The 57,671-nt window shown below is 61.6% G+C and carries 46 protein-coding genes (2 of these 46 only partly in view); 17 read left to right on the top strand and 29 right to left on the bottom strand.

Features of this window, described 5'->3' with window-relative positions:
- A protein-coding gene (locus tag QRN36_RS10315) for an OmpA family protein (RefSeq protein WP_074749765.1) crosses the window boundary here: on the top strand, positions 1–17 show its 3' portion. Its footprint begins 1,018 nt before the window's first position; 17 of the gene's 1,035 nt are visible here — the last part of the coding sequence; the start codon falls outside the window, past its left edge; its stop codon occupies positions 15–17.
- A gap of 232 nt (positions 18–249) precedes the next feature.
- Here the strand turns inward: QRN36_RS10315 and QRN36_RS10310 are convergent, their stop codons facing one another.
- The 4 genes from QRN36_RS10310 to QRN36_RS10295 all read right to left on the bottom strand — a co-directional run bounded on the left by QRN36_RS10310 (position 250) and on the right by QRN36_RS10295 (position 5,207).
- The gene (locus QRN36_RS10310) at positions 250–1,941 is read right to left on the bottom strand and encodes a bifunctional protein-serine/threonine kinase/phosphatase (RefSeq protein WP_285423987.1); all 1,692 of its coding nucleotides are present in this window, start codon (positions 1,939–1,941) and stop codon (positions 250–252) included.
- A gap of 16 nt (positions 1,942–1,957) precedes the next feature.
- A complete protein-coding gene (locus tag QRN36_RS10305) occupies positions 1,958–3,169 on the bottom strand; it encodes a NarK/NasA family nitrate transporter (protein ID WP_285423986.1) in 1,212 nt (403 codons plus the stop codon).
- A gap of 240 nt (positions 3,170–3,409) precedes the next feature.
- Complete coding sequence (locus QRN36_RS10300) at positions 3,410–3,985, bottom strand: ANTAR domain-containing response regulator (protein WP_093458390.1); 576 nt, start codon at positions 3,983–3,985, stop codon at positions 3,410–3,412.
- A 13-nt stretch (positions 3,986–3,998) separates the two neighbouring features.
- Positions 3,999–5,207 (bottom strand): CmpA/NrtA family ABC transporter substrate-binding protein, encoded by a 1,209-nt coding sequence (locus QRN36_RS10295; protein WP_285423985.1) that lies wholly within the window; start codon positions 5,205–5,207, stop codon positions 3,999–4,001.
- A gap of 276 nt (positions 5,208–5,483) precedes the next feature.
- Here QRN36_RS10295 and QRN36_RS10290 point away from each other — a divergent pair, with 276 nt between their 5' ends.
- Entirely contained in the window at positions 5,484–6,506 is a 1,023-nt protein-coding gene (locus QRN36_RS10290) for a quinone-dependent dihydroorotate dehydrogenase (RefSeq protein WP_285423984.1), read from the top strand.
- A gap of 182 nt (positions 6,507–6,688) precedes the next feature.
- Here the strand turns inward: QRN36_RS10290 and rmf are convergent, their stop codons facing one another.
- Complete coding sequence (gene rmf, locus QRN36_RS10285) at positions 6,689–6,904, bottom strand: ribosome modulation factor (protein WP_010223328.1); 216 nt, start codon at positions 6,902–6,904, stop codon at positions 6,689–6,691.
- A gap of 570 nt (positions 6,905–7,474) precedes the next feature.
- Between rmf and rlmKL the strand changes: the two genes are divergently transcribed.
- Both rlmKL and QRN36_RS10275 read left to right on the top strand, forming a co-directional pair.
- The gene (gene rlmKL / locus QRN36_RS10280; protein WP_285423983.1) at positions 7,475–9,745 is read left to right on the top strand and encodes a bifunctional 23S rRNA (guanine(2069)-N(7))-methyltransferase RlmK/23S rRNA (guanine(2445)-N(2))-methyltransferase RlmL; all 2,271 of its coding nucleotides are present in this window, start codon (positions 7,475–7,477) and stop codon (positions 9,743–9,745) included.
- Positions 9,746–9,905: 160 nt separating this feature from the next.
- Positions 9,906–11,915 carry a diguanylate cyclase gene (locus QRN36_RS10275; protein WP_285423982.1) on the top strand — a complete coding sequence of 670 codons (2,010 nt, stop codon included), beginning with the start codon at positions 9,906–9,908 and terminating at the stop codon, positions 11,913–11,915.
- A gap of 73 nt (positions 11,916–11,988) precedes the next feature.
- Here QRN36_RS10275 and QRN36_RS10270 read toward each other — a convergent pair whose 3' ends face one another.
- From QRN36_RS10270 to QRN36_RS10255, 4 genes are all read right to left on the bottom strand, one after another.
- Positions 11,989–14,220 (bottom strand): xanthine dehydrogenase family protein molybdopterin-binding subunit, encoded by a 2,232-nt coding sequence (locus QRN36_RS10270; protein WP_285423981.1) that lies wholly within the window; start codon positions 14,218–14,220, stop codon positions 11,989–11,991.
- A gap of 30 nt (positions 14,221–14,250) precedes the next feature.
- Positions 14,251–15,234, bottom strand: a complete 984-nt coding sequence (locus QRN36_RS10265) for a xanthine dehydrogenase family protein subunit M (RefSeq protein ID WP_285423980.1) — start codon at positions 15,232–15,234, stop codon at positions 14,251–14,253.
- Complete coding sequence (locus QRN36_RS10260; RefSeq protein WP_093458397.1) at positions 15,234–15,896, bottom strand: (2Fe-2S)-binding protein; 663 nt, start codon at positions 15,894–15,896, stop codon at positions 15,234–15,236. Before QRN36_RS10260 ends, QRN36_RS10265 begins: the two co-directional genes overlap by 1 nt.
- Positions 15,897–16,250: 354 nt before the next feature.
- Positions 16,251–17,315, bottom strand: a complete 1,065-nt coding sequence (locus tag QRN36_RS10255) for an NAD(P)-dependent alcohol dehydrogenase (RefSeq protein ID WP_285423979.1) — start codon at positions 17,313–17,315, stop codon at positions 16,251–16,253.
- 389 nt (positions 17,316–17,704) lie between these two features.
- Between QRN36_RS10255 and QRN36_RS10250 the strand changes: the two genes are divergently transcribed.
- From QRN36_RS10250 to QRN36_RS10235, 4 genes are all read left to right on the top strand, one after another.
- Complete coding sequence (locus QRN36_RS10250) at positions 17,705–20,494, top strand: EAL domain-containing protein (RefSeq protein ID WP_285423978.1); 2,790 nt, start codon at positions 17,705–17,707, stop codon at positions 20,492–20,494.
- A 223-nt stretch (positions 20,495–20,717) separates the two neighbouring features.
- Complete coding sequence (locus QRN36_RS10245) at positions 20,718–21,083, top strand: helix-turn-helix domain-containing protein (protein ID WP_285423977.1); 366 nt, start codon at positions 20,718–20,720, stop codon at positions 21,081–21,083.
- Between the two features lie 162 nt (positions 21,084–21,245).
- Positions 21,246–22,274: an alpha/beta fold hydrolase gene (locus tag QRN36_RS10240; RefSeq protein ID WP_285423976.1), complete on the top strand. Its 1,029-nt coding sequence runs from the start codon at positions 21,246–21,248 to the stop codon at positions 22,272–22,274.
- Positions 22,275–22,483: 209 nt separating this feature from the next.
- The gene (locus QRN36_RS10235) at positions 22,484–23,098 is read left to right on the top strand and encodes a hypothetical protein (protein WP_285423975.1); all 615 of its coding nucleotides are present in this window, start codon (positions 22,484–22,486) and stop codon (positions 23,096–23,098) included.
- Between the two features lie 94 nt (positions 23,099–23,192).
- On the opposite strand, the gene QRN36_RS10230 is transcribed toward QRN36_RS10235, so the two are convergent.
- The 10 genes from QRN36_RS10230 to QRN36_RS10185 all read right to left on the bottom strand — a co-directional run bounded on the left by QRN36_RS10230 (position 23,193) and on the right by QRN36_RS10185 (position 34,668).
- Positions 23,193–24,131: a carbohydrate kinase gene (locus QRN36_RS10230; RefSeq protein WP_285423974.1), complete on the bottom strand. Its 939-nt coding sequence runs from the start codon at positions 24,129–24,131 to the stop codon at positions 23,193–23,195.
- A gap of 30 nt (positions 24,132–24,161) precedes the next feature.
- A complete protein-coding gene (xylB, locus tag QRN36_RS10225; protein WP_285423973.1) occupies positions 24,162–25,643 on the bottom strand; it encodes a xylulokinase in 1,482 nt (493 codons plus the stop codon).
- A gap of 8 nt (positions 25,644–25,651) precedes the next feature.
- The gene (locus tag QRN36_RS10220) at positions 25,652–27,169 is read right to left on the bottom strand and encodes a mannitol dehydrogenase family protein (RefSeq protein WP_285423972.1); all 1,518 of its coding nucleotides are present in this window, start codon (positions 27,167–27,169) and stop codon (positions 25,652–25,654) included.
- Positions 27,170–27,206: 37 nt separating this feature from the next.
- Positions 27,207–28,310 (bottom strand): ABC transporter ATP-binding protein, encoded by a 1,104-nt coding sequence (locus QRN36_RS10215; protein ID WP_285423971.1) that lies wholly within the window; start codon positions 28,308–28,310, stop codon positions 27,207–27,209.
- A 258-nt stretch (positions 28,311–28,568) separates the two neighbouring features.
- Positions 28,569–29,402, bottom strand: coding sequence for a carbohydrate ABC transporter permease (locus tag QRN36_RS10210; protein ID WP_285423970.1), 834 nt, complete (start codon positions 29,400–29,402; stop codon positions 28,569–28,571).
- A 10-nt stretch (positions 29,403–29,412) separates the two neighbouring features.
- On the bottom strand, positions 29,413–30,345 hold the full coding sequence (locus tag QRN36_RS10205; RefSeq protein ID WP_285423969.1) for a carbohydrate ABC transporter permease: 933 nt from the start codon (positions 30,343–30,345) through the stop codon (positions 29,413–29,415).
- A 76-nt stretch (positions 30,346–30,421) separates the two neighbouring features.
- Positions 30,422–31,747, bottom strand: a complete 1,326-nt coding sequence (locus tag QRN36_RS10200) for a sugar ABC transporter substrate-binding protein (RefSeq protein WP_285423968.1) — start codon at positions 31,745–31,747, stop codon at positions 30,422–30,424.
- Positions 31,748–31,989: 242 nt separating this feature from the next.
- Positions 31,990–32,895, bottom strand: a complete 906-nt coding sequence (locus tag QRN36_RS10195; RefSeq protein ID WP_285423967.1) for an AraC family transcriptional regulator — start codon at positions 32,893–32,895, stop codon at positions 31,990–31,992.
- Positions 32,896–33,020: 125 nt separating this feature from the next.
- Positions 33,021–34,226, bottom strand: coding sequence for a glycosyltransferase family 4 protein (locus QRN36_RS10190; protein ID WP_285424076.1), 1,206 nt, complete (start codon positions 34,224–34,226; stop codon positions 33,021–33,023).
- Positions 34,227–34,305: 79 nt separating this feature from the next.
- On the bottom strand, positions 34,306–34,668 hold the full coding sequence (locus QRN36_RS10185) for a response regulator (protein ID WP_285423966.1): 363 nt from the start codon (positions 34,666–34,668) through the stop codon (positions 34,306–34,308).
- A 272-nt stretch (positions 34,669–34,940) separates the two neighbouring features.
- Between QRN36_RS10185 and QRN36_RS10180 the strand changes: the two genes are divergently transcribed.
- The 5 genes from QRN36_RS10180 to QRN36_RS10160 all read left to right on the top strand — a co-directional run bounded on the left by QRN36_RS10180 (position 34,941) and on the right by QRN36_RS10160 (position 41,642).
- A complete protein-coding gene (locus QRN36_RS10180; RefSeq protein WP_285423965.1) occupies positions 34,941–38,438 on the top strand; it encodes a response regulator in 3,498 nt (1,165 codons plus the stop codon).
- A 48-nt stretch (positions 38,439–38,486) separates the two neighbouring features.
- Positions 38,487–39,308, top strand: a complete 822-nt coding sequence (locus QRN36_RS10175) for a protein-glutamate O-methyltransferase CheR (protein ID WP_285423964.1) — start codon at positions 38,487–38,489, stop codon at positions 39,306–39,308.
- Positions 39,305–39,922, top strand: coding sequence for a chemotaxis protein CheB (locus QRN36_RS10170; RefSeq protein ID WP_285423963.1), 618 nt, complete (start codon positions 39,305–39,307; stop codon positions 39,920–39,922). The genes QRN36_RS10175 and QRN36_RS10170 overlap by 4 nt, the downstream gene beginning before the upstream one ends.
- Positions 39,916–41,097 carry a hybrid sensor histidine kinase/response regulator gene (locus tag QRN36_RS10165; protein WP_093458415.1) on the top strand — a complete coding sequence of 394 codons (1,182 nt, stop codon included), beginning with the start codon at positions 39,916–39,918 and terminating at the stop codon, positions 41,095–41,097. The genes QRN36_RS10170 and QRN36_RS10165 overlap by 7 nt, the downstream gene beginning before the upstream one ends.
- 167 nt (positions 41,098–41,264) lie before the next feature.
- Complete coding sequence (locus QRN36_RS10160; RefSeq protein ID WP_093458416.1) at positions 41,265–41,642, top strand: response regulator; 378 nt, start codon at positions 41,265–41,267, stop codon at positions 41,640–41,642.
- A 131-nt stretch (positions 41,643–41,773) separates the two neighbouring features.
- Here QRN36_RS10160 and QRN36_RS10155 read toward each other — a convergent pair whose 3' ends face one another.
- Together QRN36_RS10155 and QRN36_RS10150 are read right to left on the bottom strand one after the other, a co-directional pair.
- Positions 41,774–43,804: a response regulator gene (locus tag QRN36_RS10155; protein WP_285423962.1), complete on the bottom strand. Its 2,031-nt coding sequence runs from the start codon at positions 43,802–43,804 to the stop codon at positions 41,774–41,776.
- The gene (locus tag QRN36_RS10150; RefSeq protein WP_285423961.1) at positions 43,801–45,330 is read right to left on the bottom strand and encodes an ATPase domain-containing protein; all 1,530 of its coding nucleotides are present in this window, start codon (positions 45,328–45,330) and stop codon (positions 43,801–43,803) included. The genes QRN36_RS10155 and QRN36_RS10150 overlap by 4 nt, the downstream gene beginning before the upstream one ends.
- A 242-nt stretch (positions 45,331–45,572) precedes the next feature.
- Between QRN36_RS10150 and QRN36_RS10145 the strand changes: the two genes are divergently transcribed.
- Together QRN36_RS10145 and nudC are read left to right on the top strand one after the other, a co-directional pair.
- Positions 45,573–46,385, top strand: a complete 813-nt coding sequence (locus tag QRN36_RS10145) for a crotonase/enoyl-CoA hydratase family protein (protein ID WP_285423960.1) — start codon at positions 45,573–45,575, stop codon at positions 46,383–46,385.
- A gap of 92 nt (positions 46,386–46,477) precedes the next feature.
- Entirely contained in the window at positions 46,478–47,326 is an 849-nt protein-coding gene (gene nudC / locus QRN36_RS10140) for an NAD(+) diphosphatase (protein ID WP_285423959.1), read from the top strand.
- Here the strand turns inward: nudC and QRN36_RS10135 are convergent.
- The 6 genes from QRN36_RS10135 to QRN36_RS10110 form a co-directional block, all read right to left on the bottom strand.
- Positions 47,282–48,061: a TSUP family transporter gene (locus QRN36_RS10135; RefSeq protein ID WP_093458420.1), complete on the bottom strand. Its 780-nt coding sequence runs from the start codon at positions 48,059–48,061 to the stop codon at positions 47,282–47,284. The two genes, nudC and QRN36_RS10135, sit on opposite strands and share 45 nt — an antisense overlap.
- Before the next feature lie 196 nt (positions 48,062–48,257).
- Complete coding sequence (locus tag QRN36_RS10130) at positions 48,258–49,397, bottom strand: Gfo/Idh/MocA family protein (RefSeq protein WP_285423958.1); 1,140 nt, start codon at positions 49,395–49,397, stop codon at positions 48,258–48,260.
- Between the two features lie 194 nt (positions 49,398–49,591).
- Positions 49,592–50,359: an SDR family oxidoreductase gene (locus QRN36_RS10125; RefSeq protein ID WP_285423957.1), complete on the bottom strand. Its 768-nt coding sequence runs from the start codon at positions 50,357–50,359 to the stop codon at positions 49,592–49,594.
- 30 nt (positions 50,360–50,389) lie between these two features.
- Positions 50,390–51,457: a phosphotransferase family protein gene (locus QRN36_RS10120; RefSeq protein ID WP_285423956.1), complete on the bottom strand. Its 1,068-nt coding sequence runs from the start codon at positions 51,455–51,457 to the stop codon at positions 50,390–50,392.
- Between the two features lie 225 nt (positions 51,458–51,682).
- Positions 51,683–51,997, bottom strand: coding sequence for an SCP2 sterol-binding domain-containing protein (locus QRN36_RS10115; RefSeq protein ID WP_285423955.1), 315 nt, complete (start codon positions 51,995–51,997; stop codon positions 51,683–51,685).
- 56 nt (positions 51,998–52,053) lie between these two features.
- Positions 52,054–52,764, bottom strand: coding sequence for a histidine phosphatase family protein (locus QRN36_RS10110; protein ID WP_285423954.1), 711 nt, complete (start codon positions 52,762–52,764; stop codon positions 52,054–52,056).
- A gap of 214 nt (positions 52,765–52,978) precedes the next feature.
- Between QRN36_RS10110 and sohB the strand changes: the two genes are divergently transcribed.
- Positions 52,979–54,001 (top strand): protease SohB, encoded by a 1,023-nt coding sequence (gene sohB / locus QRN36_RS10105; protein WP_285423953.1) that lies wholly within the window; start codon positions 52,979–52,981, stop codon positions 53,999–54,001.
- A 453-nt stretch (positions 54,002–54,454) separates the two neighbouring features.
- On the opposite strand, the gene QRN36_RS10100 is transcribed toward sohB, so the two are convergent.
- Together QRN36_RS10100 and QRN36_RS10095 are read right to left on the bottom strand one after the other, a co-directional pair.
- Positions 54,455–54,949 carry a DUF934 domain-containing protein gene (locus QRN36_RS10100; RefSeq protein WP_285423952.1) on the bottom strand — a complete coding sequence of 165 codons (495 nt, stop codon included), beginning with the start codon at positions 54,947–54,949 and terminating at the stop codon, positions 54,455–54,457.
- Entirely contained in the window at positions 54,933–56,591 is a 1,659-nt protein-coding gene (locus QRN36_RS10095; protein WP_285423951.1) for a nitrite/sulfite reductase, read from the bottom strand. The genes QRN36_RS10100 and QRN36_RS10095 overlap by 17 nt, the downstream gene beginning before the upstream one ends.
- 562 nt (positions 56,592–57,153) lie before the next feature.
- Here QRN36_RS10095 and QRN36_RS10090 point away from each other — a divergent pair.
- Positions 57,154–57,671: the 5' end (the start) of an ABC transporter substrate-binding protein gene (locus QRN36_RS10090; protein WP_285423950.1), read on the top strand. Its footprint extends 571 nt past the window's final position; 518 of the gene's 1,089 nt are visible here — the first part of the coding sequence; its start codon is at positions 57,154–57,156; its stop codon lies beyond the right edge, outside the window.

Raw genomic sequence — 57,671 nt, 5'->3', positions numbered from 1 at the left:
AAGCTCAAGCTAAGTAATTAGCCCTCGCTTCACGAAAAACCCGGCTCAGGCCGGGTTTTTCTTTTTCCGAGTTTCGTAAAAAGCTGTTGCGCTGAATCGACAGTGTTGTAAGTCTAACTGCTCTAAATCAACGCTCTCGGCGTTCACTGCCCTTGTTCAGGGGTGGGTCAGGACGATGTGTGACGATGCGCGGATGTAAGCCTCACCCATCGGCCCGACGCCATACCTCAGCAAGCAAACGGTCCCCTCTCAGTGCTTGAGCAACCACAGCCACAGCAGCATATTCAGCAACAGCGATAACAGCGCCACGGTGCGCCAGACCTTGACGGGTTCGCGTTCCAGCAATGGTTTGGGCCGAGGGCTCGCGGTCGCAAGTTCGCCATCACGCAGTTCCAGCAGCCAATGCTCGGCGGTCTCGAAACGTTTCTCGGGATTGGCCTGAAGCGCCCGATCCAGATGATTCTCCAGCCAGAAGGGGATGTCCGGCCGGTAGCGGCTGACGGGCACTGGATGACCGAAGCGACGGTGCTGAAAGGCCTCGATTTCGCCGTATGGATAGTGCCCGGTAAGCAGGAAATACAACGTCACGCTTGCCGCATACAGATCAAGCGCCGCAGACGGTTCCGCGTTCTCGAACGCTTCCGGGGCGATGAAGCTGGGTGTGCCAGGCACTTCGCCCTCGACGCGGACGGACAGCCCCGGGCAATACGCCAGGCCGAAGTCCAGGATGCGCAGGCCTGCGCTCTCTTCGAGCAACAGATTCTCCGGCTTTATATCCCGATGGACGATGTTTCGACGGTGCAGCAGCGCGACTGCCCCAAACAGGTCCCGGGCCAGACTGAGCCAGCGCGACACTTCCATCGGGCCTTGTTGCGCCCAGGCTTGCGCCAGCGTCTGACCCGGGTACTCGCGCATGACGTAATACAGGTGCTGCCTGTGGGGCAGTGGATGAACGTCCGGAAAAAAACGTCCCGCGACCCGGCGCAGAAACCACTCTTCGAGCAGCAGCGCCTGGCCGGCACTGTCCTCGTCAACGCGGCGCTGCGGCAGGGTCTTGAGCAGCCAGCGTTGCTGCTGGCTGTCACGCACGCGATAAATCAGCGATTGTCGCGAATCGCCCAGCCGCTCCTCAATGTGCCAGCCCTCAAAGAACTGGCCCGGTTTCAGGGTGGGCGGCGACGGCCATTGCTGCAGTTGAAGCAGGGCATCGCCCAATCCGTCACTGCCCAGTCGGTCGACCTGGATCAGCAGGGCGGTGGCATTGTCCGGGCTGCCGGCAAGGTAGGCGGCGCTGACCAGCGTGCGCGCGGCCATGTCGAGGTCATCCTGCTCGCGGAGAATCGAGGCAATCCGCTGATCATTGAGCGTGGACCACACGCCATCGCTGAGCAGCAACACCCGCTCGCCTTCGCGCAGTTCGCCGTCCAGATAGTCCATGACCACGAATTGATCCAGGCCCAGCGCGCGCTTGAGAACATGCTGCATGTCGGGTTGCTCCCAGACATGATCTTCAGTGATGCGCTGCAGATGGCCCTGATGCCACCGGTAAACCCGGCAGTCACCGACGTGGGCGAGGGTGAAGCGCCGACCGCGCAGCACCAGCGCGCTGACCGTGGTCATCAGCCCGTTGGCCAGCAACCAGCGATTTTGCGCCAGCAACAGACGGTCCAGCGCCTGGGCGATGCCCCAGGTTTCCGGGGTGGCGTAGTAATCCAGCGCGAGCGCCTGCAGGGTCGAACGCGAGGCCAGGCCGCCGTCTGCGCACTGGCTGACGCCGTCAGCAAGGGCGAACAGATAACCCTTGCTGGCGGCGAGGGCCGGAACCGGCGTCACCACCCGGGTGGCGTCCTGGTTTTCCGACCGCGGACCGCGGCTGCTGAACTCCGCGCAGCGTACTGTCAGACCACTGCGGGCGGCGTCGAGGGCGACAGGCTGGTTCATCTCAGGCGGCCTCTGATCACACCCGTGCGGCGGTCACAGCCGCCGATCCCCAAGTCGTTCTCCAGCGGCGCTTGACGTTCATCAGGCCGAACCAGGCGAGAACGCCGAGCAGGGCAAACAGCCACAGGCCCAACTGGTAGTCGCCGGTGTTCTGCTTGATCGCGCCCAGGCCTGCGGCGAGCAGGAAACCGCCGATGCCACCGGCCATACCGATGAGGCCGGTCATCACGCCGATCTCTTTGTGAAAGCGCTGCGGCACCAGTTGGAACACCGCGCCATTGCCAGCGCCCAGACCGAGCATCGCGGCAACGAACAAGGCCAGCGCCGCCCATGAACTCGGCAGGTGGAAGCCCACGGCCGCAATGCAGATCGCTGCGACCGCGTACATGCCCGACAAGGTTCGAATGCCACCAAAGCGGTCGGCCAGTGCGCCGCCCAGCGGACGCATCAGGCTGCCGCCGAAGACGCACGCCGCGGTGTAATAGCCGGCCGTGACCGGGCTCAGGCCGTACTGATCGTTGAAGTAGCCGGGCAGGGCGCTGGCCAGGCCGATGAAGCCGCCGAAGGTCACGCTGTAAAAGAACATGAACCACCAGCTGTCGCGATCGCCCAGGGCCTTGAAGTAATCCTTCATGGATTTGGCTTTGGGCCGCTGCGGGGCATTTTTCGCCATCAGCGAGAACGCGATGAGGGTCAGCAGCAGTGGCAACGCGGCGAAGCCGAACACGTTGCTCCAGCCGAACGCTGCCGCCAGCGCCGGCGCGATCAGGGCGGCGAAGACGGTGCCCGAGTTGCCGGCACCGGCGATGCCCATGGCTTTGCCCTGATGCTGCGGCGGGTACCACTGCGAGGCGAGCGGCAAGGCAACGGCGAACGACGCGCCGGCCATGCCGAGGAACACGCCCAGCAACAACGCTTGCTCGTAACTGTGAACACCCAGCTGCCAGGCGCAGAGCAGGGCCAGAATGACGATCACCTGGCCAATGATCCCGGCGGTCTTCGGCGAAAGCTGGTCTGCCAGCATGCCCATCAGGAAACGCAGGAACGCGCCCGCCAGAATCGGCGTTGCGACCATCAGGCCGCGTTGCTGGGTGGTCAGCTGCAGGTCGGTGGCGATCTGCACCGCCAGCGGGCCAAGCAGGTACCAGACCATGAAGCTCAGGTCGAAATACAGGAACGCTGCGAACAGGGTCGGTTTGTGGCCGGCTTTCCAGAAGCTTGTATTCATCTCATACCTCATCTGCAGAATATCGTTGCCGGTGCGGGCGATACGTGCACCGCTACGGGTCAGGTCATGCAGGTGAAGCACCGGCTCGGCGCTCCACCCGGCCCGTTGCTACGGGCCAAAAACGAAAAAACGTCGCAACCCGGTCCGCTTGCGCGAAGGGGTGTGCGACGTCTTTGTCGTGAGTGGGGCAACCGCCGTTGGCTACCTGTAAGGTCTGTAAAGCAAGGAGCGGGCCAGCCGTCAGCCCAGTAGCTCGCTCATGGCAATGATCTGCTCGGCGACCTGAATCAGTTTCTGTTGCCGGCTCATGGCCTGGCGCCGCATGAGGGTGTAGGCCTCTTCTTCGTTGCAGTGCTTCATTTTCATCAGCAGGCCTTTGGCGGTTTCGATGCGTTTGCGCTCGGCCAGTTGCTGATCGCGGGCATGCAGTTGCGCCCGCAGGTCCTGATCGCTTTCGAAGCGCGCCATGGCCACGTCCAGAATCGGCTGCAGGCGCTGTGCGTGAATGCCTTCGACGATGTAGGCGCTGACCCCGGATTTGATTGCCTGACGCATGACGCCGGGGTCATGCTCATCGGTGAACATGACGATGGGCCGGGGCAGGTCGCGGGTCACCAGCACCACTTGCTCCATGACGTCGCGGCCGGGCGACTCCGTGTCGATGAGGATCACGTCCGGGCGCACCGCCTGCACCCGCTCAGGCAGGTCGATGATCAGGCCGGATTCGTCGATCACCTCGAAGCCCGCTTCCACGAGCGCGGCTTTCAGGCGACCGACTTTCTTGGCGGTGTCGTTGATCAGCAGGATACGCAGCATGCCGGCATCCTCCTCAAAGGTCCGCGACGACAGGCGCGGCGTCTGCCAGCGCATGCAGCTTGAAGCTGCGTGCGTAGCCGGCCGGGTCACTGCCATCCCAGATCTTGCCGTCGATCAGCTGACTGCTGCGCATGGGCGAGTCCGGGACCTCGATGCCCAGCGCCGTGGCCGCCTCGCGATACACATCGAGCTGCTGGACCGTTTTCGCGACGCCCAGATAGTCCGGGTCTTCGCGCAGCAGGCCCCAGCGGCGAAACTGGGTCATGAACCACATGCCATCGGAGAGGTAGGGCAGGTTGACCTGACCCTGGCGGTGGAAGCTGACGGCATGATGATCGGTCCAGCGATTGCCCAGGCCGTCGTCATACTCGCCCATCAGCCTGGATTCGATGGCCTCGGCGGGCGCGTTGACGTATTCGGCAGCGCTGAGCAACTGCGCCGTGCTGCGTCGATTGTCCATGTTCTGTTCAATGAAGCGACTGGCCTCCAGCACCGCCATGACCAGCGCGCGGGCGGTGTTGGGGTACTGCTGGACGAACTCCAGGCTGCAACCCAGGACTTTTTCCGGATGATCCGGCCAGATCGCCTGTGTGGTGGCGAGGGTGAAGCCCAGGTGCTGGCTCACCGCACTGGCGCCCCACGGTTCGCCGACACAGAAACCGTCGATCCGGCCCGCTTGCAGGTGTTCGACCATCTGCGGCGGCGGGACGACCACGCTGTCGACGTCGCGCAACGGATGAATGCCCTGACTCGCCAGCCAGTAGTACAACCACAAAGCGTGGTTACCGGTGGGAAACGTCTGGGCGAAGGTCAGTTTTGAATCGCTTTGGTGCGTGCGCCGGTCCAGTGCCTCAGGAGTGATCACGCCTGCGTCCTGCAAGGCCCGGGAAAGATTGATGCTTTGGCCGTTCTGATTCAGCCCCATCAACACGGCCATGTCCCTGGCCTGGCCGCCGAGGCCCAGATGCGCGGCGTAGACCAGCCCATACAGGCTGTGTGCGGCATGCAGTTGGCCGCTGACCAGTCTGTCCCGCAGGCTGGCCCAGGAGGGTTGCCGGTGCAGGTTGATGTTCAGGCCATAAGGCTGGGCGAATCCCTGGGTCGCGGCGACCACCAGTGAGGCGCTGTCGGTCAGCGCCATGAAGCCCACGTCGACGCTGTTCAGCTCCGGAGCGTCGCTGCCATTGACCCAGGCCAGCGCGGTGTTGATCGGATCATTCATGCTTTGGGTTCCGCCTGAGACTGGTCGCGCACTCGGGCGCAGCCCAATCTCCAAAAAAAAAAGTCGCCTCGCCCAGACCTTGACCGGGGCGATAGCGACGTCGTTGTCAGGCGCCTCATTCCGCCGTTGGAGCGAGGCAAGTACAGGCCCTGAAGCAATCGATATGCCAGTGATCGGCGAAACACCCGGCAAAGTTCTCCAGATGCCTCGCGCATCGACGGCGTGGACGTCTATAATCGGCCGCTGACTTCAGCCGCAATCGAGCCGCGCCCGCCCATGTATAACCTGGCCCGCCAGTTACTGTTCAAACTCTCTCCGGAAACCTCCCACGATCTGTCCCTGGACCTGATCGGCGCGGGCGGTCGTCTGGGCCTCAACGGCCTGTTCAACAAGGCGCCCGCGCAATTGCCGGTGACGGTCATGGGCCTGCAGTTCCCCAATCCGGTGGGGCTGGCGGCCGGGCTGGACAAGAACGGCGCGGCCATCGACGGTTTTGCCCAGTTGGGCTTCGGTTTCGTCGAAATCGGTACCGTGACTCCACGTCCGCAGCCCGGCAACCCGAAACCGCGGATTTTCCGCCTGCCTCACGCCGAGGCGATCATCAACCGCATGGGCTTCAACAACCTGGGCGTCGATCACTTGATCAGCCGGGTTCAGGCGGCCCGATACAACGGCGTGCTGGGCATCAACATCGGCAAGAACTTTGACACACCGGTCGAGCGGGCGGTGGATGACTACCTCATCTGCCTGGACAAGGTCTACGCCCATGCCAGCTACATCACCGTCAACGTCAGTTCACCGAACACGCCCGGCCTGCGCAGCCTGCAATTCGGCGACTCGCTCAAGCAATTGCTCGAAGCGTTGCGCGTGCGTCAGGAAACATTGACCCAGACCCACGGCAAGCGCGTGCCACTGGCGATCAAGATTGCGCCAGACATGAGCGACGAAGAAACCGTACTGGTTGCCAGCGCGTTGCTGGAGTCGGGGATGGACGCGGTCATCGCGACCAACACCACCCTCAGCCGCCAGGGCGTTGAAGGCCTGCCTCACGGTGACGAGGCGGGCGGTCTGTCGGGCGCACCGGTGCGCGAGAAGAGCACGCACATCGTCAAGGTGCTGGCCTCCGAGCTGGGCGGCAAGTTGCCGATCATCGCAGCGGGCGGGATCACCGAAGGCAAGCATGCGGCCGAGAAGATCGCGGCGGGCGCGAGTCTGGTGCAGGTTTATTCCGGTTTCATCTACAAGGGCCCGGCGCTGATTCGCGAATCGGTGGACGCGATTGCGGCGATGGCTCGGTAACTGTCTCAGGAGGTTCGCGGGCGGGAAGCCCGGATATGAAAGAGGGGTTCCGTAAGGAACCCCTCCTGGGCTTAAGCCCGCCGCCCGGATGGGGCGCGCATGGTTGATTGAAGTCGAATCGGTTTGTCGAAGAAACTTTTAGTCGGATTGTCCTTTGGTTGTGACTTGACTGATGTTGAGTGTCAGCCGACCGCGTGAAGTTCGTTGAGTCTGTGGATACCCGCAGTGCCGGTCATACCGTCCCAGTTGTCGCCGCGTCCTTCTCGCCAGCCATTGATCCAGGCTTGGCGCACTGACGGTAGAGTAAAGGGGCAAAGCTCACGGGATTTACCAGTTACGCCGTATTGATATCCGCGCGAAAATGCTCTTTCCAACGGATCACGCTTAAGTCTTCTCATAGGGTGTTGCCCTCGTTTGTTGACTGTTATGTCCCTGGAGACCTCATGTCGAGGTCAGGCAGAAATCTTCTGCCTTTGAATGCCCGCTGCCGGCGTCACGGGCGTGGTGCCGTCGTCGTTGCGGCGACGGCCTGAGGTGATTTCTAACCAATGCCCGGGATGCTGTGAATGACCGTTTTGTCATAAGAACGTAACCAATGAGGCATTAAGACCATAAGCGACGGCGTCGCTGGCGTTGCATTTTTCTGCCAGGGCCCCTGGACCGTGGCCTGCAGGCGGCAGCGCAAGTGTTTCTCAATGCCAACTGCTGGCGGTTTGCAGTCAGGCATCATTCGACGAAGGGTCGGCGATGTGACTTTTTATTGCCGCCGTTGTCGTGCTGAATAGTGGTTTTTTAATATCAGATGTCGGCTGGTTTCTGGCCGACGGACTGTCGCCACCGAAATGCATCGGGGCGATGGATGGGCACAATGTATGTGCCGTGCAGGCGATCTCCACGAAAGACGTCTGTTTGAATCGGGCCGGACAATGCGTTGTCCTGCCACTCATAGCCAAGGCTCTGGAATACTCATGTCGGACCGTTACGAACTTTTCCTCACCTGTCCCAAAGGCCTTGAAGGCCTGCTCGCTGAGGAAGCCACTGCCCTTGGCCTCCAGGAAACCCGCGAACACACCTCGACCATCCGCGGCAGCGCTGACATGGAAACCGCCTATCGGCTGTGCCTGTGGTCGCGTCTGGCCAACCGGGTATTGCTGGTGCTCAAGCGCTTCCCGATGAAAGACGCCGAGGACCTCTACCACGGCGTGCACGACATCGAGTGGGCCGATCATCTGGAGCCGGACGGCACGCTGGCGGTCGAGTTCAGCGGCCATGGTTCGGGCATCGACAACACTCATTTCGGCGCCCTGAAGGTCAAGGACGCCATCGTCGACCGCCTGCGCAACTCCGACGGTTTGCGCCCTTCGATCGACAAGCTCAACCCGGACCTGCGCGTGCATTTGCGTCTGGACCGAGGCGAGGCGATTCTGTCGCTGGACCTCTCTGGCCACAGCCTGCACCAGCGCGGCTATCGTTTGCAGCAGGGCGCGGCGCCGTTGAAGGAGAACCTGGCGGCGGCCATTCTGATCCGTTCCGGCTGGCCACGAATGGCCGCCGAAGGTGGCGCACTGGCCGACCCGATGTGCGGCGTCGGCACCTTTCTGGTGGAAGCGGCGATGATTGCCGCCGATATCGCACCTAACCTCAAGCGCGAGCGCTGGGGTTTCTCCGCCTGGCTGGGCCACGTGCCGGCGCTGTGGCGCAAATTGCATGACGAGGCGCTCGCCCGCGCCGAAGCGGGTCTTGCGAAGCCGCCGTTGTGGATTCGTGGTTATGAAGCCGACCCACGGCTGATTCAACCCGGTCGCAACAACGTCGAGCGCGCCGGTCTGTCTGACTGGATCAAGATCTACCAGGGCGAAGTCGCGACCTTCGAGCCGCGCCCGGACCAGAACCAGAAAGGCCTGGTGATCTGCAACCCGCCGTACGGTGAGCGTCTGGGCGACGAGGCAAGCCTGTTGTACCTCTATCAGAACCTCGGCGAACGCCTGCGTCAGGCCTGCCTGAACTGGGAAGCGGCGGTGTTCACCGGTGCGCCGGATCTGGGCAAACGCATGGGCATCCGCAGCCACAAGCAATACGCGTTCTGGAACGGCGCGCTGCCGTGCAAGCTGCTGTTGATCAAAGTGCTGCCGGATCAGTTCGTCACCGGCGAGCGCCGTACGCCTGAGCAACGCCAGGCTGAGCGTGAGCAGGCGGCGTACGACCAGACGCCGGACGAGCCGCCAGCGCGCCAGTTCAACAAGAACGGCAACCCGATCAAGCCTGCTCCGGCGCCTGCACCGGTCATCGAGCAGCCGCGCTTGAGTGAGGGCGGGCAGATGTTCGCCAATCGCCTGCAGAAGAATCTCAAGGCGCTGGGTAAATGGGTCAAGCGCGAAGGCATCGATTGCTACCGCGTCTATGATGCCGACATGCCGGAATACGCCATGGCCATCGACCTTTATCACGACTGGGTGCATGTGCAGGAATACGCGGCGCCCAAATCCATCGATCCGGAAAAAGCCTCGATTCGCATGTTCGACGCGCTGGCAGCCATTCCTCAGGCGCTGAACATCGACAAGAGCCGGGTGGTGGTCAAGCGTCGCGAGCGCCAGAGCGGCACCAGACAGTACGAACGGCAAAGTGCGCAGGGCCAGTTCCAGGAAGTCAACGAAGGCGGGATCAAGCTGCTCGTCAACCTCACCGATTACCTGGACACTGGGCTGTTTCTCGACCATCGCCCGATGCGCATGCGCATCCAGCGGGAAGCGGCGGGCAAGCGTTTTCTGAACCTGTTCTGCTACACCGCGACCGCCAGCGTGCATGCCGCCAAGGGCGGAGCACGCAGCACCACCAGCGTCGATCTGTCGAAGACGTATCTGGACTGGGCGCGGCGCAACCTGTCGCTCAACGGTTTCTCCGACAAGAACCGACTGGAACAGGGCGACGTGATGGCGTGGCTCGAGACCAGCCGCGACGAGTACGACCTGATCTTCATCGACCCGCCGACCTTTTCCAACTCCAAGCGCATGGAGGGTGTGTTCGACGTGCAGCGCGATCAGGTGCAGTTGATCGATCTGGCGATGGCGCGCCTGGCCAGCGGCGGCGTGCTGTATTTCTCCAACAACTTCCGCAAGTTCCAGCTCGAAGAGAACCTCACCGAGCGCTATGCCGTGGAGGAGATCACTCAGCAGACCATTGACCCGGATTTCACCCGCAACGGCAAGATCCACCGCGCGTGGAAGATCACCGCACGCTGAATCGATTGCGCTGAAAACAACGCGTCATTGTCGCCCGATGACGCCATGTTCCGGTTTTGACAGAGCGACACGCTGCACTAGGCAAACTAATGGCGAATAGCTATAAGTGAAGCTCGGACACGTGTCGCGGCAACCGCTGTGGCGTCATGAGTTTTTTTATATGTCGTCTAACCGGGCAAGCGTCAAGATTCTCGGCTTGATCAGTGAGGACACCTCTTCGTGGGCGGTTGCCGTGCTCGTCTTTTCTGCGGGCGCGTTATTGACGGGGCTCGTGGCGTTGATGAACGTCGAGTTGTATCACCGTCAATTGCAACAGCGCTTCGAACTGCTGGCCAGCGAGCGCGTCAGTCGGATTCAGGACCGCCTCGACGGGCAGATTCGTCGTCTCGACAGCCTGCGCCGTTTCTTCGTGTATTCCGACGCGGTTTCGCAGGAAGAATTCGACGGTTTCGCGCGCCCGTTGCTGGTTTTCACCCAAGCCTATTCCTGGGCGCCCCGTATAGAGGGCAGCGAACGTCAGCCCTTTGAACAGGCCGCGCGCGCAGCCGGCCAACTCGAATTTACCGTGCGCGAACTCGACACTGCCCAAGGGTGGAAGGACGCAGAGCCGCGCCCGGTCTATTTCCCGGTGCGCTTTACCCAAAGCCGCAGCACGGTGACGGTGCCGCTGGGCTTCGATGTCAATTCCGAGGCGGTGCGCCGGGCGACGCTGGATAGAGCACAGCAAACCGGCAGCATGGCGGCGACCGCGCGCATGGACCTGGTCGGGCTGGAGGCGCAGAACCGTACCGGCATCTTGCTGGTCGCGCCGGTGTTGTCGCGGGCTCGTGTCGGAGGGGATCCGGCGGGCGGGCTGCAGGGCTTTCTGCTCGCGGTGATCAGCATGCGCACGATGATGACCGAAGGGTTGCCGTCATCCGATCAGGACAACCTGACGCTCAGCCTCGTGGACGTGACAACGCCACAGACACCCGAATCCTTGTTCCAGTCTGCCAGTCCCGCCGCCGCCAGTGGCCTGCAATTGAGTCAATCGATGAGTTTCGCTGGCCGCAGCTACCGGCTGGATATCCGTCCCACACCGGTGTTCATCAACGCCAACCCTTCCTCGACCGACAGCCTGGTGATCCTCGGGGCGCTGCTCAGTTTCATGCTCAGTGCGTTGCTCTATTCATTGATCAGCCAGCGTCAGCGCGCGCTGCGCATGGTCGAGCAAAGCACCGGGCAACTGCGACAACGCGAACTGCAATTGCGCAGGGCTCACGGGCAGCTGCGCAACGTGCTCGATGCGGCGACGCAGGTGGCGATCATCGCCACGGACCTGGACGGCCTGATCACGACCTTCAACATCGGTGCGGAAAAAATGCTGGGTTACAGCAGCGCGCAAGTCTGCGGCCATCTGACGTTGCGCCAGTTGCACCTGCCCGGCGAGCTTGCAGAGCATGCCGATGAACTGAACCTGCGTTACGGACGCGAAGTGAAGACGTGCGAAGCGATGCTCGTCGAAGCCTTCGAGGAACACGGGCATCAGACCCACGACTGGACGTTCGTGCGGCAGGATGGCAGCCATCTGCAGGTAAACATGCAGGTCAGCCCGGTGCTCGATGAACAGGATCAGTGGATCGGTTATCTGGCGGTGTGCCTGGACATCACCGAACGCAAGCGCGTCGAGGAAGAACTGCGCACGATGTCCGTCACCGATGCGCTGACCGGGGTCTATAACCGGCGCTATTTTCAGGAGCGGCTGCAGGCTGAACTGCTCCGTGCGGAGCGTCATGGTGGCGTGTTCGCGGTGGTCATGCTGGACATCGATCATTTCAAATGCATCAACGATCAATTGGGGCATGCGGTCGGCGACCATGTGCTGCAGGCGATCTGCAACCGGTTGTGTCATCGCTTGCGCCGCAGTGACGTGTTCTGTCGCCTGGGCGGCGAGGAGTTCATGGTGTTGTGCCCGGACACCGATGGCGATCAGGCCTATGGCCTGGCCAGTGAGTTGTGGGCGGCGCTGCGGTCCGAGCCGGTCGACGGCGTGGGCCGGGTGACGGCCAGTTTCGGCATTGCCAGTTGGCGCAAAGGCGAGGGCGGTGATGCGTTGCTGCTGCGCGCGGACTCGGGCGTATATGCAGCGAAGATGGGCGGGCGGGACCGGATCGAGCCGGAGCTGGCCTGACGTTCCGGGCAGGGCGTCGATTCGCCAAGGGAGGCTGCCCAAGGGCGGCAGCCTCCAGTCCGACAACGCGCGGTCAGGCGCTCATCGTTGGCGGCAGCTCCATCAGTTTGTCGAGGGTGATCGGCAGGTCGCGGATGCGTTTGCCGGTGGCATGGGACACCGCGTTGGCGACGGCGGCCGCCAGCCCGGTGATGCCGATTTCACCGATGCCCCGGGCGCCGAACTCGTTGAGTTCGTAATCCGGATAATCGAGCAGAATCACATCGATTTCAGGCTGGTCAGCATGCACTGGCACCACGTATTCGGCGTAATTGTTGTTGACCGGCATGCCGTCGCGCTCATCGAAATCGGTGGCTTCGAACAGCGCCATGCCGACCCCCATGACAATCGCCCCCTCGACCTGATTGAGCGAGGTCTTGTGGTTGATGACCTTGCCGACGTCGATGGCGCTGACCACCCGCGCGACCCGCAGCCGGGAAATGCCCGGGTCCCAGCGCACCTCGACGAAGTGCACGCCAAACGACCGGAAGGAGTGTTTGCTGGTGTCGTTCATGCCGGTTTTGGCTTCACCGAAGGCGCTGGACTGTTTCTGCGCTTTGAGCACATCGGCGATGGCGAATGACTTCTCGCCACTTTTGATCTGCCCTTGCTCGAAACTCACCTGATCGGGTTTGCTGCCGGCGAACACACCCTTGGGCGCCGTGGAGAAGGCTTTCAGCTGGTCGATGGCCTGGCGCGTGGCTTCAGCGATGGCGGGCAGCACGCTTGCCGTTGCCCAGGAACCGCCGGATACCGGCGCGGGCGGGAACGATGAGTTGCCCAGTTCGACTTCGATATTGTCGAGCGCAATCCCGGTGAGGCTGCTGACCACTTGCGCGATGATGGTGTACGTGCCGGTGCCGATGTCCTGAACGCCGCAGATGGCGTAGGCCGTTCCGTCTGCGCGCAACAGCACCTGCGCCTCCGCTGGCGTGCGGTAAGCGTCCCAGTTACAGGCCGCCATGCCGTAACCGATGATCTCGGTGCCGTCTTTCATCGAACCGGGCCTGGGATCGCGCTGGCTCCAGCCGAAGCGCTCGGCGGCCTTGTCGATGCACTCCTGCAAATGATTGCTCGACCATGGCAGGTTCTGGCTCTCGTCGTGCTCGGAGACATTGAGCTTGCGGAACGCCAGCGGGTCCATGCCGATCTTGTCGGCCATTTCATCCATTGCCGATTCCAGTGCGAACAGCCCGGGCGCGGCACCCGGGGCGCGCATCGACGTAGGCGTGCCGCGGTTGACCTCGATGGTCTTGTGCGTGACTAGCACGTTGGCGCAGCTGTAGAGACTCTTGGTCGAGGTGCCGCAGTTTTCCTTGTACGGATCGGTGAACGACGTCGTGTTGATCGACTCGTGCCGTACCGAGACCAGCTTGCCCTTGTCATCGGTGGCCAGGCGCATGCGCTGGCGGGTTTCCGGGCGGTGCCCGGTGGTGGTGAACATCTGTGCACGGGGCACCACCACTTGCACGGGCCGGTCGAGGACTCTGGCGGCACCGCAGGCCGCAACCGAGTGCGGCCAGATCCACAGTTTGCTGCCGAAACCCGAGCCAATGAACGGCGCGCGCACTTCGACCTTCTCCGGCATCAGGCCGAAAATCTTCGCCAGTGAATTGCGATGCGCCACCACCCCCTGGGAAGCTTCGTAAACGATCAGTTTGCCGTTGTCCCACTGCGCGACGGTGGCGTGCATTTCCATCGGGTTGTGGGTTTCCACTGGCGTCGAGTACGTGGCGTCGATGCTGTGGGCGGCGCCGTCGAAGGCTGCGCCGGCATCGCCCCGGCTGTGGTTCGGGCTGCCGTCTTGCAACTGGCCGGCTTTGAGGCCCTGCTCAAGGTTGGCGACGGCGGAGGTCTTGCTGTAGCTGACCTTGATCTTGTACGCCGCCGCCCGGGCGTGTTCGAACGTGTCGGCGACGACCAGCGCAACGAATTGCCCGGCGTAGTAAACCGTGTCGTCTTCAAAGGGCAGACGGCTTTCGTCGGACTTGGCGGCTTTCAGAATCTGCGCGAACGACATCGGCAGGGCCGAGTTGTGGTAGAGCGAGGGGAAGTTGCCGTGGTGGAAAATCTCCAGCACGCCCGGCGATTTGCGCGCCGCGTCCAGATCCAGCGCGGTGATCTTGCCGCTGGCGACGGTGCTGAACACGCCGTAGCCGTAAGCCATGTTTTTCAGATGATGGTCGGAGGCGTACATCGCCGTGCCGGTGACTTTGCGTCGCCCGTCGATACGGCGAGGGGCCGATCCTATCATTGCGTCAGTCATGTGCGGATGCTCCATTCATAGGGCGGGCTATCAAGCGGTCAGGCTGCCGAGATTGCGCACGATAGCCTGCTGCCCCAGGGCAATCTTGTAAGCGTTGTGGCGGTAAGGGCGGGCGCCTTGCATTGCGATGGCGGCGGCCTTTTCCATGTTCTGCGGCGTCAGGGTCGCGCCTTTGAGCGCACGCTCCGCTTCCTGCGCGCGCCAGGGGCGGGTGCCGACGCCGCCCAGTGCGATCCGCGCGTCACGTACGGTGTCGCCGTCCATGACCAGAATCACCGCGCTGGACGCCAGTGCAAACTGGTACGAGGCCCGGTCACGCAGTTTCAGATACCCGGACTTGCTGCCCGCCAGCGGCGCATCGAGCGCCACGTGGGTGATCAACTCGTCGTCTTGCAGGGCGTGTTCCTTCCAGGGCGTGGCACCCGGCAGCAGATGAAAATCGAGGAAGTCGATGCTGCGCTTGCCCTTGGGACCCTGGACCTCGACCCGGGCGCCAATCGCCGCCATGGCCACGCACATGTCCGAAGGGTGAGTGGCGATGCACTGATCGCTGGTCCCGAGCACGGCGTGCACGCTGCGGTTGTGGCCGTCGATGGCCGCGCATCCTGAGCCTGGCTCGCGCTTGTTGCAGGCCGAATGACCGTCGCGGAAATAGTTGCACCTCACCCGTTGCATGACGTTGCCGGCGGTGGTCGCCTTGTTGCGCAGCTGCGTGGTCGCGCCGGACAGCAGCGCCTGCGACAGCACCGGATAATGCTCGACGATATGCGGGTGATGCGCCAAGGCACTGTTGGTGACCAGCGCGCCGATGCGCACGCTGCCATCTTTCTGCACCTCGATCTGCTTGAAGGACAGGTGATTGACGTCGATCACCTGATCGGCGGGCATCACGTCCAGCTTCACCAGATCGAGGAGGGTGGTGCCACCGGCGAGAAAGAAGGCGGTCTGGCTTTTCGCGTGGGTGGCCACCGCCTGCTCGACGCTGCCGGCGCGTACGTAATCGAGGGCTCTCATCAGGTCACCTCCTGCAACTTGATCCGCGCGCTCTGTATCGCGCTGAGAATGTTCTTGTACGCGCCGCAGCGGCAGATGTTGCCGCTCATGGCTTCGCGGACGCTGTGATCATCGCTGCCGATGTTTTTGTCCTGTAGCATCGCGACGGCGCTCATGATCTGGCCCGAGGTGCAATAACCGCATTGGTACGCGTCGTGTTCCCAAAAGGCTTCCTGCACAGGGTGCAGCTTGCCGTTGCTGGCCAGGCCTTCGATGGTGGTGATCTCGTCGCCTTCGTGCATTGCGGCCAGAGACAGGCATGAATTGATCGAAGTGCCGTTGACGTGCACGGTGCACGCGCCGCACTGGCCGTGGTCGCAGCCCTTTTTGGTGCCGGTGAGTTGCAAGCGGTCACGCAATACGTCGAGCAAGGCGGCATTGGCCGGAAGGTTCAAGGTGTGCGTCTGGCCATTGACCTTGAGGGTCATGCGCCGTTCGTCTTTGGCTGGCGGAGCGGTGTCATCGGGGACGGCGGCCTGGGCTTCCAGGGCCTGGGTCCACATTGGGGCGGTGGCGGCGGCAAGGCCGGAGACGCCAATCGATTTCAGAAAGTTTCGGCGCGAAGGTGCGGTGAAGGACTTGAGGTCCGATTCTGTTTCTTTTTTATCAGGCTGATCGGTCATGGACGGGTTCCTCGTCAGCATTGAACCAGGTCTGCGCGCCGACGGTGGGCAGCGCGCAGTCACGAACGGCAGTGGATGCTTCAAGCCGCCAACGATAACCAATCATCGGCCGGAGCATTCTTTTGAATATCTACATACACTTTCGAATTATTTTCATTAATGCGCGTGACGGCTGCGGGCAGCGGTCGCACGTGAAGTGTCGCATCAGGAAAAACGCGGCCTGCGGGACATGGCCGCAGGTGTGTGACCTGCGCTGATACGATTGGTTGCGGGTTTTTTGCCGGCTGCAGAACACAGATTGTTACGAAAGGGCCGGGTCGGCGCGCAGTCGGCGCCGGCCCGGTGACGCGTCGATCAGGCGGCTGACGCTTCTTCCTTGAGCGTGGCCATGTCGATGACGAAACGGTACTTCACATCGCTTTTGAGCATGCGCTCGTAGGCTTCGTTGATGTCCTTCATCTTGATCATCTCGATGTCCGAGACGATGCCGTGGCGGGCACAGAAATCCAGCATCTCCTGGGTTTCCTGAATCCCGCCGATGAGCGAACCGGCCAGACTGCGGCGCTTGAAGATCAGGTTGATCACCGACGGCGACGGGTGCGCATGATCCGGAACACCGACCAGGGTCATGGTGCCGTCGCGCTTGAGCAGGTTGAGGAACGCATCCAGGTCGTGGGGCGCTGCAACGGTGTTGAGGATGAAGTCCAGCTTGTTGACCTGAGTGGCCATTTCGTCAGGATTCTTCGACACGATCACCTCATCGGCGCCCAACCGCAGCCCGTCTTCACGCTTGTTCGGCGAGGTGGTGAACAGCACCACGTGAGCGCCCATCGCGTGGGCGATCTTGACCGCCATGTGGCCCAGACCGCCGAGGCCGACCACGCCGACTTTCTTGCCGGGACCGACCTTCCAGTGATGCAGCGGCGAGTACGTGGTGATGCCAGCGCAGAGCAGCGGCGCAACGGCGGCGAGATTGTCGCTGTGGGAAATCTTCAGAACGAATTTCTCTTTCACCACGATCTTGTCGGAGTAACCGCCAAAGGTATTTTCGCCACCGAAGACCGGCCCGTTGTAGGTGCCGGTGAACCCGCTTTCACAATACTGCTCGTCGCCCTCGGCGCAGGATGCGCACTGCTGGCAGCTGTCGACGATGCAGCCGACACCGGCCAGATCACCGACCTTGAAGTGCTTCACATTGGCGCCGACCGCGGTGACTTTGCCGACGATCTCGTGGCCCGGCACCGAGGGGTACAGCGTGTTGTTCCATTCGTTGCGTGCCGTGTGCAGGTCCGAGTGACAGACGCCGCAGAACAGGATGTCGATCTGAACATCGTCGGCGCCCGGATCGCGACGCTCGATCTGGAAGGGTGCGAGCCGGTCGGTCGGTTTCTGCGCGGCGTAGCTGTAAGTCTTGATCATTTTGCGATCATCTCCAGTGTCAAAAGGGAACGTGGATTCGCTGTGAGAGACAGGCGAGGGCGGGCAAAGGTCAATGCCAGATCGAAACCTGCGATGCCGGTCGGTCCGACAAAAGTGCCTGTGGTTTCTTTCATTCCGTGGGCAATCTGCCGATAACAAACAGACAGGCACGTGAAATGTCGTGAAATCCCGTTTTTTCGTCGTTAATAGGCAGCAAAAACGAATATGGCGCTTGCAACCATCTGTCACACCCCATGAAGATAGCCCAGTCTCACGCTGGCAATGGAGCGCCTATGAATTCTCATGTCTCGACCCCCACCGGGTGCTCGTCATTCACTGTCGGGCAAGCGTGTGACCCTGTTAGCGAAGGGGTGGAAGTTGCGCCGTCCATGATTGACGAAAACTCTCTGGAAACACTGTTGCGGGCAGCCAGGCTGGCGGCTCCGGATCTGAGCTGGGCCGCCTATCGCGCCAACCAGCACATGCACCTGCTCGGGCAGGGCGATGCATCGACCGAGTGGCCGGCACACATTCCCCGCGAGGGCTTCGATGCATTCTGCCGTGAACACGGCCTGCAGCGATGGGTGACGGGGCATGGCGAGGCGCCGCTGGGCTGGCTGCTGACGCCGGAGCGCGAAGCGGGCAACCCTCTGCTGGCGCAGTTGGCGGGCAAGCTGGGTCTGCGTCTGCAGACCGACGCGCTGGCGCGGGCCCAGGCCACTCAGCGGGTGCTGTACCAGATCACCTACCTTGCCAGCTCGACCCGTGACCGCTCGGCCTTCCTGCAAGGTGTTCACGAGCAGCTGTCGACCCTGATCGACGCCGAAAACTTCTATCTGGCGCTGTACGAAAGCCACAGCGGCAAGATCACTTATCCGTACTACATCGACATCACCGACGTCGACGCGCTGGAGGCCGAAACCCAGGAGTTTCTCGATCCGGAACGGCTGTCCATGACCGGCTACGTGCTGACCACCGAACAACCGCTGTTCGTCGATTCCGCCGCCATCGAACGGGCGCAGGCGCTGGACAAGTTTCACTGCGTCGGGCATCGCCCCGAATTCTGGATGGGGGCGCCGCTGAAAAACGCATCCGACGACGTGTTCGGCATGCTGGCAATGCAGGTCTATGACCTGGAGCGGGTCTACAGCGTCGAGGATCAGGAGTTGTTTCTGGTGGTGGCGCGCCACGTGGCGATGGCCCTGGACCGAATTCTGCACCGCGCCCAACTGGAAGAGACCGTGGCCCGGCGGACGCTGGAGTTGTCGCGGCTCAACGATGCACTGCGCAGCGAAGTGGCCGATCGTGAGCGCGCCGAGCACCTGCAAAGCGCGTTGTTCCAGATCGCCGAGCTGTCCAGTCAACCGGGCGACATGGCCGATTTGTTCAAGAGCCTGCACGGCATCGTCGGCGAGCTGCTGTTCGCCCTCAACTTCTACATCGCGCTGTTCGACGACGCCACGGGCGAAGTGACCTTTCCCTATTATGTCGACGAGCGTCTGGTGGTGCGGCCGAACCCGCGCCGGGGTGAGCGCGGATTCACCGAGTACGTGATTCGCCAGCGCCGTCCCTGCCTGATCGACAGCGTCGAAGCGCGGCGCCTGGAGACCAATGGCGAAATCACCATTCAGAACGAAATCAACCGTTCCTATTCCTGGCTGGGCATCCCGTTGTTCGAGGGCGATGTCGTGCGCGGCGTTCTCGCGGTGCAGAGTTATTCGGCCGACGTCAGCTATTCGCTGCGCGATCAGGAGCTGCTGACCTTCGTATCCCGGCACATCGACACCGCGTTGTCCCGTCGCAGCGCCGCGGAGGCCGTGCATACCGCCAACCTGCGCCTGGAGGCGCGGGTTCAGGATCGCACGCGCGAGCTCGATTTCGCCAACGCCAAGCTGCAGCACGAGAACGCCCATGACTCGCTGACCGGTCTGCCCAATCGCAGCCATCTGCAACAGCGTCTGCAGATTGCCTGGGAGCAGTTCTGCAACAACGGCGAAGAGCTGGTGGTGATGTTCATTGACCTTGACCGCTTCAAGATGGTCAACGACAGCCTCGGCCATCATTCCGGTGATCAGTTGCTGATCCAGGCGGCCGATCGTCTGCGCAGCTGCATGCGCGAAAGCGACCTGCTGGCGCGGCTTGGCGGCGATGAGTTTGCGGTCCTGGCCTATTCCGCGCCACCGGACGTTACCGTGGCCATCGCCGAGCGCATTCTGCTGGCGTTCGACGTGCCGTTCTATATCGACGGCCATGCGGTGTTTTCCTCCTGCAGCATTGGCGTGGTCGGCGCCGATCGGCAATTCCATCACGAGCCTGCGGACCTTCTGCGCGACGCCGACACGGCCATGTACCGGGTCAAGAATGCGGGGCGTGACAGCTACGCGGTGTTCAACCAGGAAGTGCGCCGCGAAGTGTCCGACCAGATGGAGCAGGAAACCGCGCTGCGTAACGCGCTCAAGCGCACCGACGAGTTGCTGCCGTATTTCCAGCCGATCGTCGACGTGGCCACTGGCAGGATCCTCGCCCTGGAAGCGCTGATCCGCTGGCGTCAGGCCGACGGCCGGGTGATCGCGCCAGGGCATTTCCTGCCGGCGCTGGAAGGGCTGCGGCTGATCGGCCGGTTGGATTTCTACATGCTCCAGCAAGTGGTCGCGATGCTGGCGCAGCCCGATCACGCGCATTGGCCGACCGTTCACGTGAACTGCTCCAGTTACAGCATCAGCCGACCCGAGTTCGCCGGCGAAGTGTTGGGCCTGCTCAGTCAGCATGGCGTCGCGCCGTCGCGCATCTGTCTTGAGCTCACCGAAGGTGCGCTGGTGGCGGAGCCAGAACTGGCGCGCCAGGCCATGAAGCATCTGGCCGATAACGGCGTATCGGTGGTGCTCGATGATTTCGGCGCAGGCTTCTCGTCACTCAGTTACGTGCATCAGTACCATTTCAGCGGCCTGAAGATCGACAAGTCGTTCACCCTGGAGCTGACCACCAGCTCTCGCAGCCGGGCGATCGTTCGCGCCATCGTGCGCATGGCTGAGTCGCTGGGGCTGACCGTGGTCGCCGAAGGCGTCGAGGACGCGGCAACCTTGCAGTTGCTGCGCGAAATGGGCGCCGGGCAGGCGCAGGGTTATTACTTCTCGATGCCGGTGCCGCAGGACAAACTGGACCTCAGCACGCTGCAATGACATCCGCTGTCCGGCCTGTATGGGTGAGGGCCGCGAGCTGACTTGCAGTGTGCACTGACACCGTGCTGCCGTTCGCTTGGCAAGTCTGGAGGCGGGCTTCTCGGAACTCCGCCGTGTCGCCCGAACGCCGTTCCGGCTGATGGGCGAAGCGCGTGAAGAGCCGGCGGGCGGCCTCAGGGCTGGACGCTTTCCAGTCCTGTACACCCTTGTTAGACTCCTGACCATGTCAGATTCCAACGCTCAAAAACCCGATGCACCGGCCATGCCGACCTTCGCTTTCTGCCCGGTCATCACCGCGCTCGAAGTGATCGGCGAGCGCTGGGTCATTCTCATCCTGCGCGATCTGCTGCGTAACCCCACACGGCGTTTTCAGGACCTGCAGGATTCGCTCAAGGGCTGCGCGCCCAGCACATTGTCCACTCGGCTGAAGTCACTGGAAGCTCACGGTCTGATCGAGCGGCGCCAGTACGAGCAGCATCCGCCGCGCCTGGAATACCTGCTGACCGCCAAGGGCCGCGAGGTCGGTCCGGTGGTGGCGTCACTGCGCGACTGGGGCCTGCGATTGCAGGCCCTCGATCCACCCCAGTGACGGTCCGATCTGATCCGAGCCTGGCACGCCGCGCAATTCGTCTGCTCTTGCGCTGCCCGCACAAAGACCGGCTACGCTGATTTTGCAGCGCGACGGCATGTTCCCTGAAACATGGTTTTCCTCGACGGCTGAAATGGAGTTCTATCTTCTTGGGGGAAGACCATGCAAGGGTGTCGCTCTGTACGCCAGGCGCTGTGCGCGCTGTCAGCGATGATGTGTGTCTGTGTCGCCGCCGCGGCCGAGCAGCAGCTGACCAGTATCGGGTCGTTGACGATGGTCGGCGGCAAGATCAAGCAATGTTCGCTGGGCTATCGAACCTACGGCACGCTGGCCGCCGACCAGAGCAACGTGGTGCTGGTCCCGACCTGGCTGACCGGGCGTACCGCCGACCAGATCGACATGATCGGCCCGGGCAAGCTGGTCGACACTGACCGCTGGTATGTCATCGCCCTGGATGCGGTGGGCAACGGGGTGTCGTGCTCGCCCTCCAACAGCAAAAGCAATCCGCGCCTGAAGTTTCCTCAGTTCGGCATCCGCGACATGGTCAAGGCCCAGCATCGTCTGCTCGCGCTGAACCTTGGGATCGACCACGCCCACGCCATCGTCGGCATTTCCATGGGCGGCATGCAGGCGCTGCAGTGGGCTGTGATGTATCCCGATTACGCCAGCAACATCGTCACCATCGTTGCCACGCCGCAACCCACCGCCAGTGATCTTCGCGCCTGGAATGCCGAGATCGCGGCCATCGAGCGCACGCCTGGCTGGAATGGCGGCGACTACTTGCCGGGCACGGCCTTCAAGGGCCTGACGGCCTTGCACACCGAGTTTTTGTGGACGCCGGAACACGTCGCGGCCAAGGCTGTGGCGAGCAAACGGCCGAGTGCCGACACGCTCCACGGCACGCAGACCAGCCAGAGCTTCAGCGCGGTTGACTGGTACCGGCAATTGCAGGCCATGACGTCTTTCGGGCTGGCCCGCGACGGCGACATGGCGGCGTTGGCCGGGAAGATCAAGGCGCGCCTGTTGATTGTGACGTCCGAGCAGGATCGTCTGGTCGATCCGGCGCCTTCCAAGGCATTGGCGGCACAGACGCGGGCGAAGCTGTTGGTGCTGGACAACGACTGTGGGCACATGGCGCCGGCCTGTGAGCCGGGCAAGGTCGATCGCGCGCTCAAGGATTTTCTCAAGTGACGACGCCCGACAACTGAGCGGCAACGCCGTGCGCCGGGCGGCCATTCCCTGCCGCTGTCGGCAAGCGGGCGCGCTCCGAACGGTCCATTCGCTTCCGCGCACCGCGCTGCAGCCCCCGTCGCGCCTGGGTTCTGGGGGATGTAACAGGATGTGGCATCTGTTTTGCTGTCCATCCGTTTACATCGACAACCCGGATAAGGAGGTGAAAGATGATTATCGGTAACAGTGCCATCCAGCACTTCGTGTCGAAGGCCGTGGCTCACACGCACCTGGACCCGACGGACAAGGATGCGTACAACACTGCAGTGGCCGGCGCTTCATCTGCCCCGGTCGCGGCAATCGCGGGCAGCACGGACAGCGCGACTCAGGGCAGTGCCGACGACAAGCAGGGCTACGACGAGTCTTTCGCCAAAATGATGGTGAACCTCAAGGCAGCGCTGGCCAACACCACCGCCTCGGTGTCGGACGATAAAGCGGCTGCAGCCGCGGCATTTTCGTCCAGCACTGACAAGCAGGTCGCGGCGTCGGACAGTGTCGTGAAAACCGTCTCCGACGGCATTGCCGCCAGCGACAGCGCAGCGGGTGCATCGAGCGTGGGTTCGGCCAAGGATCAGTTCCTGGCCTACATGAACCAGACCGATGCCGAAAAGGTGCGTCAGCAGCTGACCGGCGTGAGCAAGGAAGAGTACGACAACATGACGCCGGAGCAGCAGGCGGCGGTGGACAAGAAAGTTGCCGAGCTGCAAAAGCAGAAGCAGGAGCAGCAGATCGCCGAATCTGAAGTCAAAACCAGGATTGCGATGGCCAAGGCCGAAATGGCCTGAGGCGCTGCGCGTCGGTAGAAGTGCTGGGTAAAAGAACAAGGGGCAGCGGTGTAGACCGGCTGCCCTTTTTTATCTGGACGCGATGAGCAGCGCGCTACTGCACCTGATGCCGGTACGGCAGATCCGGGCCCACGCGGGTGCAGGTCACGGCCGCCGCGACGACGGCGAAGTTGAGCATTTCGGTCAACGTTTCGCGATCCAGCGACGGCAGGCTTGCCGGGGTGTCGAGTTCGCGCTCGGTCAGGAAGGTGATCAGCGCGGCTTGAAACGTGTCGCCGGCACCGACGGTGTCGGCCGTCTTCACGTCGCGGGCGGGCACCGACCAGTCGCCCTGTTCGCGGGTGAAGATGCTGGCACCCTCACGCCCCCGGGTCATGATCACCAGTTGGCAGTTGTGCTGCAGCCAGCCTTTGGCGATGTCCTGGGCGGGGACATCCGGGTACAGCAATTCCAGATCTTCATCGCTGACCTTGATGATGTGGGCGTGCTCGGCGAATTTCGCCACCTGGCTGCGCCACAGCTCGATGCTTGGCGCAGGGTTCAGGCGCACGTTCGGGTCGAAGGTGATCAGGCGCTGGCCGCTCTCACGTTGCACCAGCGTCAGCAAGGCATCGGCGACCGGCTGCACCACCAGCGAGAACGAGCCAACGTGCAGGCCGCGCACGTTGTCGTCCAGCGTCGGCAGTTGTTCCACGGTCAACAAGCGGTCGGCGCAACCTTCGCCACGAAAGTTGTACTGCGGCGAGCCGTCGGCGCCGACCGCGACCATCGACAGCGTGGTGGGGGCGTCGAAATGCAGCAGGAAATCGTCGCGGACACCTTCGGCTTCCAGCACGGCCGCCAGACGCTTGCCGAGGAAGTCGGTGGAAATCCCGGCAAAGAAACCGGCCTCCACACCGAGCCTGCGCAGACCCACCGCAACGTTGAACGGTGAGCCTCCGGCGATGGCCTGATAGCCGATTTTATTGAGTTGCGCGCTCGTGTCCGGTTGACTGAAAAAGTCGAACAATGCTTCGCCACAGACCAGGTACATAGTTGCTCCGTTAGGGCAGACGCCTGTGCGTCAGAGGCCCTGCAATTGATTGCGATAATGCTGATACACCGTCTGGTACGCCGCCACGTGTTCAGCCACGGGCCGGGTTTCGCTGGCCGGGTCGAGGCTGACGCAGCGTTCGCACAGTGCCTGTAACGACTCGTTGGCGCCATCGGCCTGCGAGTGGCACCAGGCGGCCTGAATGGCGGCGCCCAGCGCGGCGGCTTCGCTGCCGGTGGTGCAGACGACCGGGGTGTCCATGATATCAGCGACGATCTGCCGCCAGATCGCGCTCTTGGCGCCACCGCCGATCAGGCGGATGTTCGCGCTCTGGATGCCGCTGTCACGCAGCAGATCCAGGCCGTAACGCAGGCCGAACGTCGTGCCTTCGACCACGGCGCGGCACAGGTTGGCCTGGTTCAGATTGGTGCTGTCCAGCCCGACGATGCTGCCCGTGGCGTGGGGCAGGGCAGGCACGCGCTCGCCGTTGAGGAACGGCAGCATCAGCACGCCCTGCGCACCGATCGGTGCCGACGCGACGGCGGCGTTGAAGGCGCCGATGTCCAGGGTGAACAGCTCGCGGACCGCGCTGGTTGCGTTGGTCAGGTTCATCGTACAGATCAACGGCAACCAGCCGCCGGACGAGGAACAGAAGGTTGCCACCGATGGCTGCTCGCTGACATTGCCTGCGTCGGCATAGGCGTAAACCGTTCCCGACGACCCCAGGCTCATGGTGATCAGGCCGGGCGCGATGTTGCCGGTGCCGATCGCGCCCATCATGTTGTCGCCGCCGCCGCTCGAGACCAGCGCCTCGGGATTGAGCCCGAGGCGCTCGGCAATCGCCGGCAGGATCCTGCCGACCGGCTGGTGGGACTCGATCAGCTCCGGCAGTGCGTGGACCAGGCGGCCGCTGGGGTCGATGTGCTGCAGGATGTCGGTGTCCCACTGACGGGTGCGGACGTTGAAATAGCCGGTGCCTGACGCGTCGCCGTATTCACTGGCGCAACGGCCCGTGAGCCAGTAATTGAGAAAGTCGTGGGGCAGCAGAATCTTGTCGATGCGCGCAAACAGCTCGGGAAACTGCTCTTTAGTCCATAGCAGTTTGGACACGGTGTAGCCGGGCGCGATGGCGATGCCCAGACGTTCAAGCGAGCCCGCTTCACCGCCGAGGTAGTCGAGCAGCCGGTCGTTCTCCGGCGCCGATTCAGTGTCGCACCACAATTTTGCCGGGCGCAGCACCTGGCCCCGTTCGTCGATCATCACCAGGCCGTGCTGCTGCCCGGAGACCCCGATGCCCTTGATCTCGGCACCGGAAACGCCGGCCTGCTTCAACGCCGCCGCCGTGGCCTGCTCGAACGCGTCGAGCCACTCCTGCACTTCCTGCTCGCGGCGCCCGTTGGCACCGCTGATCATGTGATGAGCGCCCGAGCCTTCGCCCAGAACCTTGCCGCTGCTGGCATCAAGGACAATCGCCTTGGTGCCCTGGGTGCCGCAATCGATGCCAAGAAACATGTGCCACCTCAGACGGTTTTCGCCAACAGGTTTTCCAGGGTTTTGCTGACGCCCAGTTGCTTGAGGCTGTTCAGGTTGTGTTCGAACGAGGCGACAAATTCGGCCGATTTCGGAATCGCCGCGCCGAAGATTTCTTCGACTTCCAGCAGGCGTTGAGTGACCAGCACATCGTCGGCCACCAGCGCTTTGCAGAACTCGGCGCGAGGATCGACCACCTTGTACTCGACGCCGTTCTCACCTTTGAAATCGCCGTTGCGGTTGCCTTGCAGGTACAGGGCCCAGGCGGCGACCACCAGGGACGCGCGGTCCATGTTGCGACAGTCGACGATCAACCGGTTGATCGTTGGCACGGTGAATTTCGGGAATTTCGACGAGCCGTCCGAGCACACGCGTTCGAGCTGGTCGGCGATGGCCTGATTGGAGAAGCGGTCGATCAGGGTCTGTTTGTACTCGGTGAGGTCGATGCCTGGAACCGGTGCGAGTTGCGGCGTCACATCCAGGTCCATGTAGGTGCGGATGTAGTCGACGAACAGCGGGTCGTTCATGGTTTCGTGGACGAAGCGATAGCCCTTCAGCGCGCCGAGGTAGGTCAGCGCCAGGTGACTGCCGTTGAGCAGTTTGATCTTCATTTCTTCATACGGCGTCACGTCGTCGGTGAACTGCACGCCGACTTTTTCCCACGCCGGACGGCCGTTGACGAACTTGTCTTCCAGCACCCACTGCACGAACGGTTCGCACACCACCGGCCAGGCATCGTCGATGCCTTTTTCGTCATGCAACTGCAGGCGATGAGCCGTGCTGGTCATGGGCGTGATGCGGTCGACCATGGCGTTGGGGAAGCTGACGTTCTCGGCGATCCAGTCATGCAGATCGACATCGCGTTCTTTGGCGAAGGCCAGCAGCGCTTTGCGGGTGACCGCGCCGTTGTGCGGCAGGTTATCGCAGGACATCAGCGTGAACGCCGGCGTGCCTTCAGCACGGCGTTTGGCGAGCGCCGCACACAGATAGCCGAACACGGTTTTCGGCGTGGCGGGGTGCTGAAGATCGTGCTGAATCTGCGGCAGGTGAGTCATGAACTCGCCGGTGCTGTCGTCGATGCAGTAGCCGCCTTCGGTGATGGTCAGCGAGACAATGCGGATGTCGGGGCTGGCAAGCTTGTCGATCAGCGCCAGGTCGTTGTCGGTGGACATCAGCATCTGGCTCATTGAGCCGATGATGCGGGTTTCGGTGTCCGGCGTATCGCCCAGCTCGAACAGGGTGTAGAGAAAATCCTGGCCCTTGAGCGCCTCGAAATTGGCGCGGTCTTCTTCGCGCAGGCTGACGCCGCAAATGGCCCAGTCCAGCCCTTCGCCGCTCTTGTCGTTGGCACCGAGCGACATCAGCGCATCGGTGTAAAACGCCTGGTGGGCGCGGTGAAAACCACCGACGCCAATGTGCGCGATGCCCTGGCGACGGTCTTCAAGGGCGTAGGCGGGCAGGGCGATGCCCGGGCCGAGGTTCGACAGGTTCTGCTTGTTCAGTTTCATGATGAGTTCTCGAATTCCTGATGCGGTAGATCTCGACTCAGGCGGCAGCCTGCAGGGCTTTGCCGATGACCTGGCCCTGAGCGTCGAACAAGTGGCAATGCGCGCTATCCAGATGCAGGTTCAACGTTTCGCCGTACTGGCTGGCCATGTCGCCGCGGATGCGCATGGTCAGCGCCTCGCCGGAGGCGGTGCGCACGTGGCAGAACGTGTCGCTGCCCAGACGCTCGCTGACGTCAGCCACGACTTGCAACTGACAGTCACCGGCGTTGGCCAGCTCCAGATGTTCGGGACGGATGCCCAGGGTCACGGCGTCGCCGACACGTTGCTGAGCGTTGGTGAATGGCAGATTGATGCGGGCGCCGGCGTCGAGGGTGACTTCGCAGCCCGTGGCGTCGACCCGGCTGACCTTGCCCTTGAGGAAGCCCATTTTCGGCGTACCGAGGAAACCGGCGACGAACAGGTTGGCCGGATGGTGATACAGCTCCAGCGGCGAGCCGACCTGTTCCACCCGGCCGCCGTTGAGCACGACCACTTTGTCGGCCAGGGTCATGGCTTCGACCTGATCGTGGGTTACGTAAATCATCGTCGCTTCCAGCTCTTTATGCAGGCGCGACAGCTCCAGGCGCGTCTGCACCCGCAGCGCCGCATCGAGGTTGGACAGCGGTTCGTCGAACAGAAAGATCTTTGGATTACGCACGATGGCGCGGCCGATCGCCACGCGCTGACGCTGCCCGCCCGAGAGCTGCTTGGGTTTGCGTTCCAGCAGCGGGCCGAGTTCGAGAATGCGCGCGGCCTCGGCGACTTTTTTCTCGACCTCGGCTTTTGGCGTGCCTGCAAGGTCGAGGGCAAACGACAGATTCTTGCCCACGGTCATGTGCGGGTAAAGCGCGTACGTCTGGAACACCATCGCCAGATCGCGTTTGGCCGGCGTGACTTGAGTGATCTCGCGACCATCGAGCTCGATGCTGCCGCTGGTGACGTCTTCAAGGCCGGCGATCAGGCGCAGCAGCGTGGATTTGCCACAGCCGGACGGACCGACGAAGACCACGAATTCGCGGTCTTTGACGTCCAGGTCGATGCCTTTGATGATCTGGTGGCCGTCGAAGCCTTTTTGCAGATTTCTGATTGTCAGGTTAGCCATGTAGGGCTCCAGTTTTTGTTCTTCAGACAACTTAAACGTGGCCTGTAGGAGTGAGCTTGCTCGCGAATGCGGTGTGTCAGGCGTTGCATTCGTTGCCGATGTAATGCTATCGCGAGCAAGCTCACTCCTACAGGGTTCAGGGATCGTTCCCACGCTCTGCGTGGGAATGCAGCCATGACGCTCCGCGTCAGCCGCTGGACGCAGAGCGTCCGTGCCAAAGGGTTACCACGCGGAGCGTGGGAACCATCAGTTGGCGGATTACTTGACGGCACCAAACGACAAGCCGCGGACCAGTTGTTTCTGGCTGATCCAGCCAAAGATCAGAATCGGCGCACAGGCCAGAGTCGAAACCGCTGAGAGCTTGGCCCAGAACAGACCTTCAGGGCTCGAATACGAAGCGATCAGCGCCGTCAGTGGCGCGGCGTTGGACGAGGTCAGGTTGAGCGACCAGAACGCCTCGTTCCAGCACAGGATCAGTGAAAGCAGGGCGGTCGAGGCCAGGCCGCCTTTGCAGATCGGAATCAGCACCTTGAAGATTTCCTGACGGGTGCTCGCGCCATCCAGCCGGGAGGCCTCGAGGATTTCCCCGGGAATGTCCTTGAAGTAGGTGTAAATCATCCAGACCACGATCGGCAGGTTGATCAACGTATAGATCACGATCAGCGCGATGCGCGAGTCCAGCAGGCCGAAGCTCTTGGCCAGCAGGTAGATCGGCATCAGCACGCCCACTGGCGGCAGCATCTTGGTCGACAGCATCCACAGCAGCGTGCTCTTGGTGCGCTTGGTCTCGAAGAACGCCATCGAATAGGCCGCCGGTACCGAGATCAGCAGGCACAGGATCGTCGCGCTGAACGAGATCAGCACCGAGTTCCAGGCAAAGTGGAAGTAGTCGCTGCGCTCCTGAATGTGCAGGTAGTTTTCCAGCGTGGGCGTGAAAATGAACTGCGGCGGCGTGGCGAACGCATCGATCTCCGTCTTGAAGCTGGTTAGGACCATCCAGAAGATCGGGAAGAAAATCAGCGCCGCGATCACCCACGACAAGGTGCCGAGCAGCACGCTTTGCAGGCGGCGGGATTGTTTGAGCGTCATCATGACCTTGCCCTCAAGACTTGTCGGTGAGGTTTTTGCCGATCATCCGTACCAGGATGATCGCGGCAATGTTGGCGATGACCACGGCAATCAAGCCGCCCGCCGATGCCATGCCCACGTCGAATTGCAGCAGCGCCTGGTTGTAGATCAGGTACGCGAGGTTGGTCGAAGCGAAGCCCGGACCGCCGTTGGTGGTGGTGTAGATTTCCGCGAAGACCGACAGCAGGAAGATCGTCTCGATCATCACCACCACCGCGATCGGACGCGCCAGGTGGGGCAGGGTCAGGTGCCAGAAAATAGCGATCGGGCCGGCACCGTCCAGCCGCGCCGCTTCTTTCTGTTCCTGGTCCAGCGACTGCATCGCGGTCATCAGAATCAGGATCGCGAACGGCAGCCACTGCCAGGACACGATGATGATGATCGAGAGCATCGGGTAGTTGGCCAGCCAGTCCACCGGCTGGGCGCCGAACAGCTTCCAGACCGCGGCGAGAATCCCGGAGACCGGGTGAAAAATCAGGTTCTTCCAGATCAGCGCACTGACCGTCGGCATGATGAAAAACGGCGAGATGAGCAGCACCCGGACAATGCCGCGTCCGAGAAACTCACTGGCCTCCAGCAGCGCGGAGATCAGCACACCGAGGATCACGCTGATCGCCAGCACGCTGCCCACCAGCAGCAACGTGTTCATCGCACCCGGAAAAAAGCCTGAATCGGTGACGAAATACTCGAAGTTCTCAAGGCCGACGAATTCGTTCTCGCCCGGGTTGAGCAGGTTGTAGCGGATCAGCGAGAAGTAGATGGTCATGCCCAGCGGGACGACCATCCAGACCAGCAGCAACAGCACCGATGGGCTGACCAGAAACCAGCCAGGCTTGGTGACGCTGCCTTTCTGTTGGCCTTGATCGCCGGCCGAGGCCGTGCGAGGGGGAAGGGTTGAGGTGTTCATGATGACTCCGAACCAGGGCAGTAGCTGAGCGGGGCAGCAGGGAGCAATCCCTGCTGCTGCCTTGAAACAGACGGGATCAACCCTTTTTCGGGTAACCCGCGCGCTTCATGTCACGCTCGGTCGCGCTTTGTGCCTGGGTCAGCGCAGCTTCCACCGTGGTCGAGCCCACCAGTGCCGCCGAGAATTGCTGACCGACGTTGGTGCCGATCTGCTGGAACTCGGGGATGGTCACCAGCTGAATGCCGACGTAAGGGACAGGCTTGAGCGTCGGCGCTTTAGGCGTCACGGCCTTGAGCGATTCCAGCGTGATGTCGGCAAACGGCGCAGCCTTTTTGTACGCGTCGGTGTAGGTCGATGCGCGCGTTCCTGGCGGAACGTTCGACACGCCGTCTTTCTCGGCCACCAGCGCTGCGTACTCTTTGGACGTGGCCCACTCGGTGAACGCGCGTGCGTCCTTGTCGTTCTTGGCGCTGGTCGGAATCGCCAGGGCCCACGAGTACAGCCAGGCCGAGCCCTTGTCGGTGACTTCGTGCGGCGCGTAGGTGAAGCCTACGTTGTCAGCCACTTTGCTCTGGGATTTGTCGGTGACGAAGGAACCCGCGACGCTGGCGTCGACCCAGATGGCGCACTTGCCGCTGTTGAACAACGCCAGGTTCTCGTTGAAACCGTTGCTGGACGCGCCAGGAGGACCGTTCTTCTTCATCACGTTGACGTAGAAGTTCAGCGCGTTTTTCCATTCTGGCTGGTCGAACTGCGGCTTCCACTGCTCATCGAACCAGCGTGCGCCGAACGAGTTGGCCACCGTGCTGATCAGGGCCATGTTCTCGCCCCAGCCAGCCTTGCCCCGCAGGCAGATACCGTACTGTTCTTTGGACTTGTCGGTGAGTTTGTCGGCGAACTCGGAGATCTGCGTCCAGGTCGGGCGTTCCGGCATGGTCAGCCCGGCGGCCTTGAATAGATCCTTGCGGTAATAGGTGATGGAGCTTTCGGCATAGAACGGCAGGGCGAAGAGTTTGCCATCGACGGAAAGGCCATCGCGTACCGATGGAAAGACGTCGTCAAGCGCGTAGGAAGCTGGAAGATTATCCATTTCCTTCAACCAGCCTTTGGCGCCCCAGAGTGATGCTTCGTACATGCCGATGGTCAAGACGTCGAACTGACCGCCCTTGGTCGCGATGTCGGTGGTCAGCCGCTGACGCAGGACGTTCTCTTCCAGGACGACCCACTTGAGCTTGATATCGGGATGCTGTTCTTCGAAGGTTTTCGACAGCCGCTGCATGCGGATCATGTCGCTGTTGTTGACGGTGGCGATGGTCACGTCACCCGCCGTGGCGCTGGTGCAGAGGGTGAGGCCGAGCGTGAGACAGGTGCTGCCAAGCAGAACTTTTGCAGAGGTCTTCATTTATCACTCCTCTTCCGCGCCCAGGTGGACGACAGAAGCTTGGTTATTGTTTTTGTTCCTTCCGGAGGTCAGGAAGAATGTCAGTTGATTACAACGGTCTGCCCGGACGATGACAAATCCTGCGACACACTCGAACTGATACTTTTTTGCACTGAGAGTTCAGGCCACAACGCTGTAAAACTGCGTTCCGGCACGGGGCGGCGCAGGTCCAGCGTAGTAGATGAGAGCGGGAAGGGGGTGAATCAGTACAGGTTTTGTTCGGTCAGGCGCTGCACGGCGAGGCGCCGGTAATGGGAGGGCGTCATGCCTTTGAGTTTCTGGAAGCGCCGGTTGAAGTTGGAGATATTGTTGAACCCGGACTCGAAACACACGTCGGTCACCGGTTTGTCGCCGTCGGCGAGCAGCTCGCAGGATTTGCTGATGCGCAGCCGGTTGACGAATTCCACGAAGCAGCGGCCGGTCGCCTGCTTGAACACCCGTGAGAAATACGTCGGCTTCATGCCCAGATAGTCGGCCACTTCTTCGAGGGGCAATTCGCGGGCATAGTGCGTGAAGATGTAGTCCACCGCCTTGTTGGTGCGCTCTACGGCATGATCGTCCGACAGCTGCGAGGCAGTCGTTCCGGACAGCAGCTGGAAGTCGTCACTGGCGGCCAGCAACTCCAGCAGGATGAAAAAGTGACCCAGGCGGGTCATGCCCGTGGAGTCGGCGATCTTCTGCATCAGCCGGGTGGCTTGGCGGATCGTGCGCTTGCAGCGAAACTCGATGCCGTACTGCGCCCGTTCGAGCAACGGCGCCAGAGACTTGAGCTCGGCAAACACCTGGTTGCCACTCTCCAGCAGCTCTTCGGTGAAGTTCACCAGCATGTCGCGCTTGGGCACGACCTCATCCTCTTCGATCTGGCTGATCCAGTTATGAGGCAGGTTGGGCCCGGTGAGAAAGAGCGTTTCGGGGTAGAAGTTACCGATGTAATCGCCGACGAACACCTTGCCGGAACTGGCCACGATCAGATGCAGCTCGTATTCCTTGTGAAAATGCCAGCGCACCAGCGGACAAGGAAAGCCATGCTCCCGGTAGATGATGGACAGCCCGTTGTGGTCGTCCATCAGTTCGTAGGAAGGATCGGTGATTCTTGTTGTTTTTGTCATGGTGTTGCCGGTTCGTTAAGAAGCACGGAAGGTAATGTGCACCATTCGAAGCGCAGAATACAGCCACTGCGCCTCAGACAAACACCACCTCGACGCGGCCTTCGCGGCGCGAGCGTGGTGCGGTCTTACATATTGCGGTTCTTCGCCTCGATCCATTGCGACATGTATTGCGTGCTCTTGTGCAGGTGATGGCGGAGCATGGCGCCGGTGAAATTTGCGCTGCGGTGGGCGGGCAGGTTGGCGCGCAGCTGGTCGATACGCTCGATCAGCGTTTGGCAGTGTTGTTCATGGCGAAAACGCGCCTTCAGCACCTGCCAGCCTTCACGTTGTGCCTGTTCCCAGCGCGCCTGATCGGTATACAGGCGAACCGCTTCATCGGCCAGGCGCTGCGCGTCAGTGGCGACGGCGCCGGGGAAGGGCAGCTCGCCGTGCATGGCTTCGGCGCCAATGGGCGTGGTGACAGTCGGGGTGCCGCAGACCATGGCGTCGATCACCTTGCCTTTAATGCCGGCGCCAAAGCGCAGCGGCGCCAGCGAGACCCGGGCGGCGGACATCACTTCGAGGGCGTCCTCGGCCCAGTTCATGATGTGAAAGCCTTGCGCGGCGTTGTGCAGCGCGGCCGCCTTGGGTGGGGTGTAGGCGCCGTAGACGTGCAATTGCGCGTTCGGCAGTTGCGCGCGAATCAGCGGCCAGAGGGTGTGCTTGAGCCAGAGCACCGCGTCCCAGTTCGGCGCATGACGGAAGTTGCCGATGGTCAGGAAATGCGCGCGCTCGTCGAACCCCTTGCCGTGATCCGGCACCTCGCGTACCAGCAGCGGGGCCCACAGCAGCAGTGCGGGCGACAACCCGAACCGGCGGGTCAGCAACTCGATCTCCACGTCGGACACCATCAGGCTGAGGTCGCTGCGATAGATCGCGGCGATCTCGCGCTGGGCGATATCGCTCTCGGACATGAGCCCGAAAAGCGCGTCGTCGGCCAGTTCGAAATAGCCTGACAGGTCGGCATCGGGCTTGCCTTGCAGCAGATCCTTGACCCGCTGATGACGGGCGTGACGCATGCTCTGCAGATCGGACGTCTCAAGGACGCGCACGGCCTGCGGGCAATGTTTCTCCACGCGCCAGCCGAACTGCTCCTCCATCAGGAACTGGTCGAACAACACGACATCCGGTTGAAGGTCGGCGATGAAGCGGTCGAAGCTGCTGTCGTTGAGAGCAATGGCGACCTCGCGGATGCCCATCGCGGCGAGATCGGCCTTGTGTTCGCCCTCGGTCGCGGGGCTGGCGAAGGTGATTTCCCAGCCCCGTTCCAGAAAGCAATCGATCAGTTGCATGACATGCCCGCTGGCAGCCGACGAGCGTGGTTCAGGCCATACGTAGCCGATGATCAGCAGGTGCGCGGCAGGCGTTATTTCAGTGGCCAAGGATGCTTTTCACCTTGTCGCGCAATTGGTCGATCGAGAACGGTTTGCCGATCGAGTGCATGCCGTCCGGCACGTCAATGGTCTCGGCGTAACCGCTGGCGAACAGCACCGGCAAGTCCGGGCGTTCGTTTCTGGCTTTTCTGGCAAGGTCGATGCCGTCGATGTCCGGCAGTCCTTTGTCGGTCATCATCAGCGCGATGACCTGCGCCTTGTCTTGCACGAAGGCCATGGCCTCGGCGCCATCGGCCGCTTCGAGCACGCTGTATTCCAGCTCTTCAAGAACGTCGACGATCAACATCCGTACGATGTTGTCGTCTTCAACCACCAGAATCGTGCTGGCTGGGTTGGACATGAAAAATTCCTTAAAAATGACAAGGTCTCGACTGGACAAAAAGCGCCCGGTCCGTTGAATAACGAGGCCTGCAATTGTGACAACATCCTGACGTCAAAAACACAATTCAAACGGATGTTCTAGCGTCTACGGATCACTCAAACGTATAGTACGCGTAGTTTCATTCCACCGCTAAAGTCAGAAAATTCAACCGTGTATGTCAGAAGCTGGAGTTTTTTGCTGAACATTCCGGCAAACTCCGTCGTTTAGACGAATCCGCCCGAGCCCTTGCGATGATCCAAACCTCTGCCGTCGATGAGCAACGTTTCCGCAAACTTCTAAGCCGCAACGTCACTTTACCCCTTGGGGTGGGCGTCCTCAGCGCCGTTTTCTTTGTCGTCCTGATCACTTATCTGCTGTCGGCCATCCAGTGGGTGGAGCACACCGATCGGGTCATCAACAACATCAACCGTTCGCTGAAGCTCTCGGTGGACATGGAAACCGGCATGCGTGGCTTCCTGCTCACGGGTGACGAACGTTTCCTCGATCCGTACGAAGTGGCCAAGCCGAGCATTCTCACCGAGCTCAACGGGCTCGAAGAACTGGTGGGCGACAACCCCGACCAAGTGGACCGCTTCAAACGTCTGGCGTCGCTGCAGGAGTCGTGGAACCAGTTCGCGCAGGAAATGATCACGCTGCGCCGCACCAACGGCGATTATGCGACACCGATCCAGAACCGGCGAGGCAAGCGTCTGGCCGACGAAATCCGCGATCAGTACGAACAGGCCGCGAATATCGAGCATCAGCTGCGCCTGACGCGCAACACCGACGTGACCCGGACGACGATCATTTCCGTGTCGGCGTACATCGCCTTCATCCTGATCGTCAGCGGTATCCTGGCCTGGGTCGGGCGCCGTGACATGACTGCGCTGTCCAGTACTTATGCCGCGAACATCAAGAGCCAGCAGGAAGACGCCGAGCGTCTAGCGCATGTCGCCTGGTTGCGCAACGGTCAGAGCGAGCTGGCCGAGCAGGTGATCGGGCAACTGACCCTGAACCTGCTCGGGCGTAACGTGCTGCAGTTCTTCGCGCATTATCTGGGCGCCGTGGTCGCTGCTGTCTATGTGCGTCAGGAACACGGTGGTCTGGTCCGCGTGGCGTCTTATGGTTTCTCGCGTCAGCAGGAACTGCAGGAACAGTCGATCTACAGCGGCGAAGGCGTGGTCGGCAAGGCCGCCGAGCAAGACGAAATCATCACCCTGCAAGACGTGCCGCACGATTATTTCAAGGTCACGTCCGGGCTGGGCGACGGTGAGCCGCGCAGTGTGGTGGTGGTTCCGACCAGTAATGACGATCAGGTCAACGGCGTCATCGAGCTGGGCTTTTTGCGCGAGCTGACCCAGCGCGATATCGAGTTTCTCGAACTCGTCGCGGAAAACGTCGGCACGTCCATTGAAGCGGCGCGCTATCGCCAGCGCTTGCAGGAAGTGCTGGCCGAAACCCAGCAACTCAACGAAGAGCTGCAAGTGCAGCAGGAAGAACTGCGCACGGCCAACGAGGAGCTCGAAGAGCAGTCGCGGATTCTCAAGGAATCCCAGGTGCACCTGGAAACCCAGCAGGCGGAGCTCGAGCAGACCAACGAGCAGCTCGCCGAACAGAGCAAGGCGCTGGCCGAGCAGCGTGATGCGCTGGACCGCAACAACGAAGAACTGAACATCGCCCAGGTCGAACTCGAAGCCCGCGCCGACGAGTTGCAGCGCTCGAGCAAGTACAAATCCGAGTTCCTGGCCAACATGTCCCACGAACTGCGTACGCCGCTCAACAGTTCGTTGATTCTCGCCAAGCTGCTGGCGGAAAACCCGCAGGACAACCTCACCGAAGAGCAGGTCAAGTTCGCTGAATCGATCTATTCGGCCGGCAACGACCTGTTGAATCTGATCAACGACATTCTCGACATTTCCAAGGTCGAAGCCGGCAAGCTCGACATGCGCCCGGAAAACAGCAGCGTCAGTCGTCTGGTCGATGGCCTGCGCATGACCTTCGAACCGCTGGCCGCCGACAAGCAACTGCATTTCTCCGTTGAAGTGCAGGCGGGTGCGCCGGTGTCGCTGTACACCGACCGCCAGCGCCTGGAGCAGATCCTCAAGAACCTGCTGTCCAACGCCGTCAAGTTCACCGAAAGCGGCGCGGTCAGCCTGACCGTGTCGCCTCAGCCTGGCGGCGGCGTGGCGTTCACGGTGCGCGATTCCGGCATCGGCATCGCTGAAGACCAGCAACAAAGCATCTTCGAGGCGTTCCGTCAGGCCGACGGCACCACCAACCGTCGCTACGGCGGCACCGGCCTGGGCCTGTCGATTTCCCGCGATCTGGCGAGCCTGCTGGGCGGCTCGATTTCGGTGACCAGTGCGCCCGGGCAGGGCAGCATTTTCACCCTCGTGCTGCCTGAACAGTACGTGGAGTTGACGCCGTCGCAGTATGCCGAGGTGCCGCCGGTCGTCGCCCAACCGGCGCCGCCGTTGCCAGTCCCTGCGCCCGTTCCGGTGGTTGCCCCGGTCGTCGAGCCGGCCCCGCGCTTTGCCGACGACCGCGAAAAAGCGCCTTTCAACAAGCGCTGCATCCTGGTGATCGAAGACGAAGTGCGTTTCGCCCACATCCTTTTCGATCTGGCCCATGAGCTGGGCTATTACTGCCTGGTCGCCCACGCCGCCGACGAAGGTTTCGACCTGGCGTCCAGCTTCCTGCCCGACGCCATTCTGCTGGACATGCGCCTGCCCGATCATTCCGGGCTGACGGTGCTGCAGCGCCTGAAAGAAATTCCGTCGACGCGACACATTCCGGTGCACGTCATTTCCGTGGAAGACCGTCAGGAAGCCGCGTTGCAGATGGGCGCCATCGGTTACGCGGTCAAGCCGACCACCCGCGAAGAGCTCAAGGACGTGTTTGCGCGCCTGGAAGCCAAGCTCACGCAGAAGGTCAAACGTGTCCTGCTGGTCGAAGACGACGCGCTGCAACGCGACAGCATCGCTCGACTGATCGGTGACGACGACATCGAAATCACCGCGGTCGGATTCGCTCAGGACGCGCTGGAACTGCTGCGCGATAACGCCTATGACTGCATGATCATCGACCTCAAGCTGCCCGACATGCTCGGCAATGACCTGCTCAAGCGCATGTCCACCGATGAGATCTGCGCGTTCCCGCCGGTCATCGTCTACACCGGGCGCAACCTGACCCGCGATGAAGAGGCTGAACTGCTCAAGTACTCGCGCACGATCATCATCAAGGGCGCGCGCTCGCCGGAACGCCTGCTCGACGAGGTCACGCTGTTCCTGCACAAGGTCGAGTCGCAGCTGTCCAACGAGCGTCAGAAAATGCTCAAGACCGCCCGCAGCCGCGACCGCGTGTTCGAGGGCCGCAAGATCCTGGTGGTCGACGATGACGTGCGCAACATCTTCGCCCTGACCAGCGCGCTGGAGCACAAGGGCGCGATCGTCGAGGTGGGGCGCAACGGGCTGGAAGCCATCGACAAACTCAACACCATCGAAGACATCGATCTGGTGCTGATGGACGTGATGATGCCGGAGATGGATGGTTACGAGGCGACCATGCAGATCCGCAAGGACCCGCGCTGGCGCAAGCTGCCGATCATCGCCGTGACCGCCAAGGCCATGAAAGACGATCAGGACCGCTGCCTGCAGGCGGGCTCGAATGATTACCTGGCCAAGCCGATCGATCTGGACCGTCTGTTCTCGCTGATTCGCGTGTGGTTGCCGAAGATGGAACGTATCTGAATGGATCGGATCAATTGACCACTATTGTAGAAAGCCCGGATTTTGCTGATGTCTCATGAGAGAAACGCCGATATCGAACTGCGCTTGCTGATTGAGGCGATCTATCTGAAGTACAGCTACGATTTCCGCGATTATTCGGGCGCGTCGGTCAAGCGCCGCGTTGCTCACGCGTTGCGCCAGTTCGAACTCAAGACGATCTCAGCCTTGCAGGAGCGCGTGCTGCATGATCCGTCGGCGTTCATGCAGTTGCTGCAATTCCTGACGATTCCGGTCAGTGAGATGTTTCGCGACCCTTCGCATTTCCTCGCGATTCGTCAGGAAGTGGTGCCACTGCTCAAGACCTACCCGTCGTTGAAAATCTGGATCGCCGGCTGCAGCACGGGGGAAGAGGTCTATTCCATGGCGATTCTGTTGCGCGAAGAAGGGCTGCTCGAGCGCGCGATCATCTACGCCACCGACATCAATCCCAGCTCTCTGGAAAAAGCCAAGCAAGGCATTTTCTCGATGGACAGCATTCCCGGCTACAACACCAATTACCTGAAAGCCGGCGGCAAGCGCCAGTTTTCCGATTACTACACCGCCGCCTACGATTACGCGATTTTCGACAAGACCCTGCGTGAGAATGTCACCTTCGCGGACCATAGTCTGGCCACCGACAGCGTGTTTTCCGAGACGCAGTTGATCTCGTGCCGCAACGTGCTGATCTACTTCAACAAGAAGCTGCAGGATCGCGCGTTCGGCTTGTTTCACGATTCACTGTGTCATCGTGGGTTTCTGGTGCTGGGCAGCAAGGAAACCCTGGATTTCTCCGGTTATAAAGATCAATTCGAACCCTTGGTCAAACAAGAGCGGATCTACCGCAAATCATGAGAACGTCCTTTACCGGTATCGACCCCGATCAACCCGCCTTGCCGGTGGTCGACGCCATTGTCGTGGGCGCATCGGCGGGTGGCGTCGAAGCCTTGCTGACGATTTTCCGGCGGCTGCCCCGAGGCTTCGGGTTGCCGATCCTGACCGTGCTGCACCTGCCCGATGAGCGACGCAGCCATCTGGCCGAGGTGTTCCGTTCGCACCTGGCGATACCGGTCAAGGAAGCCGATGACAAGGAAACCATTGCGCCTGGCACGCTGTACTTCGCAGCGCCGGGCTATCACCTTTCCGTGGAGTCCGATTTCAGCCTGTCCCTGAGCCAGGAAGAGCGGGTTTTTCACTCCCGGCCCAGCGTCGATATTCTCTTCGAATCGGCCGCTGACGCTTACGATGCAAGGCTTGCCGGCGTGCTGCTCACCGGTGCCAACAATGATGGTGCCCGGGGTATGGCACGAATCAAGGAGTTCGGTGGTCTGACCGTGGTCCAGGATCCGGCGCAGTCGCTGGCGCGCACCATGCCCGAGGCTGCGCTGGCCCTGCACACACCGGACTTTCTCTTGCCTTTGCCCGACATCGGCCTGTTGCTTGTCGAGCTGGAACGAATTGCATGCTGAGTGAAATCAAAGCCAAACTGCTGATCGTCGACGATCTGCCCGAGAACCTGCTCGCGCTCGAAGCGTTGATCAAACGCGAAGACCGTCAAGTGTTCAAGGCACTGTCTGCCGACGAAGCATTGTCGCTGTTGCTGGAGCACGAGTTCGCCATGGCGATTCTCGACGTACAGATGCCTGGCATGAACGGCTTCGAGCTCGCCGAAATGATGCGTGGCACCGAAAAGACCAAGAACATCCCGATCGTGTTCGTCAGTGCCGCGGGGCGCGAGTTGAACTACGCCTTCAAGGGCTACGAAAGCGGCGCAGTGGACTTCCTGCACAAGCCGCTGGATATCCACGCGGTCAAGAGCAAGGTCAACGTCTTCGTCGACCTTTATCGACAGCGCAAGGCCCTTAAACAACAGCTGGAGGAACTCGAGCGCAGCCGTCAGGAACAAGAGGCGCTGTTGCGCGAGTTGAAGTCCACGCAGAACGAGCTCGAACATGCGATTCGCATGCGTGACGATTTCATGTCCATCGTCTCCCATGAGGTGCGCACGCCCCTCAATGGCCTGATCCTCGAAACCCAGTTGCGCAAGCTGCACCTGGCCAAGGACAACGCCTCGGCGTTCACCATGGACAAGCTCAAGGCCATGGTCGACCGCGACGAGCGCCAGATTCAGAGCCTGATCCGGCTCATCGAGGACATGCTCGACGTGTCGCGCATCCGCACCGGCAAGCTGTCGATCCGCACCAGTCCGTTCGACCTGTCCGAGCTGGTGGTCAATCTGGTGGAGAGTTACGCCGCGCAGATCGCCGCGGCCGAAAGCGTCGTTACGTTGCATGCCAGCGAGCCGGTCATCGGCGTGTGGGATGAATTCCGCATCGAACAGGTGGTGGCAAACCTGCTGACCAACGCACTGCGCTATGGCGCGCATAAGCCTATCGAGGTCCGCGTGTACAGCGAGGGCAACGAAGCGTATGTGGAAGTGCGCGATCAGGGCATCGGCATCAGTGCCGAGAACCAGAAGCGTATCTTTCAGCAGTTCGAGCGGGTGTCGGCCAGTCATGCCATCTCGGGGCTTGGGCTGGGGCTGTTCATTTCCGATCAGATCGTCGTCGCGCACGGCGGTCGGATTAGCGTCGAAAGCGAGGAGGGTGCAGGCTCGGTTTTCCGCGTCAGCCTGCCACTTTAAGCCCTGTCGGGCGACGGCAGGCTCGGGCCAGAGCCTTGCCGTCGGTTAATCCCCCACGTCCAACCACACGCGTACGACCGTCCGGCTAAATAACTGATTTATCTGCGCAACCTCCTGCGCGGGCCATGGTCGTAATGGCAGCTATTTACAAGATCGAAGGCGTTCCAATGAGCTCTGATGCAGAAAATGTCGTACTCATCGTCGAAGACGAGCCGCTGATCCTCATGCTGCTCTCCGACTACCTGTCGGGAGAGGGCTATCGGGTCTTGCAGGCGGAAAACGGTGAACAGGCATTCGAAATCCTCGCGACCAAACCCCATCTGGATTTGATGATCACCGATTATCGTCTGCCGGGCGGCGTGTCGGGCGTGATGATTGCCGAACCGGCGGTCAAGTTGCGGCCCGAGCTGAAGGTGATTTTCATCAGCGGTTACCCGGCGGAAATCGTCGAATCGGGCAGCCCTATCGCGCGCAAGGCGCCGATCCTGGCCAAGCCGTTCACCATGGACACGCTGCATTCGCAGATTCAGAGCCTGTTGAACTGAGGCGCGCCATGCATCTTCAGCTATGAGCCTGCTCGCGATTGCGACGGTTGGGCATTGAATGCGATGACCGACCCGCCGTAACCGCGAGCACGCTTATTCCTGGAAAGGGCCAAACGGCTGCCGCCCGTGGCTCATCCCTCAATCATCTCCCGCACCTTGGCCGTCAGCTGATCGAACGCGAACGGTTTGGTGATCATCTGCATGCCGGTGTCGAGGAAACCGGCTCTGGCGCCGGCATTTTCGGCGTAACCGGTGATGAACAGCACCTTCAGGTCCGCGCGCATCTGCCGGCCGATGTCGGCCAGCTGGCGCCCGTTCATGCCGGGCAGGCCGACGTCGCTGATCATCAGGTCGATGCGTTGGGACGATTCGAGAATCGGAATCGCGCCCACGGCGTCACCCGCCTCCAGATACGCATAACCCAACTCGCTGAGCACTTGACTCACCAACGCGCGCACGGCCGGGTCGTCTTCGACGATGAGGATCGTTTCACCTTCGCGCGCTTCGGTCGCAGTGGCGTGCTCGGTGGTTTCTTCAGCCTGGGTCTCGCCGCGAAAGCGTGGCAGGAACAACTGCACCGTGGTGCCGTTGCCGACCTGGCTTTCAATCGACACGTGCCCGTGTGACTGTTTGGTGAACCCATAGATCATCGACAGGCCCAGGCCGGTGCCCTGGCCAATCGGCTTGGTCGTGAAAAACGGATCGAATGCCCGGCTGATGACGTTTTCCGGCATGCCGCATCCGGTATCGGTCACGCTGAGCACCACATAGTCGCCCGGCAGCAGGTTTTCGTAGGCGTTGGTGAAGGTGCGGTCGAGTTTGCGGTTGAACGTCTCGATCATCAGCATGCCGCCGTCGGGCATCGCGTCCCGCGCGTTGAGCACCAGGTTGAGCAGGGCGCTCTCGAGCTGGTTGGGGTCGGCCTCGGCTGTCCACAATTGCGGATCCAGGCACATGTCCAGGCGGATGCTTTCGTTGACGCTGCGGTGCAGCAATTCACCCATGGAGTTGACCAGCTCGTTCATCTCCACGGGCTTGGAGTCCAGCGATTGTCGACGCGAGAACGCCAGCAGTCGGTGGGTCAGCGCGGCAGCGCGGTTGGCGGACGTCACGCCGAGATCGATCAGGCCGTCCAGGTCCTCCGTACGGCCCCGCGCCAACCTCCGCCTGAGCAATTCCAGGCTGCCGATGATGCCGGTGAGCATGTTGTTGAAGTCGTGAGCGATGCCGCCGGTGAGCTGGCCCACGGCTTCCATTTTCTGCGACTGACGCAGCACTTCCTCGTTATGGCGCAGCTGCGAGGTGCGCTCCTCGACCTGTTGTTCGAGGGTTTCATTGAGGCGGCGCAACTGCTGCTCGGCCAGCTTTCGCTCGGTGATGTCCGAGGTCACGCCCGCCAGCAGGCTGACCCGACCGTTGCGTGCGCGAATGGCCCGGGCGCGCACGTCGACCCAGTGCAGCGACCCATCGGGCCACAGGTTTCGAAACTCGATGATGAAGTCGTCGCCGCTGTCCAGGCTGCGCTGCAGCGCCGACTGCATACGCGGCTGGTCTTCGGGGTACACCGAACCCAGCCAGTCGTGATAAGTGAATGGCGCGTGTTCGTCACGGCCGAAGTGGGTCTTGCTGATCGCCGAGCAATCGAGCTCGAAGAATTCCGCTTCCAGTTGCCACGAACCCAGCCGCCCGGCCTTGAGCGCATGCTGCAGACGCTGTTCGCTTTCGCGCAGGTCTTCCATGCGGCTGCGTGCCTCGTACTGCCGACGCCGGCCGCGCACGGCGGTGGTCACCAGACTCACCAGCGTGGCCGGGTGAAACGGGCGCTCGAGAAACGTCACGTTGCCCAGCAGTTTGCCCAGGCGCGCCGAAGGATTCTGGTCCGGGCCGCCATGGTGCGTGAGCAGCACGATCGGCTGATCCGACCAGGCCGGCTGATTGGCCAGCAGGCTGAGCAGCGGGTTGATGTCGACCCCGCGCAGGGCTTCGTCGGCGATGATCGCCAGCCCCGCGCCGGAGATGAGTTCGCGGCACATGCCGCCCAGGTCGTGAGTGATGATGGCCGGGAATCCCGCTTCCTGCAGGATCATCAGGGCGATCTGGCTGTCCCTGCCGTGGGGGGCAAGGATGATTGCCCGCTCCGAGAGTTGTCCAGGTGTACTCACGCGTCCTCGTCCCGCAGCAGCGGATTGCTCTCGCCGAAATAATGAGGCACGCCGCGCAGTACGCCCTGGAACGCTTCCAGCGGTGCACCGATCTTCATACCGGAGCCGCTGATGCGGTATTCGCGAATGGTCGATTCATGGGTCCCCGTGCGTTTCTTGATGATGGAAATGGCTCGGCGCACCTTGCCCAATGCTTCGAAGTAACGCAACAGAATCACAGTGTCCGCCAGGTAGGTGATGTCCACCGGGGCGCGCATGTCACCCACCAGGCCGTGCTGGGCCACGGTCATGAACGTGGAAGCGCCCTGACGGTTCAGGTAGAGCAGCAACTCGTGCATGTGCAGCACCAGCGCATTTTCTTCCGGCATCGCCGCCTGATAGCCGTTGAGGCTGTCGATGACCACGGTGCGGATCTGTTTTTCATCGACGCTGCGGCGTACCCGGTGAGAGAACTCACCCGGCGACAGTTCAGCGGCGTCGACCTGTTCGATCAGCAGGTTGCCGGTCTCTTGCAAGGCATGCAGGTCGATGCCGACCTTTTTCATGCGCTCGAACAGCAGGCCCATTTCTTCGTCGAAAATGAACAGGCCGACACGTTCGCCGCGCAGCACGGCAGAGGCTGCGAAGACCAGCGATATCAAGGATTTGCCGGTACCGGCCGGGCCCAGGATCAGCGTGCTCGAGCCGCTGTCGATGCCCCCGCCCAGCAGGTCGTCCAGCTCCTGGATGCCACTGCTGATCGGCTGGCTGCCACGGGTCTTGCGGTGCTCGGCCGCGATCAGGCGGGGGAACACATGGACGCCGTCAGCGAGGATGGTGAAGTCGTGGTAGCCGCCGCGGTATTTCTGCCCGCGGTACTTCACCACGCGCAGACGACGACGTTCGGCGCCGTACGATGGCGTAAGTTCTTCCAGGCGAATGACGCCGTGGGCAACACTGTGGACGGTCTTGTCCAGCGACTCGGTGGTCAGATCGTCGAGCAGGACCACGGTCGCGTCATAGCGCGCAAAATAGTGCTTGATTGCCAGAATCTGCCGGCGATAGCGCAAGGAGCTCTGCGCCAGCAGGCGGATTTCCGAGAGGCTGTCGATGATCACGCGAGAAGGACGGACCTGCTCGACGATTTCGAAAATCTGCTTGGTGGCCTCACCCAGTTCAAGGTCCGAGGAGTACAGCAGGCTTTGCTGATGCTCGGCATTGAGCAGGTCTTCAGGCGGCGTCAGCTCGAACACGAAGATCTGTTCGTTCAGCTCCCAGCCATGGGACAGGGCACCTTCGCGCAGCTCGCGTTCGGTTTCAGAAAGTGTGATGTACAGACAGCGTTCGCCCGCCGCCGCGCCTGCCAGCAGAAACTGCAGCGCAACGGTGGTTTTGCCGGTTCCGGGTTCTCCTTCGAGAAGAAATACATGACTGCGCGAAAGACCACCCGCAAGGATGTCGTCCAGGCCCACGATGCCGGTTGCCGCTTTTGATGTAGTCAAGTATCGCCCTCTTGCGACCTGAGAAAGGGTCGAGCGCCGATTCATCATCGCTCGCCCAGGCAGCGTTGATACCGGGATATTCCGGTTCTTTACCGCCAACACTCTGGACCGCCGGCATGGCCGACCGTTCAGTTTTTAAATGGCCGAATGCTGGCAAATCGAGGCAGTCGTGCTGCTTCGTTGTCCGGCAAATGGCGCAACCGTTGCCTGCTAGCGGCCTTGTCGGCTTGCTATAGTCGGGCGTCATGGAATTCAGCCCCGTCACTGCCCGATCAAGGATCATCATCGTGTCCGACTACAGCGCTTTCAAGGTCGAACTCAACGACCACATCGCTCATGTGCAAATCAATCGTCCAGAAAAGATCAACGCCATGAACGCGGCATTCTGGAGCGAGATTATCGACGTTTTCCAGTGGGTTGAAGACACTGACGAGATTCGGGTGGTCGTGCTCAGTGGCGCGGGCAAGCATTTTTCATCGGGCATCGACCTGATGTTGCTGGCCTCGGTGGCCAACGAACTGGGCAACGATGTCGGGCGCAATGCGCGTCTGCTGCGCCGCAAGATCCTGCAAATGCAGGCGTCATTCAATGCGGTCGACCGCTGCAGCAAGCCGGTGCTGGCGGCCATTCAGGGCTATTGCATTGGCGGCGCCATCGATCTGATCAGCGCCTGCGACATGCGCTATGCGGCCGACGATGCGCTGTTTTCGATTCGTGAAATCGACATGGGCATGGCCGCCGATGTCGGCACCTTGCAGCGTCTGCCCCGTCTGATCGGCGACGGCATGATGCGCGAGATGGCCTACACCGGTCGTAACGTGGATGCGGCAGAAGCGCTGCGCATCGGTCTGGTCAACCGCACGTTCGCCGACACGCCTCTGTTGCTCGAAGGGGTGTTCGCGGTCGCACGGCAGATCGCTGCCAAATCGCCGATCGCCATCGGGGGCAGCAAGCGAATGATCGGTTACATGCGCGATCACAGTGTCGATGATGGCCTGGAATACGTTGCCACCTGGAACGCTGCCATGTTGCAATCGGCGGACCTGAAGCTGGCAATGGTCGCCCACATGGGCAAGCAGAAGCCGGTTTTCGACAATTGACCGATGATTTAGCATTCGCAGCGATCTGCCGTCTCTGAGCGCGGGGCCTGAGCCTTGCGCGGCGCAGGTCTGCTCACAAGAGGAGTTGCTTCATGACGCGCCCCAGGCGTTGGACCACCGCAGTGCTTGATGTCCAGGCGCCGGGCGGTTGGGCCGTGGTCCACAGTGATCAGGGTTTTCTGCTCGACGATAACGGGGTGATGTTCCCCCGTGAATGGCTCAAGCGCCAGGACCTGCCATTGATCAGTGAGCACGGCATTGGCCACTTCGATGGTGAACCGGTGTACGTGCTGGTGCTCAAGCATCCGGTGGAACTCGAAGGCATGCGCTGGCAGACGCTGCGTCAGTTCATGCTGGCCGACGACGCCGATATCTTCCAGACACTCGGTTATGCCGCGCAGATCAGCACTTGGGCCCGTGAACATCGTTTCTGCGGGAGTTGCGGGCAGCCGATGCAGCAAGTGCCGGGTGAGCGGGCGATGTACTGCAGCCATTGTGATCTGCGCGCCTATCCGCGGATTTCACCGAGCATGATCGTGCTGATCACCCGTGGCGATGAAGTGTTGCTGGCACGCTCGCCGCGCTTCGTGACGGGGGTTTACAGCACGCTGGCCGGGTTCGCCGAGCCGGGTGAGTCGGCCGAGGACTGCGTGCGTCGCGAGGTCATGGAGGAGGTGCAGCTCAAGGTCCGCAACATCCAGTACAAGGGCAGCCAGTGCTGGCCGTTTCCGCACTCGATGATGCTGGGCTTTCACGCCGAATACGACAGTGGCGAGATCGTCCCTCAGGCCGACGAGATCGAAGACGCGCAGTGGTTCAGCATCCACGACATGCCGCCGTTACCGGCCAGTCGTTCCATTGCGCGCTACCTGATCGATCTCTATCTTGCGCAGCGCTCAGGCGCCCCCGAACCAGTGCTGCCAGGCCAGGCGGACAGTTAAGCCGAGCACGACGGTGATGAACACAGGGCGGATGAATTTCGCGCCGCCCTGGATGGCCGTCCTGGCGCCCAGAAACGCCCCGACCATCAGCGCCGAGCCCATTGCCAGGCCGATGGCCCAGTCGACGGACCCGTTGATCGCGAAGATCGTCAGCGCTGCGGCATTGCTGACGAAGTTCATGCTGCGCGCGACGCCGCTGGCTTTCACCAGGTCGACCGGATACATCAGCAGCGTGCTGACGGTCCAGAACGCGCCCGTGCCGGGACCTGCCACGCCGTCGTAGAACCCCAGGCCCAGCCCTTGCGGCAGTTGCCACTTGGTGCTGATCGGCGCGTCGCTGTCCAGCGGCGCCTTGGGTGTTCCGCCAAACAGCAGGTACACGCCACAGCCAAACACGATCACCGGCAACATCTGGTTGAGCAGCTCGGCCGGCAGGTAGTGCGCGACCACGGCGCCGATCAGCGAGCCGACGGCGGTGCCGAGCAGGGCGCGCTTCCACTGTGCTGGATGGAACAGCTTGCGTCGGTAGAAGGTGAAACCTGCGGTGGCTGAACCGAAGGTCGAACTGAGTTTGTTGGTGCCCAGCACCAGGTGCGGCGGCAGGCCGGCGGTGAGCAGGGCAGGCGTGGTCAACAGCCCGCCACCGCCAGCGATGGCATCGATGAAACCGGCAACGAAGGCGACAAGGGCAAGCACCACCAGCGTGGTGAGGTCTACGGTGAGTTCGAACGGCATGACTGAGCTTACTTGGCAGACGGGCAGAATGGCTGCCCGGAAGCCCGGCATTCTACCCGTAAGCCGGCGCGTATTGCAGAGCGAATCCCGGTTTCAGGACGAACACGTTACGTGCGCAAGGCCACGGGTTCGCGAGAGGCCGTATACGACGCACCTGCCTCGACCCTCAGACTGAGTCACTCTCGCATCCGTTGTTTCAGATATCGGACACCGTCACCCAGCGCATCTCGCTGGCGGCGACGCGGATGGCGGTTGCCAGCCTTTCAATCTCGAGGGCTTCGGCAAAGTCCGGCCCTTCGTTGCCTTGCCCGCACAGCGCCTGAATCAGAGCATGGACCTCCAGCGTTTTCAGTTCGTTGTAGCCCAACTGATGACCCGGCGCCGGGCAGAATGCGGCGTAGCCCGGCTGCGTCGGGCCGGCGAGAATGCGCTGAAAACCGTCGCGCCCTGATGCGCCCGGACGGTAGATTCGCAGCTCGTTCAGGCGCTCCTGATCGAACGCCAGCGTGCCCTGGGTTCCACTGATTTCAAAGCTCAGGTGATTCTTGTAACCGTGCTTGAGCCAGCTGCTGGCAAAGGTGCCTCGCGCGCCGCTGGCAAAGCGCAGCAGCGCGTACGTGTGGTCGTCGATGGCGATCGGCCGCTGTTCCTGGCTGCCCCGGGTGGCGGGGCGCTGCCCGTGGACAGTTTGCGAGTCGGCGCATACCGCTTCGACGTCACCCAGCAGATAGCGCGCCATGGCCAGCAAGTGGCTGCCCAGATCGGCCAGCGCGCCGCCCGCATGCGCCTGCTCGCAGCGCCAGGACCAGGGCGCCTGGGGATCGCCCATGAAGTCTTCGCTGAATTCGCCTTGAAAACTGATGATCTGGCCCAGCTCGCCGTCTTCGATCATTTGGCGGGCCAGACCGATCATGGGATTGTGCTGATAGTTGTAGCCGACGCGGGTCACCACCCCGGCCGATTGCGCCGCGCGGTGCATCTGCCGGGCTTGCTCGAGGCTCACGGCCAGAGGCTTTTCGCAATACACCGCTTTGCCTACCTCAAGGGCGGCCATCGCCATGGGGAAGTGCAAATGGTTAGGCGTGGTGATTGCCACCAACTGCACGCCCGGATCGCTGATCAGTTGCTGCCAGTCGGCATGGCTGTGATCAAATCCCCAGGACTGCGCACAGTGTTCGGCGCGAGCGGCGTCGGCATCGGCCAGTGCGGTGAGCCTGAGGTTGACGGGCAGCTCGAAGGTGGTGCGGGCATTGTGAAAGGCCAGTGCATGGGCACGGCCCATGAACCCGGTGCCGATCAGGCCGACCCCTAGATCCGGAAGCGATGATGCGCGCATAACAGCGATCCTTGATGGCATGTTGTTGTGCGGAAAATGTATTCGCCCGTGACGATGAATGGAATCTTTATTCCATCAGAAAGGCCTCAGATTCACCTCACTGCAAGAGCGGCTTGCAATTGAGCAGGCTTGAAAAACGGTGGAAATAAGCGCGCTCACTTCCACGACGAACCGTCAGCGCTGTCGCATCGCGTTCAGGACAGGAAACCGCCATCCACGTTCAGTGCCACGCCGGTGGTGTAGCTCGACGCATCGCTGGCCAGATACAGCACCGCGCCGGCCATCTCGCTCGGGTCGGCGACGCGTTTGAGGGGAATCTGGGCCAGCGCGGTGTTGAGGATTTTCTCGTTGCTGACCAGCGCAGAGGCGAACTTGGTGTCCGTCAGGCCCGGCAGCAGGGCATTGCAGCGGATGCCGAATGACGCGCATTCCTTGGCGAACACCTTGGTCATGTTGATCACGGCGGCCTTGGTGACCGAATAGATGCCCTGAAACACGCCGGGGGAAACGCCGTTGATCGACGCCACATTGATGATGCTGCCGCCGCCGTGCTCGCGCATCAGCTTGCCGGCTTCCACCGACATGAAGAAGTAGCCGCGAATGTTGACGTCGACAGTCTTCTGAAAGGCGCCCAGGTCGGTGTCCAGCACGTTGCAGAACTGCGGATTGGTCGCAGCGTTGTTGACCAGAATGTCGAGGCGTCCGAACTGTTCCTTGATCTGGGCGAAAACCCCAGTGATCTGCTCCATCTCGCCGATATGGCAGGCAATCGGCGTCGCCTTGCCACCGTCGGCGATGATGGCGTCGGCGACCTGCTGGCAGCCTTCGATCTTGCGGCTGGAGACGATGACGTGGGCGCCTTGCTGCGCGAGCAGTCTGGCGATGGCTTCACCGATTCCGCGGCTGGCGCCGGAGACGAAAGCGATCTTGCCGTCGAGGTCGAACAGTTGAGTCTTGGACATGGTGTCTTCCTTATCGTGTCGCAAACGGAATCAGAGGCTGGAACGGTCGATCACTTGCAGCGCCATGCGTTCCAGCAGCGTGTTCATGTGGATGAACTGAGCGAACCGCTTGTCCTGGGTCTGGCCATGGAAAAACCGGTAGTAGATCTGCTGGACGATACCGGCCAGACGGAACAGCCCGTAGGTGTAGTAAAAGTCGAAATTGTCGATGCGCATGCCCGAGCGCTCGGCGTAATAGGCCACGAAGCCGGCGCGGGTCAACATGCCCGGCGCGTGACTGGGCTGGCGTCGCATCAGTTGCACGGGCGCCGGGTCATCGGCCTGAATCCAGTACGCCAGGCTGTTACCCAGATCCATCAGCGGATCGCCCAGCGTGGTCAGCTCCCAGTCCAGCACGCCGATGATCTGCATCGGGTTGCCGGGGTCGAGGATGACGTTGTCGAAGCGATAGTCGTTGTGCACCAGGCTTGAGACGGGGTGATCGGCGGGCTTTTTATCGTCCAGCCAGCGGGCCACCCTCTCCCAGCTCGGCGCATCCGCTGTGCGCGCCTTGTCATAACGCTCGGTCCAGCCACGGATCTGCCGCTCGACATAGCCCTGCGGCTTGCCGAGATCGCCCAGGCCGCAGGCGTTGTAATCGACCTGATGCAGATCGACCAGCTTGTCGATGAAGCTTTTGCACAGCGCTTCGGTCTGGTTGGCGTCAAGGTTGAGTTCGCCAGGAAGCTCCGAGCGCAGGATGATGCCTTCGACGCGCTCCATGACATAGAACTCGGCACCGATCACCGAGTCGTCGGTGCAATGCACATAGGCTTTGGGGCAGTAAGGGAAGGCATCGCGCAGCTGGTTGAGAATCCGGAATTCGCGGCCCATGTCGTGGGCGCTTCTGGCCTTGTGGCCGAACGGCGGGCGACGCAGGACGAACTCCCGCTCCGGGTATTTCAACAGGTACGTCAGGTTGGAAGCGCCGCCGGGAAACTGGCTGATCTGCGCGCTGCCCGTCAGGCCGGGAATGTGCGATTTGAGGTAGGGGTCGATCAGGGCGGCGTCCAGCTCTTCGCCGGATCGAACCTGAGTGGACTGGTCAGTTAGCGCCATGCTTATCCCTGCTGTTTATTCTGGAAGGCGATGATCATTGACTAATCTAATGCGCGCCGTGCGCCTCGAACAAGCCGGATGCGGCCTTATTGGCGAGCGTGTTACAGGCTGATCAGTGGCCTTGATCACCGCCGCGCACAAAACCCGGCGCAAAAAAAACCGAAGCGGCGACGCTTCGGTTCAGCGGGCAAAAGCGCGGTCCGGGCGGGAGCGCGCTCATTGCACTTACGAGGGGAACAGTTCGCTCAGTTTCATCGCCAGCATCATGTCGCCTTCGGCACGCAGCTTGCCCGCCATGAAAGCCTGCATGCCGTCGGTCTCGCCGCTGACGATCCCTTGCAGGGTTTCGCCATCCATGACCAGGGTCACTTGTGCGTCAGGGTTTTCGCCTTCCTGCAGGTCGCAGGTCTTGTCTTTGACGATCAGCGAGAAGTTTTTGGTTTCGTCGATACGGAAACCAAAAACCAGGTCCAGGCCCGCAGCGGCATCCGGGTTGAACTTGGCTTTCATGGCTTGTACGGCGTCGGCTACGGAGGTCATGGTGTCATCCTTTAGTTGTGTGATTGCTGGCACCTTGCGGGTGCGATAGGCCGGGCTCAGCGGTAGGTGATGAGCTCCGGCGCCTTCATCAGTTGCAAATGCGCGTGACTGTTGAAGGAAGCCAGGGTCACCTCGCGACCGCGAAACCGGAGCTGGTTGAGCGAGGTGTTGACGATTTGCCAGTTGAGCTCGAATGCATGGGTTGCGGGCATTCGGGTGATCAGGTGGAGCAGGGCGGTGATGGTTCCGCCCGAGGTAAAAACGGCAATGCGGTCGTTGGCGGCGGCGCTGTCGAGAATGCTCTCAAGGCCACTGCGGACCTGGGCGACGAAGGCCAGCCAGCTCTGCAGGGCAGGCGTGTCATGTTCGCCCCCCAGCCAGCGGCCGATGATCAGTGCGAACAAGCGCTGGAATTCGGCGCGGTTATGCGCGGCGTTGCGCATGACCTCCAGTGCCTCGGGCTCGTCCGGCAGCATCGCGGGCAGCAGCGCGCGAATCACGCCTTCAGCGTCGAATTCGTTGAAGGCTGGGTCAATTTCCAGAGCGGGGGTTTCAAGGCCCGCTGCGTCGAGCTGGGCAAGGGCGGTTTCGGCTGTGTGGCGTTGACGAAACAGGCTTCCCGACACGCAGCGATCGAATGTCAGCCCCAACTGGGCCAGATGCGTGCCGAGGACTTCGGCCTGGCGATAACCGGTGGGCGACAAGACGTCGTAATCGTCTGCACCAAAGGAGGCCTGGCCATGTCGTATCAGATAGATGCTGCCCACGTCCGCGTCATCCCGGCACGTTGAAAGTGTTGGGAGGTTATGAGGAGGGTGCGGGGTCTGTCAATGAAAAAACATACGCTTGTTTGAATTGGCCGTTGGCCTGCGTTTTGCCTCGTCTCGCTGGCTCGACGCAGGGCGCGCCGGTATGCTTGATCCGTTCGCGATTCTGTACGGACCTTACATAAAGGTTCTGACGTGTAGGTAAGGAGTTTCTGTGGAGTTCATGTTCGATTACGCCAGCTTTCTGGCAAAAACCGTCACCGTGGTGATTGCGATCGTCGTGGTGCTGGTGGTCATCGGCTCGCTGCGCGGCCGCGGTCGGCGCGGTGGCGGCGGTCAGTTGCATGTGACCAGGCTCAACGATTTCTACAAGGGCCTGCGTGACCGCCTGGAAGGTTCGCTGCTCGACAAGGCCCGACTCAAGGCGCTGCGCAAGGCACAGGCGAAGGACCTGAAGAAGGAAAAGAAACAGGCTGACGTCAAGCCACGTGTTTACGTACTGGATTTCGATGGCGACATCAAAGCTTCTGCCACCGAAAGCATGCGTCATGAAATCACCGCCCTGCTGACCCTGGCCACCGACAAGGACGAAGTGGTGCTGCGCCTGGAAAGCGGTGGCGGCATGGTACACAGCTACGGTCTGGCGTCTTCACAGCTGGCGCGCATCCGGCAGGCAGGCATCCCGTTGACCATCTGCATCGACAAGGTTGCGGCCAGCGGCGGCTACATGATGGCGTGTATCGGCAATCGCATCATCAGTGCGCCCTTCGCGGTGCTGGGTTCCATCGGCGTGGTTGCGCAGCTGCCTAACGTCAACCGGCTGCTGAAAAAACACGACATCGATTTCGAGGTGCTGACCGCCGGTGAGTACAAGCGCACGCTGACGGTTTTTGGCGAAAACACCGAGAAAGGCCGCGAGAAGTTTCAGCAGGACCTGGACATCACTCACGAGCTGTTCAAGAACTTCGTCGCCAGCTACCGCCCTCAGCTGCAGATCGATGAAGTGGCCACCGGCGAAGTCTGGCTGGGCATGGCGGCCAAGGACAAACAACTCGTGGATGAGCTGAAGACCAGCGACGAGTACCTGTCCGAGAAGGCCAAATCTGCCGACGTTTTCCATCTGCATTACGCCGAACGCAAGAGCCTGCAAGAGCGCGTCGGCCTCGCGGCGAGCGGGTCGATCGACCGGCTGGTGACAGGCTGGTGGAGCAAGCTGACGCAACAGCGGTTTTGGTAAAGGAACGGATCTGGACGATCTGAACGGATTTGCACGATCGGAATGTTTTGCCCGGATCCGACGGGCTCTGCAGGAGCGTGGCTTGTCCCGCGACGCGGGGCGTCAGCCTCGATCCGGATAGATGACCGAGCGCGTTCCCGGCTGAAGCCGGTCCTACGAAAGGCTCGCGGCGTCTGTAGGACCGGCTTTAGCCGGGAATAGGCCGGTGCATGCAGTCGACAGGCAGTGATTGGAAATCAGCCTTCGTGGAGCATTTGCACAGGTGTTGTGCTTAGCCTGAAAGCCTGGCAAATGCCGGCCCTCGAGGAGTGCTCACGAAACCACCGGCATGACCGCTGCATTTTCAGCGCTGAATTCGCTCTTCGCGGGCAAACGACCTTTTACAGGTGGCACGAAAAAGCCCCGATTTCTCACGAAACCGGGGCTTTTTGTGGGCTCTGGATCAGCGCCGGATCAGCGGCGACGGAACAAGGGCAAAGGCTCGTCGGTGGCTGCCTGATACGTCACCGAAAAGTCCCGCAGACTTGCCAGCGCTTCGTACGGGTCTTTGTCCGCACGAATGGCGAAGGCATCGAAGCCGCAGCGATGCAGGTAGAACAACTGGTCGCGCAGCACGTCGCCGATCGCGCGCAGTTCGCCTTTGTAGCCATAGCGATCGCGCAGCAGGCGAGCGTTGGAGTAGCTGCGTCCATCGGTGAATGCCGGGAAGTTCAGGGCGATGACCTGGAACTGATTGGCGTCGTCACCGATTTCTTCGGCTTCTTCATCGCTGTCCAGCCAGACACCCAGGCCACCATCACGTGCTTTCAGCGCATGGCCGTGCTCGCGCCACAGGACCAGTGGCACGATCAGGTCGTCGCAGTTCGACAGGCTGCCGAACTCGGTGTCCTTGGGCAGCAGGTGCCAGGTTTCGTCGATGACTTCGTTGTTCTTAATGATTCGCTGCATAGACGCGCTCCTTGAAAGGGTCGATGCCGATACGCTGGTAAGTGTCGATGAAGCGCTCGTCCTCGTTGCGTTTCTCAACGTAGACATTGATCAGCTTCTCGATCACGTCCGGCATGGCGTCCTGTGCGAAGGATGGGCCAAGGATCTTGCCCAGGCTTGCGTCCCGGCTGGCGCTGCCGCCAAGGGACACCTGGTAGAACTCTTCACCTTTCTTGTCCACGCCCAGAATGCCGATATGGCCGACGTGGTGATGGCCGCAGGCGTTCATGCAGCCGGAAATGTTCAGGTCCAGTTCGCCGATGTCGAACAGGTAGTCCAGATCGTCGAAACGGCGCTGGATCGATTCGGCGATCGGGATCGATTTGGCGTTGGCGAGCGAACAGAAATCGCCGCCCGGGCAGCAGATGATGTCAGTCAGCAGGCCGATGTTCGGCGTCGCGAAACCTTGCTCGCGCAGCTCGCCCCACATCGTGAAGAGCTGGCTCTGCTCGACGTCGGCCAGAATGATGTTCTGCTCGTGGGAGGTGCGCAGCTGGCCGAAACTGTAGCGGTCGGCCAGATCGGCGATGCCGTCCAGTTGCTTGTCGGTGACGTCGCCCGGGGCAACGCCGGTCGGCTTGAGCGACAGCGTCACGGCAGCGTAGCCGGGCTTCTTGTGCGCCAGCACGTTGCGCGAGCGCCAGCGGGCAAAACCCGGATGCTCTTTGTCGAGCTGGGCGAGTTCAGCGCTGTAGTCGGCCAGCGCCTTGTACTCGGGATCGACGAAGTGTTTGGCGACACGATGCACTTCGGCTTCGGTCAGGGTGGTCTGGCCGCCACGCAGGTGGGCCATTTCCGCCTCGACCTTCTCGGCGAAGACTTCAGGGGTGAGCGCCTTGACCAGGATCTTGATCCGGGCCTTGTACTTGTTGTCGCGACGACCGTAGCGGTTGTACACGCGCAGGATGGCGTCCAGGTAGCTCAGCAGATCCTGCCACGGCAGGAACTCGTTGATGAACGCACCGACGACCGGCGTACGACCCAGACCACCGCCCACCAGCACGCGGAAGCCAAGTTCGCCAGCGGCGTTCTTGACAGGCTCCAGGCCAATGTCATGGACTTCGATGGCGGCGCGGTCGGACGTGGAACCGTTGATCGCGATCTTGAACTTGCGCGGCAGGTAGGCGAATTCCGGGTGGAATGTCGTCCACTGACGCACGATCTCACACCATGGGCGCGGGTCAACCAGCTCATCGGCGGCGACGCCGGCAAACTGGTCCGTGGTGACGTTGCGCAGGCAGTTACCGCTGGTCTGGATCGCGTGCATCTGCACGGTGGCCAGTTCAGCGAGAATATCGGGAATGTCTTCCAGCGCCGGCCAGTTGAACTGCACGTTCTGGCGGGTACTGATGTGGGCGTAGCCCTTGTCGTAGTCGCGGGCGATTTTCGCCAGCATGCGAGTCTGGCGCGACGTCAGTTGACCGTAAGGCACGGCCACGCGAAGCATCGGGGCGAAACGCTGGATGTAGAGGCCGTTTTGCAGGCGAAGCGGGCGGAACTCTTCTTCGCTGAGCTCGCCGGCCAGATAGCGGCGGGTCTGGTCGCGGAACTGCTTGACGCGGTCCTCGATGATCCGCTGATCGTACTCGTCGTATACGTACATGGTGGTCCTGTTCTCAGGCGGTTCACTGCTGCTTAGACGGCCCGAAGCAGGCGATGCGTTGTCGCAAGGGTTTCAGGCCGCTGAACAAATCTGCGCGCACGGTCGCGCAGCCCCAAAAGGAGCCGGCGGAGGTTACCAGTTTGCGGATATGCGCAAAAGTGATGTTTGAATATAAGTAAATAACTGAAAGTGCTAAGCACTTCATCGGCTATTCATAACCCCACTTGTGGTGAGGGAAAGCGTCAACTTTACTCTGGCAATAGCTGCGGTCAACCGTCCGCCGCTCGCTCCATCTGCAATCACCAATAAGAACTGACAAGAGGCGATGCAATGAGTAACAACCACCCTAAAGTTGCCAAGTCCGACAGCCACGTGGATGCCTGGGCGATTCTCTTCATCATTATTCTCGTCGTGGGTGCCGCGGTTTTCTGGGTCAGTCACCAGTAATACAGGCACTTCGCCTTCAAGTCGGGTACACAATCCCCGACGGCTGCCGATAGGATAGGAGCGGGTCTGGATTTACAGACCTGCCGAGTGTTCTTTGGCGTAAGGCGGGGTGTCCATGATCAGGTTTTTCAATGGCTGCCTCCTTTTACTGGTGTGGGGGATGTGGTCGAGCGGCGCGTGCGCGGCGTCGGTGGTTTTCCTTAATCCGGGCTCGGCACCGGACCCTTATTGGTCAAGCTATTCACGGTTCATGCAGACGGCTGCCGACCGGCTTGGCATGCGCCTGAAAATTCACTACACCAACCGCGACACCCGCGCCTTGCTCACGCTGGCGCGCCAGACGCTGTCGGGGCCCGAGCGGCCGGACTACCTGGTGTTCTCCAACGAGCTGAACGTGGCTCCGGAAATCCTGCGGCTTTCGGTGGGCAGCGGGGTTCGGTTGCTGGCGGTCAACAATACCTTCACGGCGGACCAACTGAGCATCCTGGGCGATCTTGCCGTTCGCTACCCTGACTTTCTCGGCAGCCTGGTCGCCAACGACGAGGAGGGCGGTTATCGGGTCGCCCGGCAACTGATCGAGGCACAGTCACTCGCAGCGCCCGGCAAACCTGTCGAAATGCTCGCCTTCTCCGG

The organism is Pseudomonas sp. efr-133-TYG-103a, assembly GCF_030209235.1.
Classification (GTDB): domain Bacteria; phylum Pseudomonadota; class Gammaproteobacteria; order Pseudomonadales; family Pseudomonadaceae; genus Aquipseudomonas.
This window is presented reverse-complemented; position numbering and strand designations above follow the sequence as displayed.

Bases quoted from the DNA above. Each gene is read 5' to 3' on its own strand.
- QRN36_RS10310 (WP_285423987.1), bottom strand. From the start codon at position 1,941: ATGAACCAGCCTGTCGCCCTCGACGCCGCCCGCAGTGGTCTGACAGTA.
- QRN36_RS10305 (WP_285423986.1), bottom strand. From the start codon at position 3,169: ATGAATACAAGCTTCTGGAAAGCCGGCCACAAACCGACCCTGTTCGCA.
- QRN36_RS10300 (WP_093458390.1), bottom strand. From the start codon at position 3,985: ATGCTGCGTATCCTGCTGATCAACGACACCGCCAAGAAAGTCGGTCGC.
- QRN36_RS10295 (WP_285423985.1), bottom strand. From the start codon at position 5,207: ATGAATGATCCGATCAACACCGCGCTGGCCTGGGTCAATGGCAGCGAC.
- QRN36_RS10290 (WP_285423984.1), top strand. From the start codon at position 5,484: ATGTATAACCTGGCCCGCCAGTTACTGTTCAAACTCTCTCCGGAAACC.
- rmf (WP_010223328.1), bottom strand. From the start codon at position 6,904: ATGAGAAGACTTAAGCGTGATCCGTTGGAAAGAGCATTTTCGCGCGGA.
- rlmKL (WP_285423983.1), top strand. From the start codon at position 7,475: ATGTCGGACCGTTACGAACTTTTCCTCACCTGTCCCAAAGGCCTTGAA.
- QRN36_RS10275 (WP_285423982.1), top strand. From the start codon at position 9,906: ATGTCGTCTAACCGGGCAAGCGTCAAGATTCTCGGCTTGATCAGTGAG.
- QRN36_RS10270 (WP_285423981.1), bottom strand. From the start codon at position 14,220: ATGACTGACGCAATGATAGGATCGGCCCCTCGCCGTATCGACGGGCGA.
- QRN36_RS10265 (WP_285423980.1), bottom strand. From the start codon at position 15,234: ATGAGAGCCCTCGATTACGTACGCGCCGGCAGCGTCGAGCAGGCGGTG.
- QRN36_RS10260 (WP_093458397.1), bottom strand. From the start codon at position 15,896: ATGACCGATCAGCCTGATAAAAAAGAAACAGAATCGGACCTCAAGTCC.
- QRN36_RS10255 (WP_285423979.1), bottom strand. From the start codon at position 17,315: ATGATCAAGACTTACAGCTACGCCGCGCAGAAACCGACCGACCGGCTC.
- QRN36_RS10250 (WP_285423978.1), top strand. From the start codon at position 17,705: ATGATTGACGAAAACTCTCTGGAAACACTGTTGCGGGCAGCCAGGCTG.
- QRN36_RS10245 (WP_285423977.1), top strand. From the start codon at position 20,718: ATGTCAGATTCCAACGCTCAAAAACCCGATGCACCGGCCATGCCGACC.
- QRN36_RS10240 (WP_285423976.1), top strand. From the start codon at position 21,246: ATGCAAGGGTGTCGCTCTGTACGCCAGGCGCTGTGCGCGCTGTCAGCG.
- QRN36_RS10235 (WP_285423975.1), top strand. From the start codon at position 22,484: ATGATTATCGGTAACAGTGCCATCCAGCACTTCGTGTCGAAGGCCGTG.
- QRN36_RS10230 (WP_285423974.1), bottom strand. From the start codon at position 24,131: ATGTACCTGGTCTGTGGCGAAGCATTGTTCGACTTTTTCAGTCAACCG.
- xylB (WP_285423973.1), bottom strand. From the start codon at position 25,643: ATGTTTCTTGGCATCGATTGCGGCACCCAGGGCACCAAGGCGATTGTC.
- QRN36_RS10220 (WP_285423972.1), bottom strand. From the start codon at position 27,169: ATGAAACTGAACAAGCAGAACCTGTCGAACCTCGGCCCGGGCATCGCC.
- QRN36_RS10215 (WP_285423971.1), bottom strand. From the start codon at position 28,310: ATGGCTAACCTGACAATCAGAAATCTGCAAAAAGGCTTCGACGGCCAC.
- QRN36_RS10210 (WP_285423970.1), bottom strand. From the start codon at position 29,402: ATGATGACGCTCAAACAATCCCGCCGCCTGCAAAGCGTGCTGCTCGGC.
- QRN36_RS10205 (WP_285423969.1), bottom strand. From the start codon at position 30,345: ATGAACACCTCAACCCTTCCCCCTCGCACGGCCTCGGCCGGCGATCAA.
- QRN36_RS10200 (WP_285423968.1), bottom strand. From the start codon at position 31,747: ATGAAGACCTCTGCAAAAGTTCTGCTTGGCAGCACCTGTCTCACGCTC.
- QRN36_RS10195 (WP_285423967.1), bottom strand. From the start codon at position 32,895: ATGACAAAAACAACAAGAATCACCGATCCTTCCTACGAACTGATGGAC.
- QRN36_RS10190 (WP_285424076.1), bottom strand. From the start codon at position 34,226: ATGCAACTGATCGATTGCTTTCTGGAACGGGGCTGGGAAATCACCTTC.
- QRN36_RS10185 (WP_285423966.1), bottom strand. From the start codon at position 34,668: ATGTCCAACCCAGCCAGCACGATTCTGGTGGTTGAAGACGACAACATC.
- QRN36_RS10180 (WP_285423965.1), top strand. From the start codon at position 34,941: ATGATCCAAACCTCTGCCGTCGATGAGCAACGTTTCCGCAAACTTCTA.
- QRN36_RS10175 (WP_285423964.1), top strand. From the start codon at position 38,487: ATGTCTCATGAGAGAAACGCCGATATCGAACTGCGCTTGCTGATTGAG.
- QRN36_RS10170 (WP_285423963.1), top strand. From the start codon at position 39,305: ATGAGAACGTCCTTTACCGGTATCGACCCCGATCAACCCGCCTTGCCG.
- QRN36_RS10165 (WP_093458415.1), top strand. From the start codon at position 39,916: ATGCTGAGTGAAATCAAAGCCAAACTGCTGATCGTCGACGATCTGCCC.
- QRN36_RS10160 (WP_093458416.1), top strand. From the start codon at position 41,265: ATGAGCTCTGATGCAGAAAATGTCGTACTCATCGTCGAAGACGAGCCG.
- QRN36_RS10150 (WP_285423961.1), bottom strand. From the start codon at position 45,330: ATGAATCGGCGCTCGACCCTTTCTCAGGTCGCAAGAGGGCGATACTTG.
- nudC (WP_285423959.1), top strand. From the start codon at position 46,478: ATGACGCGCCCCAGGCGTTGGACCACCGCAGTGCTTGATGTCCAGGCG.
- QRN36_RS10135 (WP_093458420.1), bottom strand. From the start codon at position 48,061: ATGCCGTTCGAACTCACCGTAGACCTCACCACGCTGGTGGTGCTTGCC.
- QRN36_RS10130 (WP_285423958.1), bottom strand. From the start codon at position 49,397: ATGCGCGCATCATCGCTTCCGGATCTAGGGGTCGGCCTGATCGGCACC.
- QRN36_RS10125 (WP_285423957.1), bottom strand. From the start codon at position 50,359: ATGTCCAAGACTCAACTGTTCGACCTCGACGGCAAGATCGCTTTCGTC.
- QRN36_RS10120 (WP_285423956.1), bottom strand. From the start codon at position 51,457: ATGGCGCTAACTGACCAGTCCACTCAGGTTCGATCCGGCGAAGAGCTG.
- QRN36_RS10115 (WP_285423955.1), bottom strand. From the start codon at position 51,997: ATGACCTCCGTAGCCGACGCCGTACAAGCCATGAAAGCCAAGTTCAAC.
- QRN36_RS10100 (WP_285423952.1), bottom strand. From the start codon at position 54,949: ATGCAGCGAATCATTAAGAACAACGAAGTCATCGACGAAACCTGGCAC.
- QRN36_RS10095 (WP_285423951.1), bottom strand. From the start codon at position 56,591: ATGTACGTATACGACGAGTACGATCAGCGGATCATCGAGGACCGCGTC.